Source organism: Streptomyces sp. DSM 15324 (assembly GCF_001514285.1).
Classification (GTDB): Bacteria; Actinomycetota; Actinomycetes; order Streptomycetales; family Streptomycetaceae; genus Streptomyces.
Genome location: NZ_KQ949025.1, coordinates 789,853 through 844,872 on the forward strand (window position 1 = coordinate 789,853; position 55,020 = coordinate 844,872).

The following is a 55,020-nucleotide window of genomic DNA, read 5'->3' on the forward strand; positions in this document are numbered from 1 at the left end:
GCTGGAGGAGATAGGCGGGCACGGGCTTCACGCCGTTGTCGTAGTCCCGTCTGTTGTTCAGCCGGGGCGTCCGGCCGCTGAGGATCGAGTCGACCATGTCGGAGGCGACCTCGCCGAGCTGGCGCACGTCCTTGTAGACGGTCTGCGACTGCTCGCCCTTGATGATCGACTTCACCGAGGCGAGCTCGGCGTCCTGGCCGGTGATGATGGGGTACGGCTTGCCGCCGCTGCCGTAGCCGTACGCCTTCAGCGCGGACAGCACACCCATGGAGATGCCGTCGTACGGGGAGAGGACCGCGTCGATCCGCTCGTTGACGTAGTACTGGGAGAGGATGCCCTTCATCCGCTTCCCGGCGGTGGGGCCGTCCCAGCGCAGGGTGGTGACCTTGTCCATCGTGGTCTGGCCGGACCGGACGACCAGCTTCTTGTTGTCCAGGTACGGCTGGAGCAGCGCCATCGCCCCTTGGAAGAAGTACTTGGTGTTGTTGTCGTCGGGAGAACCGGCGAACAGCTCGATGGTGAACGGCCCCTTGCCGTCCTCCAGGCCGAGCTGCTCGATGATGTAGCGGGCCTCGAGCCGGCCGACCTGCTCGTTGTCGAAGGAGACGTAGTAGTCGACGTTCTCGGTGCCGAGGATGAGCCGGTCGTAGGAGATGACGGGTATCTTCGCGGCGGCGGCCTGCTTGAGCACGCCGTTCAGCGACTTGTTGTCGATGGCCGCGATGATCAGCGCGTCGACACCCTTCTTGACGAGGTCGGCGATCTGCGCGACCTGCTTGTCCGGGTCGTCGTCGCCGTAGACCAGGTGGGTCTCGTAACCCTGGCCCTTGAGGTCCTGGACCATGCTCTTGCCCTCGGTGAGCCAGCGCTCGGAGGTCCGGGTCGGCATGGCGATGCCGATGGTGCCGCCCTTGGTCCCGTTCCCGGAACTGCCCCCGCTCAGCTGCCCGCACGCGGACAGAGTTAAGGCGGAGGCCGCTCCGGCGAGGACGGCCAGGGCGGATCGTCGGTTACGCATGCTGATCGTTCCTTGTTCTTCTCGTCGTTGAGAGAGGTGACGGCGCATCAGATGCAGGTGAGGGAGCGGCGGCGTGGGGGGACTCGTGTTCTAAATACCGTCACCTGATCGAAAAATAGCTGGCGCGACACTAGGAGTGGGGACGGGGGGTGTCAACGGGGTGAACTCGAACGGTTACAGAAAGACGCGACGCACGGAACGGCCGTAAACGGCTGCGGCGGGCGGGTCCCGGTGAAGGGAACCCGCCCGCCGCAGCTCAGAGCAGGTGTCACAGACGCCTCAGGCGTCACACCTGCCTCAATTGACTCAGTTGTGGCGTACGTCTCAGACGGTGCCGGAGGCCGCGATGGTGATCTTGGCCGAGGTGCGGCCGGAGTCGCTGCCGAGGCCCTCGATCGTCTTGACGACGTCCATGCCCTCGACGACCTCGCCGAAGACGACGTGCTTGCCGTCCAGCCAGGAGGTCACGATGGTGGTGATGAAGAACTGCGAGCCGTTGGTGTTGCGGCCCGCGTTGGCCATGCTCAGCAGACCCGGCTTGGTGTGCTTGAGCTCGAAGTTCTCGTCCGCGAACTTCTCGCCGTAGATGCTCTTGCCACCGGTGCCGTTGCCCGCGGTGAAGTCACCGCCCTGGAGCATGAAGGCCGGGATGACACGGTGGAAGGACGAACCGGCGTAACCGAAGCCGTGCTGGCCGGTGGCCAGCTCGCGGAAGTTGCGCGCGGTCTTGGGGACGACGTCGTCGTACAGCTTGAAGACGATGCGCCCGGCGGGCTCGTCGTTGATGGTGATGTCGAAGTAAACGTTCTCGCTCATGGAGCCCATAATTCCTCGCTTCGGCCGCCTACCGGTAATCGGCGGGGCCGGGCACGGCCGGACCCGGCTGGGCAGGGCCCTGCGGCCCGCTCCGGCGGCGGGGGTCGGCGCGGGGGTCGGCGCAGGGGTCGCCGCCGGGGAGCATGCCCTCGAACGCTACTCGAAGCTCACCGTGAAGCGGTCCTGCCACCCGAGTTCCTCGTCCTGCGACTGGACACGGAGCAGGACGTCACGGATCTTCGCGAACTCGCCTTCCCCCAGCGCCCTGGCTAGAACTCGCGACAGGAGGGCACGCATGTCCGACTCGGACCGAATGTCCGCCCCGTCGATGTCGAGCCTCATCGTTTCAGGCCGGCTTGCCCGGAGTGCCGTTCGGTGGCCAGTACTCGAATCCATTGCCGCCGTACCAGCCCAGGCGGGTGGTGCCGCAGCCGGTGCTGTAGAAGTCGAGGAAGTCGTAGTAGACGGCCTTGATGGACCTCTTGGGGAAGGTGACCGAGAACTCGGTGGTGAGCGTGCCTTTCGCGGGGATCGTGCCCACGGAGAGGGCGGCGGAGTTCCACAGCGGCAGGGAGCCGTTGGTCTCCGGTTTCCAGTGCAGGGCCGCCTTGTGCCAGTGGCCGGTGCCGACGCGCCACTTGACCAGGGGTGCCGGGCCCCGGTTCTTCATGAGGTTGCCGAGGGCGAAGACGACGGTGGCCTTGTTCAGCTTCACGTTCTCCGTGTTGTGCACCCGGATGCGGGCGTGCAGGGCCACTCCTGCCCGTTGTGCGGTGGGCACGACCGAGCCCGCCGCGTCGGAGGCCGTCACCGCGCCGTACCGGCAGTCGTACGCGGCCGGGGCCGACGTGGCGGCTCCGGCGGGGTGGGAGCCCACGCCCAGGACGCCGGCCGCGGCGACGAGCGCCGCGGCTCTGAAGGGAACGGTGGCGTTCAACATGTCCTCCTCAAAAGGCCGATCCCACCGCTGCCCCCGGTCAACCGTCAACGATCTTTCCCGAATCATGGGCGGTTCCTGACCCGCAGCATCACCCGGCACGCAAAACACACCACGCCTTGTCCTCGGCGATTCCGACTGTTCACCGCAGCCGAAGCCCGGCACACCCTCGACGCAGCCCGCGCCGGTCCGTTGCGCGCGCCTCGGCCTCACCAACGGAACGGCCGGCATCGGCCGCTCGCTCCAGCGCACCCGAACCGGCGGTCGCACCTCTCAAGGAGGACAAGGAGCAACGGCACAAAGGACGCAAGACCGCGGATTCGGCCTGGCAGGTCAGCGACCGTGTCTTCACCACGCCAACTGGACGGCCTTTGCACTCGGCCAACCTCACCCGCCGCATCCGCGACTTCCTCAGTACTCAACGGCCTCATCGCCGGGACCGGACTGACACTGGAGCCTCCGTAACGCTGTCACCCCACCCTTTCAACCTCTGCGGTACGACGAGTCGGCGGTGAGCCACTGGCTGGGCGGCACCGTCCCTCGGGGTGCGGTGCGCGGGTGCATCCTCGAAGCTCTCTCCCGCCGCCTCGGCCGCCCCGTCACCCATGCCGAGGCCGGTCTGCCCGTTCCACGCGATCGCTCCTCCGCGGCTGCGGATACCGTGGAAGGGGTGATCGACCTGGGGAGGCTGGATATGGACCCGTCCCGCCGCAGTGTCCTGGGTGCCGGCCTGTTCTCCGTGGCCGTCACCATTCCCGGCTGGCCTGACGTAGTCGGGCGTGCCGATGCCCTTCAGTCTGGCCGCACGAGTCGCATCGGTATGAACGAAGTGGACATGGTCATCGCCATGACCGAGCGCGTTTCGGAACTGGACGACGAGTTCGGCGGTCGTCACGCACGCCCCATGGCGGCCTCGTTCATGGTCAACACCGTGGCCTCCTACCTGCGTGCCGACGCACCCGAGGACGTACGCAAGGCGATGCTGTCCGCCGCCTCGGACCTGCTCTACCTGACCGGCTACATGGCCGTGGACGAAGGGCTGCACGGTCTCGCACAGCGCTACTACGTCAAGGCCCTGGAGCTGGCCGGAGCGGCCGAGGACCACCTGACGTACTGCACCACCCTGCGCGGCATGAGCGTCCAGGCAGTCGATCTCCGCCACGGGCCGAAGGCCATGGAGCTGGCCGACGCCGCTGCCGCCGCCGCCCCGAAAGCCGGACCCCGGATGCTGGCCTTCCTCGTCGGCCAGCAGGCGCACGCGGCCGCGCAGACCGGCGACCGTACGGGCGCGCTGCGCTACATCCGGGAGGCCGAGGCAGCCATGGACCGTGCCGAGTCACGCGGGAAAGCGTTCGGCTCGTATGACCCCTCTTCGCTCAACTATCGCGTCAGCCAGGTACGTTACGAACTCGGTGACAAGGCCGGAGCCGTCGAAGCCACGCAGCAAGCGGACCGGCTCCGCCCCAGCGCGTACCAGCGCACACGAGTACACCGTCGTGGCCTTTTGGCAGAGCGACAGTTGGAACTCGGCCACCTGGAAGCGGCCTGCGCCACCTGGCACCAGGCCCTCGACGACTACCCCAAGGTGCAGTCCGGCCGCGCAGACGACCGCGTGAAGGCGATGTTCGGTCTTCTGCGTCCCCATCTGAAGAACGCGACGGCGCTCGACCTGTACGACCGGGCCACGGACGATCGCGCCACCGTCGCTGGTCGCCTGATCCCCGTCGCACCTTCAACCTCAGCCACAGAAAGTCAGCCACGACGGCGGGTGCGCCAAGAGATCACCCGCCACGTGTGCTTCCAGCAACCCCGCACCGGCCTCAACCACGCCGCTTCCTTCCGTCACGGCATCCGCCCTGCCCCTGCGTTGCCGTTGCAGTCGCACCCTCCAAAGCCCCAGCGTCAATCACCTCGATCGCGAAGTCATCGTTCCTTGAGGTATTTGAGATCTGGGTCATGGGTCCCGATCCGTTGTCCCCGGGCAGGTTCCCATGCCCGCGAAAGATCGCTGCAACAAAGGAAGCCCGCTCATTCCAAATCTGGGCCTCGATCAAGAAATTCGGCGGCGGCTACGACCGCCTCCATCAAGCTGCCAGCGTCGAAAGACGAACCAGATACTGAAGTATCTTCGACGCGATAGCGACCGGCATCCAGAGGCTTGATGTGAATCTCGCGCGATCCCTGCACTCCAAGATTCGTACTGAGCCGCAAAGTCCCATGACTCAAATTCGGGAACAGTCGACGGAGGCGATACTCGACGTGAGCGGCCTCCACAAGAGGTCGCTCCTCTGCAAATATCTCCGAGTTCAGGAGCCAGTCCCACTGGGTCGGGACCAGATCACCCGCCTCCCGCGCCTTGGCGAGTCGCGTCAGCGTCATGAAAGGAAAGTTCTCTGCGAACTCGCCTACCGACATCCCATCACGCCACGCCACCGACGCAGCAACCAGATCAGCGAGATCAGCGGTAGCACCTTCCGCCCAGACAAACCGGCCCTCTTGGACACCAACGAAGAATGTCCTTGTGGACTCACCGAGCCACACCAAGACCTTTCCACGACTTGAATCCACCTGCGCGGTGGAGATCACGCCCGACCCAACCTCGGATTGGCTGCACACTCCGGCCAAATCGAGGCCGACCTTATCTGCCGCTTCGGTCATGGCCGAAGATAGCGAGCCAGCATCCCGAATCTCCGGATAGAGATCGAAGTTGATCATTCCCATCAGTGCTGCACCGTCCACAAACTCAATCTATGTAGGGCCGAATTCTACCGAACGAACCCCAGTCAGGCTCCGGCACTGAGAATTCAACGAGAGAACCGCCCTCTCCCGGCCGGTAGAACTTGACACTGTCCCACGAACGTCCACCATGAACCACAGACCTTGCAATCATGCCCATCTCGACATCTGTGGCATATGGATGCCCCGGGATAAGCCCGTCCCTCGCAGCCTCAGCGAAAGACCCGACTCCCTTCATGTTTACGTGAAGGATGCTGCTGGTATCCCTGATCGCCGCCTCTACCGGCCCTTGCCAGCCTTCCAGTTTCCCAAAGTGTTTGAGGCCCAGCCTTTCGGCCTACTCGTAGGTGCCTTCAGCCTTCTGGCCCAGCGCAACGTTGCAATTATGAACAAGTACTGGAATCTGCCCAGCCAGCACATAGTACGTGTGCTACGCGACCTCTCTCTACCTGCATTTTCGCAGGTCAAGTGATATTCGATGGTCCGCTGACGTCCAGGTTCGGCCGGGGTTGTTCGTGGTTGTTGCCGTCACTACTGCCGTCACTACTGCCGTCAAGGGTCGCGTGCGGCAAGGTTCGCGCGTCCGCCAGTCAGGCAGTGCGGGGGGGGCGGGGCGGGACGGGTTCGCCGCTCGCAGGGGGCCAGCTTCGCTCCCTGTCGGAGGCGACGCGCCGAGAGCCCGTATCTGGTCAGCCTGGTTACGGGCCGCCGCCTCGCCGAGGAGCCCGGTCCGGCTGCTCCAGCGGCTACTCCGTGCCGAGGATGCGCAGACCGTGGTGGGCTTGGAAGTCCTCGTAGTCCTTGAGGTTGAGCGTGGCCAGCGGCAGGTCGTAGGTGAGGGCACAGGCCGCGATCCACATGTCGTTGATCGGGCGTGGTCGTCCGCGCTGGATGCCTGCGGCTGACAGGCGGCCCCAGGTTGCGGCGACGGCTTCGTCGCCGGGCAGGATCGGGATGCCGGAGAGCCAGTCGGCGAGTTCCTGGCGGCTGCGGGTGCCCCAGTGGCGGATCTCGGTCCACTTGGTCAGTTCACCGAAGGTCACGAAGGTGATCAGCGGCTTGCGGCCGATCAGCCGGGTGGCGAGCGGGCCGGTGAGCTTGCGCTTGTGGGACAGCGAGGCGACGTCGGTGTCCAGGATGACGGGTTGCACTGCGGCGGCTCAGGCGACGTCGCGGTGACGCTCGGCGTACGTGAACGCCAAGAACTCCTCCAGTTCCTCGTCCGACTCGAAGGTGTCGGCGGCGAGGTCGTCCAGGGACCGGATCGGCTGGGTGTTCTTCGCGGCCAGCAGCTCCTCGACCGAAACGCGGGGCCGAAGCGGTGGGTAGCCGGAGTACGCCGCGTCGGGTGTGCTCATCGGGGACCTCCACCAGGGACGGGATGCGACCACCAAGGCCAGCATACGGGGGCCGACCCGTGCTGACACCGGGCTTCACCCCCCAGAGCCGATCTCCGAACGCGCGTGCGCCGCTCCTCGCAGGCATTGTCGGGATCTTGGGCCGGTCTGCCCGCGGTGCGGGTACGCGCGGGAAGCCGTACGCCAGCCCGGCGAACGGCCGAGTGCATGTTCCGAAGGCGGGGCGGAGTGGGACCGGCCGATGGTAGGGGGCTGGGCTCTTCGCTCCCCGCTGGAGACGACGTCGGCCACCGCCCTCGGTGAGCCTGGTGACGACCGGTGACGAACTGCCGGACATGATGACGGTGACGGCCGAGGGCAACCTCGCGCTCTACCCGTCGCAGGCCGACAAGGACGGCGACCTGGACTACTCCATGCCGGGCGCCTACCGGGCCAACCCGGACAAGGACCCCAACGGCGGCGACGGCCTCCAGGACCCGTCGTCCGGCTCGGCGACAGGCTGTGGGTCTACCCCGGGGACGGCTACGGCGCGGTCAACATCGACAAGGCCACCCTCCTGGTGACCTCCTCCGCGTGGACCACACGTGACCTGGTCACCGTCCTGGACGTCACCGGAGACGGCGTCGCCGACCTCGTCTACCGCTCCGACTCCTCGGCCCGGCTGCTGCTGCGCACCGGGGTCGCGGCGAGCGGCGGCGGGGTCAACATCTGGACCGTCCACTCGACGGGCCAAGTGCGGTTCTACGCCGGCGGCAAGACCGCGCTGTCGAGTTCCGGTACGGAAGCCATCGGCTGAGGCACCTGGCCAGGCCCGTCCCCGGTTCCGGGGACGGGCCTATGCGTGTTGCCCCGGTTGTCGCGGAACGCTGTGCCTTTCCTACTGCGGGTACAGCCCCTCCACCTCCTCCGAGAAGTCGCGCAGGATCGTTTCGCGGCGGAGTTTCATCGAGGGGGTGAGGTGGCCCGCCCTCTCGGTGAAGTCCACCGGGAGGACGGTGAAGCGGCGGATGGACTCCGGGCGGGAGACCAGTTTGTTGGCCTCGTCGATCGCGCGCTGGAGTACGGCGTACAACTCCTCGTCGCCGACCAGCAGTTCCACCGGGACCGGGTGCTTGCCGTTCATGTTGCGCCAGTGGGTGAGGCCGTCGGGGTCGAGGGTCAGGAGGGCGGAGACGTAGGGGCGGTCGTCGCCGAGGACCAGGGCCTGGGAGATCAGGGGGTGGGAGCGGAGCCAGTTCTCCAGGGGGGCGGGGGCCACGCTCTTGCCGCCCGCAGTGATGATCATTTCCTTCTTGCGGCCGGTGATCGTGAGGTAGCCCTCGTCGTCCAGTGCGCCCAGGTCGCCCGTCGGCAGCCAGCCGTCGGGGGCGGCGGGGACGACTCCGCCCGCCGCGGGGTCCCAGTAGCCGCGCAGGACGTGGTCGCCGGCGATGAGGATCTCGCCGTCGGCGGCTATCCGGATCTTCGTGCCGGGCAGCGGCCAGCCGACCGTGCCCAGGCGGGGTTTGAGGGGCGGGGTGACCGTGGACGCGCCGGTCGTCTCCGTGAGGCCGTAGCCCTCGTAGATCTCGATGCCCGCGCCCAGGTAGAACGAGGAGAGGCGGCGGCCCAGTGGGGAGCCGCCGCAGATGGCGTGGCGGACCCTGCCGCCCATGGCGTTGCGGATACGGCGGTAGACCAGCGGGTCGTAGAAGGTGCGGGCGGCCCGCAGGGCGGCGCCGGGGCCGGAGCCGGTGCCGGTCTTCTGGGCCTCGACGGCCTCGCCGTAACGGCGGGCGACGGACACGGCCCGGTCGAAGGTGGTGAGGCGGCCACCCGCCTCGGCCTTCGCCCGGGCCGTGTTGAACACCTTCTCCAGCATGTAGGGGATGGAGAGCAGACAGGTGGGTCTGAAGGCGGCCAGGTCCGGGAGGAGGTCGTCGGCCTTCAGGCTCGGGGCGTGGCCGAGGCGGACCCGGGCCCGGATGCAGGCGATCGCCACCATCCGGCCGAAGACGTGGGACATGGGCAGGAAGAGGAGGACGGAGAGGTCCTCGCCCCGGGTGTCGCCCTTCGACTTGAAGACCGGGTAGAGGAGTTCGATCGCGTTGTCGACCTCGGCGAAGAAGTTGCCGTGGGTGAGCGCGCACCCCTTGGGGCGGCCGGTGGTGCCGGAGGTGTAGATGAGGGTGGCGAGGGTGTCGGGGCCGAGCACCCCGCGCCGTACCGCCACTTCGCCGTCGGGGACGTGGACACCGGCCTCGCCGAGGCGCTCCACGTGCCCCTTCTCCATCACCCACATGTGCTGGAGGTCGGGCAGCCGGTCGCGCTCGGGGCCGAGGGCGGCGGCCTGGCCGAGGGTCTCGGTGATCAGGGCGACCGCGCCGGAGTCCTGGAGGATCCAGCGGGTCTGGAAGACCGAGGAGGTGGGGTAGATGGGGACGGTGACCAGGCCGGCCGCCCAGGCGGCGAAGTCGAGCAGCGTCCACTCGTACGTCGTACGGGCCATGATGGCGATCCGGTCGCCGGGCATCAGCCCTTCCCCGATCAGCCCCTTGGCCACCGCGTGCACCTGGGTGGCGAAGTCCTCGGCCGTGACGTCGGTCCAGGCGGCGTCCGGCTCCTTGCGGCTGAGGACGACCGCCTGCGGGGCGGCGGCGGCGTTGTCGTAGGGCAGGTCGGCGAGGGAGCCGTGGGTGACCGGCTGGGCGAACGCCGGTACCGCGGCCTCGCGTACATGACCGTCCAGCCGGCGCGTCTCGGGTTCCACGAGGGCGGGGGGAGCGTCGGCGAAGTCGCTCGAGGTGGCGTAGGGCGTGGACACGGGCGGCTCCCTTGGCGTGCAGCGCGAAAGAACTGCTTGCTGCACAGACGTACGTGCCTCGGGTATGGAGGCGTTCATCTGGATGGCCCCGAAGAAAGGGGTTACCGACGATTAGGTAGGGGATCGTACGGCGTTGGCGTGGGGGGCTTGTGCGTGTTCGGGGATGATCCGGGGTCAGGGCTGTGCAATGTCGGGGGTGATGTGACAGGCGTTCAGGTTCCCGCCCCGACCTCCGCCCCGACCTCGGCTCGACCTTCGCCCCGACCTCCGGCTCGACCGGTTTCCGGCGGCTGATCAGGGGCGTTCGAGCACGGCCGTGACGCCCTGTCCGCCCGCCGCGCAGATCGAGATCAGCCCCCGTCCCGGGACTCCCCGTTCCGCGAGCAGTTTGGCCAGGGTCGCGACGATCCGGGCGCCGGTGGCGGCGAAGGGGTGGCCGGTGGCGAGGGAGGAGCCGGCGACGTTGAGCTTGTCGCGGTCCACCGGGGCCAGGCCCTGCTTCTCCCAGGCGGCGAGCGTGGCCAGCACCTGGGAGGCGAAGGCCTCGTGGACCTCCACCAGGTCGAAGTCCTCGATGCCGAGACCGGCCCGCTCCAGCATGCGCGGCACGGCGTAGGCGGGGGCCATCAGCAGGCCGTCCTCCCCCTTGCCGACGTCGCCGTGGACGAAGTCGACGGCCGCCGTCTCGTACACCGTGAGGTAGGCGAGCGGTTCCAGGCCCCGGACCTCGGCCCACTCCTCGGAGGCGAGCAGGACGACCGCCGCGCCGTCGGTGAGGGGGGTCGAATTGCCCGCCGTCATGGTGGGGTTCGGCCCGTCGGTGCCGAACACCGGCTTCAGCGTGGCGAGTTTCTCCACGGTGGAGTCCGGGCGCAGGTTCTGGTCGCGGGTCAGCTCGCGGAAGGGGACGACCAGGTCGCCGAAGAAACCCCGTTCGTACGCGGCTGCGAGCCGCTGGTGGCTGGTCGCGGCCAGTTCGTCCTGGGCCTCGCGCTCGATGCCCCAGGCGCGGGCGGTGACCGCCGCGTGCTCGCCCATGGACAGGCCGGTGCGGGGTTCGGCGTTGCGCGGGATGTCGGGGACCAGGTGGGAGGGGCGGATCCGGGCGAGGGCCCCCAGGCGGCCGGCGGTCGTCCGGGCGCGGCGGGCCTGGAGCAGGATGCGGCGCAGTGCGTCGTTGACGCCGAGCGGGGCGTCGCTCGCGGTGTCGGCGCCGCCCGCGACGGCCGACTCGGTCTGGCCGAGGGCGATCTTGTTGGCGGCGGCGATGACGGCCTGGAGGCCGGTGCCGCAGGCCTGCTGGATGTCGTAGGCGGGGGTGCGCGGGTCGAGCCTGGAGCCGAGGACGGTCTCCCGGGTGAGGTTGAAGTCGCGGCTGTGCTTGAGGACGGCGCCGGCGACGACCTCGCCGACGACCCCGGGCACGTCGAGCCCGTAGCGGGTGGCCAGGCCGTTGACCGCCGCCGTGAGCATCTCCTGGTTGGAGGCGGTGGCGTAGGGGCCGTCGGCACGGGCGAAGGGGGTCCGGCTGCCGCCGATCACCGCGACGCGGCGGGCGCGCGGGGGTTCGAACGCGGGTTTGCGCGCGCCCCTCAGATAGGTCACCTTCGACGGCTCCGAGGTACTCGCCCGCGACGGCTCCGAGGTACTCATCTCGACCTGCTCCTCACCCTTGACCTAGACTTACCCCGGGTAACCTTACTCCGGAGTAAGCAACTTTTTCAGTCAGCCGAGCCCGTGGGAGACGAGACGAACATGGCCGACCGCTATCTGAGTTTCACCGCCACCGCACCCGGCCGCTTCCTCACCCGACGGCTCGGGCTTCCGCAGCCGGCCGCGCTCAGGCGCTTCTCACCCGAACGTCCGTTCCTCACAGGCGCCTTGCATCACCTTACGGCCGGGACGTCCGCCCTCGACCTCACTCCGGTCCTCGCCCGCACCGGTCTCCCCCTCGGCACCGCCGACCCCGCCGCCGTGGTCCTGGACGCGACCGGGGTGCGGGACGTCGACACCCTCGCCGAGGTGCACGCGGCCCTGCACCCGGTGGTCCGGTCGGTCGCGGCGAGCGGCCGGATCGTGGTCCTCGGCTCCCCCCTCGACGCGGACGACGACCATCACCGGGCGGCCGTGCAGCAGGCCCTGGAGGGATTCACCCGCTCCCTCGGCAAGGAGATCGGCCGCGGCCGGACCGTGAACCTCCTGCGGCTCACCGACGCGGCCGCCGCCGAGTCCACCCTGCGCTTCCTCCTCTCCCCCAAGTCGGCCTACGTCAGCGGCCAGGTCATCGAGGTCGGCGCGCGGCAGCAGCCCTCCCAAGACCTCCCCGAGCGTCCCCACGACTTCCCGGACCTCCCCCTGGCCGGCCGCACCGCCCTCGTCACGGGCGGCGCGCGCGGCATCGGCGAGGCCGTCGCCGAGACCCTCGCCAGGGACGGCGCCGAGGTCGTCGTCCTCGACGTCCCGCAGGCCGAGCAGGACGCCCGGCGGGTCGCCGAACGGCTGGGCGGACGGGCCCTCGCCCTCGACATCACGGCCGCCGACGCGGGCGAGCGGATCGCCGCCGAACTCCCGGACGGACTCGATCTGCTGATCCACAACGCGGGCGTCACCCGCGACCGCCGACTGGTCAACATGCCCGCCGAGCGCTGGAGTTCGGTCCTCGACGTCAACCTCGCGAGCGTGCTGCGCACCACCGACGCACTGCTCGCCAAGGGCACCCTGCGCACCGGCGGGCGGATCGTGGCGACCGCCTCCATCGCCGGGCTGGCGGGCAACGCGGGGCAGACCAACTACGGCGCGAGCAAGGCGGGCGTGGCCGGGCTGGTCCGGGCCCTCGCGCCGCGCGCGCTCGCCGAGCACGGGGTGACGGTGAACGCGGTCGCCCCCGGCTTCATCGAGACGAAGATGACGGCCGCGGTGCCGCTGTTCATCCGGGAGGCGGGCCGCCGGATGAACTCCCTCGCGCAGGGCGGGCTGCCCGCCGATGTCGCCGAGACCACCGCCTGGCTCGCGCACCCGGCGTCCGGCTCGGTCAACGGACAGGTCGTACGGGTGTGCGGCCAGAGCCTGCTGGGGGCGTGATGGCGGCGGTCACGACCCTCTCCTCCTCCCCCGCCCTCGTCCCGCTGCTGGCCCGCGGGGCGCTGCGCTCGCCGTTCAAACGGCCCGCGCCCGGCGCCGACTTCACCGGCCCCCGGCTGGTCCTGCCCGAACTGCGGGTCGACCTCACCCGGCTGGCGGCCTACGAGCGGGTGTGCGGCTTCGCCACCGGCGAGGACGCCCTGCCGCTCACCTACCCGCATGTGCTGGGCTTCCCGCTGGCCATGAGCCTGATGAGCGGCCGGGACTTCCCGCTCCCGGTGCTCGGTCTCGTCCACACCTCGATCGACATCACCCGGCACCGGCCGCTCGCCGCCGCCGCCGGGAGGTACGAACTCTGCGTGTACGTCGACCGGTTGGCGCCGCACCGGCGCGGCACGGAGGCGTTCGTGGTGACGCGGCTGCGGGAGGCGGACGCCGTAGGCGAGGCGGACGCCGTCGTATGGGAGTCGACGAGCACGTATCTGGCCCGGCACCGCACCGGGCGGGAGTCGTCGGCTCCGCCGGCCGCGTCGGAGCCCGGGGCCACACCGCCCCTGCCCCTGCCCCTGCTCGACGAGTGGCGGCTCGCCGCCGACATCGGCCGGCGTTACGGGGCCGCCTCCGGCGACCGCAACCCCATCCACCTGCACCCGCTCACCGCGCGCCTCTTCGGTTTCCCGCGCGCCATCGCCCACGGCATGTGGACCGTGGCCCGCTGTCTCGCCGCCCACGGCACCCCGCCGGCCGTGCGCGCCCGGGCGGAGTTCCGGGCGCCGGTGCTGCTGCCGGGGACGGTGGCGTTCGCCTCGGACGGCGTACGGTTCGAGCTGCGCGGGACGGGGGAGGCGGCGGCGCGGCTCCATGTGAGCGGACGGGTGGACCGGCTGACGTTCTGAGCGGCTGAGGCGGGTCAGGCGGGTCAGGGACGGACGACCGAGACTCCGCCGACCAGGCCCCAGGCGTCGATGCGGACGGTCGGGCCGTTCGGCTCGGTGGGGCCCGTGTCGCGGACGCCGCCGAGGCGCAGGCCCCGGACCTCCACCCGGACGTCGGGGCGGACCTTGAGGGAGACGCCGCCGATGAGGCTCAGCTTGGTGATCCGCAGCTCGGCGCCGTCCGGGATGTCCACGTCCGTCAGGTCGACATCGGCTCCGCCGACGAGGGAGACGGTCAGGGTGCGCTCGTGCAGGGTGGCGCCGTCGAGCCGGTGACCGCCGATGAGGCTGATCTTGAGGTCCGTCTTCTGCGTCTGGTCCGCGCTGGGCTTCGTCATGGGAAGAACGGTAGGAGCTGCGGGTGGGGGCGGCCCAGTGCCGCGCGTCCCGCGTCCCGCATGACAGGTGTCATGTGAGGGACACGTCGTCGGCGGGTGGCGGGGACCAGGACCGGCCCTGCGTCAGGTCGCCCAGCCCCGCCCACGCGAAGTTCATCAGGGTGGCCGCCGCCTGCCGGGCCGTGACGCCCTCGGTGGCGTTGGCCCAGACGGCGAGCGACTCGGCCGCGCCGACGAGCGCCTCGGCGAGCCCGGCGACCTCCCGCTCGGGAAGATCGGGGTCCCGATGGGCCTCGCGGGCCCCCACGGCTATGAGGTGGGTGACGAAGGCGACGATCTCCTCGCGCATCGCGGCGGCCTCGGCGGCGAAGGCCTCGCCGTGGGTGCGGGCCTGGAGGTGCACGACGGACCAGGCGTGCGGATGGGCGGCGGTGTGCACGAAGAACGCCAGCAGACCGTCCCAGAGCCGGCGGTCGGCCGGCAGATCGGTACGGACACCGGACCGCACCGCGTCCACCAGCGCCCTCGCCTCACGGCGGATGCAGGCGGTGAAGAGGTCTTCCTTGGAGTTCAGGTACAGGTACACCAACGGCTTGGAGACGCCCGCCAGTTCGGCGATCTCGTCCATGGACGCGGCCATGTACCCCCGCTGCCCGAAGATCTCGACGGCGGCGTCCAGCATCTGCTGCTCACGGACCGCGCGTGGCATCCGTTTGGTCTTCACGGCACCCATGGGGCCAGCCTAGTTGGACCGGCCGCGAGTGAACTCCGTCAGGAGGGCTGACTCTGGGCCGGGGACGGGGACGGGGCCTGCGTCTCGGCCGCGTCGACCGCCTCGTCCTCCTGGGTGCGGTTGGCCTCCAGGTTGGCCTTCATCCGGTCCACCCGCTGCACGACGCTCACCGAGGCGCGGTCGCGCTCCGCGCGCAGGACGACGAAGCTGATGGGCGCGGAGACGACCAGCGCGAGCAGGACGATCCACATGCCGTTGGAGTCGCCGAGGCCGCGCGGCAGGACACCGACGTAGACCAGGCCCCAGACGGCCAGGAGGCAGCCGGCGAAGACGCCGAGGCGCATCAGCGTGTAGCGCAGCATCTCAATCCACTCTTCCTTGTCCCGAAAGGGCCCCAAAAGGGGCCGTCGTCCAGTGAAGCACGCCGGGCCGCCGGTCCTGCACGGGGGTGCGGGCGCTCAGGTGAGCGGCAGCAGCATGGTGATGTCGTCGCGGTCGTCGCCGGGAGCGACCCGGATGGCGCCGGGGACCCGGCCGGCCTCACGGTAGCCGCAGGAGCCGTAGAACCGCTCCAGGCCGAGTCCGCCCCGGCAGGTGAGCCGGATCGCGTCGATGCCGCCGAAGCCGCGCGCGGCGTCGGCGGCGGCCGCCAGCAGGTCGCGGCCGTAGCCCTTGCCCTGGTGGCGGGGGTGCACCATCACCGTGTAGAGCCACACCCAGTGGGTCATCAGCCGGTGCGTGTTGAAGGCGAAGAACGCGGTCGCGGCCACCTCGCCGGACCCGTCCCGCCCGACGAGCAGCCGGTGGCGCCCCTCGGCCATGGCCACGAGGTGCTTCACCAGCTCCGGCCGCACCTCCTCACGCCCCACCGGCGGCACGAACCCGACGGCCCCGCCCGCGTTGGAGACGTCGGTCCACAGGTCGAGCAGACCGTCGCGCAGGACGGGGTCGACGGTCGGATCGAGAGTGAAGGTAAGGGCCACCTGGGCATGTTACCGCTTACGCCAGGGCCCGTGCCGCCACTTCCAGATCCGCGACCAGTCCCCGGTAGGCGGCCTCCCGGTCGTCGGCGCGCAGGACCGACGACGGGTGCACCGTCGGCACCAGCCGCTCCCGGCGTCCGTGGATCTCCTCCTCGAGGACCGTCCCGCGCACCTCGGTCACCCGGAACGAGGAGCCGAGCAGTGCCTTGCCGGCGGTGGCGCCGAGCACGACGATCAGTTCCGGGCCGACGACCGCCAGCTCGGCCGCGAGCCAGGGCCCGCACGCGGTCGCCTCCCGCAGGGTGGGGGCCTTGTGGATACGGCGCTTGCGGGGTTCGGCCCGCGTGAACTTGAAGTGCTTCACGGCGTTGGTGACGTACGCGTCCGCGGGGTCCAGGCCGGCTTCCTCCAGCGCGCGGTCCAGGAGCTTTCCGGCGGGGCCGACGAACGGTCTGCCCCGGCGGTCCTCCTGGTCGCCGGGCTGTTCGCCGACGAGCATCAGGCGGGCGTGGGCGGAGCCCGCGCCGAAGACCGTCTGGGTGGCGTCCCGGTGCAGGGGACAGCCGCGGCAGCCGGCGGCCGCCCGGCGCAGGGCGGTCAGCCCTGCGTGGTCGGGGACGAAGGGGGCCGCCGTGTAGGCGTCCTCCGGGGCTTCGGCGCGGGAACTCACGGCCTCCGAGTAACCCGGGGCCACCGGGTCCAACCCGAGGGGCGCGGGGAACCGTCCCACCGGCCCCCCACGGCCCGCAGGCGAGGTCAGACCCGCATCGGCTGCGGCGACTCCCGGCGCAGGGGGTCCGGGCCGTCGTACTCGCGGATGATCTCGTACCGCGTGTTCCGCTCCACCGGGCGGAAGCCCGCGTCGCGGATGAGGTCGAGGAGGTCCTCGCGGGTCAGCTTGTTGGGGGTGCCGTAGTTGTCGGCGTCGTGGGTGATCTTGTACTCGACGACCGAGCCGTCCATGTCGTCCGCGCCGTGCTGGAGCGCGAGCTGCGCGGTCTGGACGCCGTGCATGACCCAGAAGACCTTGACGTGCGGGACGTTGTCGAACAGCAGCCGGGAGACCGCGAAGGTCTTCAGGGCCTCCGCGCCGGTCGCCATCTGGGTGCGCGCCTGGAGCCGGTTGCGGACCTTGCCGTCCTTCATGTCCACGAAGTCGTGCTGGTAGCGCAGCGGGATGAAGACCTGGAAGCCGTTCGTCTCGTCCTGGAGCTCACGCAGGCGCAGCACGTGGTCGACGCGGTGGCGGGGCTCCTCGATGTGGCCGTACAGCATGGTGCACGGGGTCTTGAGACCCTTCTCGTGCGCCAGGCGGTGGATGCGGGACCAGTCCTCCCAGTGGGTGCGGTGGTCCACGATGTGCTGCCGGACCTCCCAGTCGAAGATCTCCGCGCCGCCGCCGGTGAGGGACTCCAGACCCGCGTCGATCAGCTCGTCGAGGATCTCCGAGGCCGACAGCCCGGAGATCGTCTCGAAGTGGTGGATCTCGGTGGCCGTGAAGGCCTTCAGGGAGACGTCCGGCAGAGCCGCCTTCAGTTCCCGCAGCGAGCGCGGGTAGTAGCGCCACGGCAGGTTCGGGTGCAGGCCGTTGACGATGTGCAGCTCGGTGAGGTTCTCGCTCTCCATCGCCTTGGCGAGCTTCACCGCCTCCTCGATGCGCATCGTGTACGCGTCCTTCTCGCCCGGCTTGCGCTGGAAGGAGCAGTAGGCGCAGGAGGCGGTGCACACGTTGGTCATGTTGAGGTGCCGGTTGACGTTGAAGTGCACCACGTCGCCGTTCTTGCGGGTGCGCACCTCGTGGGCGAGGCCGCCGAGCCACGCGAGGTCGTCCGACTCGTACAGCGCGATGCCGTCCTCGCGGGTCAGCCGCTCACCGGCCCTGACCTTCTCCTCCAGCTCGCGCTTGAGCCCGACGTCCATGCCCACACCTTTCCTCGACCAGCGACTGACCAACCGTACGCCTACCGCTTCACACCTCCTCGGGAAGCTCCCCGACCCGGTTCTCCCACTTCGTGGAGAGCACGATGGTGGTACGGGTCCGGGAGACGCCCTTGGTCCCCGACAGCCGCCTGATGATCTTCTCCAGGCCGTCCACGTCGTTCGCCCGCACCTTGAGCATGAACGAGTCGTCGCCGGCGATGAACCAGCAGTCCTCGATCTCGCTGAAGTCCCTCAGCCGGCTCGCCACCTCCTCGTGGTCGGCGGCGTCGGAGAGGGAGATGCCGATGAGGGCGGTGACGCCGAGGCCGAGCTGGGCGGCGTTCACCGTGGCGCGATAACCGGTGATGACACCGGCCGCCTCCAGCCGGTTGATGCGGTCGGTGACGCTGGGTCCCGACAGGCCGACGAGGCGCCCCAGCTCCGCGTAGGAGGCCCGGCCGTTCTCCCGCAGGGCCTGGATGAGCTGCCTGTCCACCGCGTCCATGCGAATCGAAGCCTTCCTGAAGTGATGAGAGGTACTAAGAGGTACTGCGACTACTGCGTGTACTGCGACGCACTGCGACGTACTGCGACGTACTGATGACGATGCCGCTCAGGCGTCCCGGGTTCCGGATCCCCCGCCCAGTTCGCCCTCCCACCGGCGGTAGAGCCCGTGCGCGACCCCCGCCGCGTCGAGCACCCGCCCGGCGACGAAGTCGACCAGGTCCTGGATGTGGGTGGCGCCCGCGTAGAAGGCGGGCGAGGCCGGGACCACGGCGGCGCCCAGGTCGTCCAGGGTCACCAGCTGGCGCAGGGTCTGCCCGTTCAGCGGGGTCTCCCGCACGGCGACGACGAGCGGCCGGCGTTCCTTGAGCGTGACGGAGGCGGCCCGCTGGAGCAGGTCCTTGGACAGCCCGAGCGCGACCCCGGCGACACAGGCGGTCGAGGCCGGAACGATGATCATCCCCTTGGTGCGGTACGACCCCGAGGACGGGCCCGCCGCCAGGTCCCCGGCGGCCCAGTACCGCACCGCGCTGACGTCGGCGTCGAAGGTGCCCGGCTTGCCGTCGGCCCCCTGCCCGAGCCATTCCCGCAGGTCGTCCCGCCAGTGCGCGTCCCGGAAGGAGATCCGGGTCTCGTCGAGCAGGGTGAGCCGCGAGGCCCGGCTGACCACCAGGTCCACGCTCTCGCCCCCGGCGAGCAGCGCCCGCAGCACCGCGGCGGCGTACGGCGTACCGGAGGCCCCGGACACCCCCACGATCCAAGGCACGCGCTGCGTTTCTCCTGCGTTCACACCTTGAGCGTACCGGTGGGCAGCAGGGTCTTCAGGACGGGACCTACACCCTGAGCCCACGCATCAGGAGGTCGGCGAGCGCACAGACGAACAGGCTGATCCCGATGAAACCGTTCGTCGAGAAGAACGCCCTGTTCAGACGGGACAGATCATGGGGGCGCACGATGGTGTGCTCGTAGACGAAGGCACCCGCGACGATCACCAGTCCGAGCCAGAAGAAGGCACCGGCGCCGGTGGTGACGGCGTACCAGACGAACAGGGCCGTGGTGACGGCGTGGCAGACGCGCGCGGCCCGGACGGCCGCGGGGATGCCGAAGCGGGCCGGGACCGACATGACGCCGATCGCGCGGTCGGTCTCGACGTCCTGGCAGGCGTAGATCAGGTCGAAGCCGCCGATCCAGATCCCGACGGCGAGACCGAGGACGACCGCGTCCCAGGACCACTCGCCGGTGATGGCCAGCCAGCCGCCGACCGGCCCCATCGCCTGGGCGAGCCCCAGGATGGCCTGCGGGAAGTTCGTGAAGCGCTTCCCGTAGGGGTAGACCACCATCGGGATCACCGCGACCGGCGCGAGGGCGAGGCAGAGCGGGTTGAGCAGCGCCGCCGAGCCGAGGAAGACGGCCACCGCGATCAGCGCGCCGGTCCAGGCGTGCTTCACGGACATCGCCCCGGTGACCAGCTCACGCTGGGCCGTGCGCGGGTTGCGGGCGTCGATCTCGCGGTCGATGATCCGGTTGACGGCCATGGCGAAGGTGCGCAGGCCGACCATGCAGATCGTCACCAGGAGCAGCCGCGCCCAGTGGATGTTCCGGTCGAGCTGGAACATCGCGGTCAGCGCGGCGATGTAGGCGAAGGGCAGCGCGAAGACCGAGTGCTCGATCATCACCAGCCGCAGGAAGGCCTTGGTGCGTCCCGGCTGCGGGAGCGCTGCGGAGGCGGAGCTCACAGGCCGTACTCCTTCCAGCGGCGGTCGACCTTCGCCGCCGTGTCGGGGTCGGGCAGGACCATGTCCGGCCAGCCCCCGTCGCGCGTGTAACCCTCCTCGGGCCACTTCTTCGTCGCGTCGATGCCCGCCTTGCCGCCCCAGAACTGCTGGTAGGAGGCGTGGTCGAGATGGTCGACGGGGCCTTCGACGATGCTCAGGTCACGGGCGTAGTCCGTGTTGCCGAGGGCCCGCCAGGCGACCTCGTGCAGATCGTGGACGTCGCAGTCGGAGTCGACGACCACGATCAGCTTGGTCAGGGACATCATGTGGGCGCCCCAGATGGCGTGCATGACCTTCTGCGCGTGCTTGGGGTACTTCTTGTCGATCGACACGATCGCGCAGTTGTGGAAGCCGCCCGCCTCGGGGAGGTGGTAGTCCACGATGTCCGGGACGATGATCTTCAGCAGCGGCAGGAAGAACCGCTCGGTCGCCTTGCCCAGCGGGCCGTCCTCCGTCGGCGGGCGGCCGACGACGATCGACTGGAGCAGGGGGCGCCGGCGCATGGTGACGCAGTCGATCGTCAGCGCGGGGAACGGTTCCTGCGGGGTGTAGAAGCCGGTGTGGTCGCCGAAGGGGCCCTCGGGGAGCATCTCGCCGGGCTCCAGCCAGCCCTCCAGCACGACCTCCGCCTGCGCCGGCACCTGCAACGGCACGGTCTTGCAGTCGACCATCTCGATCCGCTTGCCGGCGAGGAACCCGGCGAACAGGTACTCGTCGATGTCGCCGGGCAGCGGCGCGGTGGAGGCGTACGTCACGGCGGGCGGGCAGCCGAAGGCGATCGCGACCGGGAGGCGCTCCCCGCGCCGGGCCGCCACCTGGTAGTGGTTGCGGCTGTCCTTGTGGATCTGCCAGTGCATGCCGATGGTGCGCCGGTCGTGGCGCTGGAGCCGGTACAGCCCGAGGTTGCGGATCCCGGACTCGGGGTCCTTGGTGTGGGTGAGGCCGAGGTTGAAGAACGAGCCGCCGTCCTGCGGCCAGGTGAAGAGCGCCGGGAGCTGCTCCAGGTCGACGTCGTCGCCGTGCAGGACGACCTCCTGCACGGGGGCGTCCCCGGACTTCACCTTCTTCGGCGGTACGTGGGTCATCGCGCCGAGCTTGCCGAACGCCTCGCGGACCCCGACGAACCCGTGCGGCAGCTCGGGCCGCAGCAGTCCGCCGATCTTCTCGCTGATCTCGCCGTACGACTTCAGCCCGAGCGCCTTCAGCAGCCGCCGGTCGGTGCCGAAGACGTTCATCGCGAGGGGCATCGACGAGCCCTTCACGTTCTCGAAGAGAAGCGCGGGACCGCCGGACTTCTGGACGCGGTCGACGATCTCCCCGACCTCCAGATACGGATCGACCTCGGCCTTCACGCGCTTGAGGTCGCCTTCCCGCTCCAGTGCCCTGAGCAGGGAACGAAGATCGTCGTAAGCCATGTGTCCCAGTATCGGCCACCCGCTACCCTGACCCCGTCACCGGGGCCGTCCCGTGGCCCGTCGCCGTCTTCTGGGGGAACCCGCCGCCATGCTCAGGTATCTGCCGTTCCTGCTGGTCCTGGCGCTGTGGATCTACGCGTTCATCGACTGCCTGAACACTCCGGAGGAGGAGGTGCGGGGCCTGCCGAAGGTGGTGTGGGTGCTGATCATCCTGCTCTTCGGCGAGGTGCTGGTCGGTCCCGTGGCCTGGCTGGTGGCGGGCAAGGTGCGCGGTGTGCCCGGCCGGGGCGGCGCCGGGGGCGGGACGTGGGTGGCGCCCGACGACAACCCCGAGTTCCTCAAGTCGCTGAAGGACGAGCAGGCCAGGAACGACGAGCGGCTCCTGAAGGACTGGGAGGACGACCTGCGCCGGCGCGAGGAGGAACTGCGGCGCCGCGAGTCGGGCGAGGAGCCCAAGGAGGGCTGAGCGAGGGTACCGGCCCGGGGAGCCCTACAGGTTGTACGCCGGCGGGCCTCCCGAAGCGGACAATGCGCCTGTGGGCCGCAAGCGGTGGGAACCGGACACTTACGTCGCATGACGACTGCTCCCGCCGACTCCCCCGGCACCCTCGCCCCGGTCTACGGTGACAAGGTCATCGCCGTCGAGACGGCGGGCTCGGACCCCGTCCCCGAGGCCGAGCGCCACGGTTCCCCGCTCCAGCTGCTGTGGACCTGGGCCTCACCGAACATCGAGTTCGCGACGGTCTACATCGGCGTGATCTCGGTGCTCTTCTTCGGCCTGGGCTTCTGGGAGGCGACCGCGGCCCTGCTCCTCGGCACCGGCCTCGGCGCTCTCACCCAGGGCGTCCTCTCCCTCGACGGCCCCCGCTTCGGCGTTCCGCAGATGGTGGTCGGCCGGCTGTCCTTCGGTTTCCGGGGCAACATCCTGCCCGCCGCCGCCAACGGACTGATCGCGGGCGTCGGCTGGTTCGCGGTGAACAGTGTGAGCGCGGCCTTCGCCCTGAACACCCTGACCGGCCTGCGCCCCCTCCCCTCGCTCCTCCTCGTGGTCGCGGCCGAGATCCTGATCGGCTTCCTCGGCCACAACTTCGTGCACGTCTTCGAGAAGTACGCCTTCCCCGTGCTGGCGCTGGTCTTCCTGCTGGCCGGGGTGTGGACCTTCGGCCACGCGGACCTCGGCGGGGGCGGCTCGGGCGGCGGCATCGGCGGCTTCCTGCTGGCGACGGCCACCGCGTGGGGCTACGCGGCGGGCTGGAACCCGTACGCCGCCGACTACTCCCGCTACCTCCCCCGCACGGCCGACCGCCTCCGTACCGCCGTCTACCCGGCGCTCGGTCTGTTCCTCTCGGTGGCCGTGGTCTCGGTCATCGGCGCGGCCTCCGCGACGATCGCCGCCCCGAAGGACGCCACCCCGACCGCGGCCTTCACCGGCCATCTCCCCGGCTGGCTCGGTGACCTGGTCCTGCTGGCGATCATCCTGGGGGCGATCTCGGCGAACGCCCTGAACATCTACTCCGGCGCGATCTCCCTCACGGCCCTCGGCCTGAACCTCCCGGCCTGGCTGAGCCGCAGCACGCTCGTCGTGGTCTCGGGTGTGGCCGGTACGGCGGCGGCCTGGGCGTCGCTGGCGGACGCGGGGTCGGCGTACGAGGCGTTCCTGCTGGTCATCGCGTACTGGGTGGCGCCGTGGCTGGGGGTCGTCCTGGCGGACCGGCTGCTCCAGGGCCGTACGGCGTCCGACGAGGAACTCTCGGCCCGCCTGTCCGACCGCTCCTTCACCAACCACCCGGGAATCGTGGCCCTGTTGACCGGCGTGGCGGTGTCGGTCCCGCTCTTCTCCAACCAGGAGAAGTACGTCGGGTACGTCCCCGCGCACTGGCCGTCCTTCGGGGACATCACCCCGCTGGTGGGTCTGCTGGTGAGCGCCGGGCTGTACACCGTGCTCCGTCGAGGGCGGCGGGCGGGGTGAGCGCCATCAGCGGCCGGCAGACCCCAGGGACGCCACGAAGGCGGCCCAGACGCTCCGCTTGATGAGGAGCACGGGGCCGTCGGGGGTCTTGCTGTCACGGACGGGGACGACGGAGGCGGACTCGGGGGCGATTTCGAGGCAGTCGCCGCCGTTGGCCCCGCTGTAGCTGCTCTTGATCCAGGTCGCCATAGTGCCCGTACCCTTCCATCACGCCGCAGATCAGGGCGGCGGAGTCAGCGGCTGACAGTGCATCGGCCCTGAGCACATCATAGGTCTGGCTGTGGGCGAGGAAGATGGCCGGATCGTCGCTGAAGTGGCCGCGGTCCAGCGATTCCGAGTACACCCACTCGTGCCCGTCGGGCAGCCTGATCAACGACATCGAGGTGTCGGGCCGGTCGATGTCGGGACGTCCCGACGGGACCACCTGGATGCGGATGTTGGGGAGTTCCCCGGCCCGCAGGAGATGGGCGCACTGCTCCCGCATGACCTCGCGGCCGCCCACCACATGCCGCAGGCAGCTCTCGTCCAGCACGACGATGTAATACGGCCCACCCTTGGCGTAGAAGCGCTGTTGGCGGCTGAGTCGGGCCCGGACGCGCTCGTCCACATCGTCGGCGTGGGGCAGGCGGCGGGCGAAGAGCGCGGCTGCGTAGTCGGGGGTCTGCAACAGGCCGGGCACCACGTGTGCCTGATAGGCCCGCAGGGACACGGCCTCCGCGTCCATCCGAGCCCGGCGCTCGAACCAGTCCGGATGCTCCACCTGCGGATACCAGTCGATGCGCCCCCACAACCGCCCCAACGCCCCACCCGTCCGCAGCAGTGCGTCGCAGGTCCGGGCGAACGGCTCCTGCGGCACCCGCGTCCCCGCCTCGACCCTCGCCACCAGCGAACGGTCGCAGGGGATCGCCTTCGCCAGCGCCTCCTGCGTGAGGGAGGCCCCCTCACGGAAGTGGCGCAACAGCTCGCCGAACAGCGCGGCGTTGGTGGTCACGCTCCTCGCCCCCTTTCCCCCGCCCCCTCCGTGACAGATGCCCTTGTCACACGCCGGGCATTGATACGCACCGTGCCCGACCGCCACGCTCGACACACCCAGAGTGACCAAGTCGGTACGGAGAGAGAACGGACAGGGCGTGAACGAGCACATCGAGAGCGGGTTCGAAACAGGAACGGTCGTCTACGACCCCGGGTCGGACACCGTGGGCGAGTATCAGGGCAAGGCCGGTCCCTACGCCCTGCTGCGCCCCCTCGGCGGCGGCCGGGAGTGGGAGGCCCGCCCGGACCTGATCCGCCCCGCCACCCCCGCCGAACGCCTCAGCGCGAGCCTGCGCGCGGCCAACTCCCGCTCACTGCACAGCGGCCCGCCGGTCCCCGTCCGCGACTGCGCCGCCTGCGCCGACCTGGCCGGGCTGCGCGACGCGGCCCGCGCCCGGCGTGACCGCAGCGCGGAGACCGACGCGAACGTCCTGCTCCGCCGCCATCAACACCGGTACCACACGGCCTTCCTGGGCCTGACGGAGTACACGTCCACCCCGGACGTCTCCGCCGGGGCCGAGTACGAGATGTCCTGCACCCACTGCCCCGCCGCCTCCGGGACGCGCCCCGGCAGCGCCGAGACCGAGGAGTGGCAGAGCGGGCACGCCCGGGAGACCGGGCACACCCGCTACCGCCGCGCCGTCGCGGACTACGCGGTGCTGGACCGGGCGGAGTCCTAGACGGTCCTCAGCCGGAGCAGGAACTGGCAGCCGCCGGGGCGGCCGTCGGCGTCGATGCCCACCGTCACCGGGCTGCCCGCGAACGCCGAGCGGTACTGGCCGGCGGGGAGCGCGTTCACGCACTGCCCGCCGTCGCCGTCGGCGTAGAACTGCACGTCGAGGACCACGTCGGAGCGGCCCGACACGGTGAAGGTGAGGTTGCACCAGCCGGACCGGTTGTCGGTGTCGACCCGGACGCTGGGGCCGAAGGTCCTGAACCGCTGGATCGGTATCTGGTAGGTGCCCTGGTTTCCGCACTGCCCCGCGTCGCCGCCGGGGCTCGCCTGGAAGCCGTACGTGAGGGACGCGCCCGCGAGGGTGTTGTCCGGATCGTAGACACCGAAGGCCAGCTGACAGCCGCCCGGACGGTTGTCGGTGTCGAAGCGGATCGCGCGGGTGAAGTCCGGTGACGTACCCCACTGCTGTCCCGTCGTCCCGCCGCACTGCCCGGCGTCGCCGTCGGGGTTGAACTGGACGCCGATCTCCGCGGCGGCGGCGAGCGTCCCGGTTTCCGACGCGTGCGCCGCCGTGCCGGAGAGGCCGGCGATCAGCGCACCGGCGGCGAGCACACCCGAGAGCGCTCTCAGGCGTCCGGTCAGGCATAACTTCCTCACGATGGGGTCCCCTCCCGAGAAGTCATGGTGCATCGCATCCGCTCCCTGTGAAGCAGACGTGAAGATTCAGTATGGGCATGGGGGAGGGGGAGGCCACGGCGGTAACGCGCCATTCCCGGTGTCACTCCACGGTGATCGAGTCCAGCTTCTCCCGCAGATACACATGCGAGTCGACCGCCTCGTACGCCACGCGCCCCACGGGTGCCGGCACGGACTCCACGATCGTCCCCGGCGTGCACTCACCGAAGTAGACGAGGGACATGAGCTCCTCGGCGGGCTCGTCGGCCGGGGGCGGGAGCACCCGGTGCCGGCCCGACCGCCACCGGTCGCCCGTCCACCGGGCCATCAGATCACCGATGTTGATCGTGAAGGCGTCCGGGTCGAAGGGCGCGTCCTCCCAGCCGCCGTCGTCCGTCCAGACCTGGAGTCCGCCCTTGCCGGCCTGCCGGTCGAGGATGGTGACCGTGCCGAAATCGGTGTGCGGGCCGATCCGGAACTGGCCGGGCTCCGGCTCGCCCACGACCTCCGTGCCCGGGTACCAGTTGATGTTGAAGCCGTAGGTGGGGTGGTCCATGTGGCGGGAGAAGAAGTCCGGCTCCAGGCCGAGGGCCTCGCCCAGCAGGGACAGCAGCTGCTTCTCCAGGCCGGCCATGTGCGCCAGGTACTCCTCGCAGAGCGACTGGAGCTCCGGCACCTCCGTCGGCCAGACGTTGGGCGCGTACCACTCCGCGTTGATCACCGGGTCGTCGAACGGCTCGTGCGTGGCGAAGGTCAGGGACTCCTTGAGGTCCGGCGGGGTCTCGGTCCCCTCGGAGTAGCCGTTCGCCTCCGCGCCGGGGCCGAGCCAGCCCCGGCCGCCGACCTTCACGGCGTACGGCTGCTTGACGTCCACCGGGAGCGTGAAGAACGCCCGGGCCGCCGCCCGGATGCGGGACCGCAGGGACGGGTCCACGCCGTGCCCGGTCACCAGCAGGAAGCCCGCGGTCCGGAGGGCCTCGTCGACGGTGCGGGCGATGGCTCTGCGGGCCTCCGCGTCCCCTTCGAGCCAAGGCGTGAGGTCGATGGTGGGAATGCGCGGGTCAGACACCGATGTCCTCGTTCCAGAGTGCCGGGTTCTTCTCGATGAAGTCGCGCATCATCGCGACGCAGTCGGCGTCGTCGAGCAGCACGATCTCCACTCCGTGCGCGGCGAGCCAGTCGTGGCCGCCGTGGAAGGTCGCGGCCTCGCCGACCACGACCCGCGTGATGCCGAACTGCCGGACCAGGCCGGAGCAGTACCAGCACGGCGAGAGGGTGGTCACCATCGTCGTGCCCCGGTACGACCGCTGTCGGCCCGCCGCGCGGAAGGCCGCCGTCTCCGCGTGCGTCGAGGGGTCGTCGTCCTGGACGCGCCGGTTGTGGCCGCGGCCGAGCAGGGTGCCGTCGGGGCCGTAGAGCGCGGCGCCGATCGGGATGCCGCCCTCGGCGAGCCCGGCGCGGGCCTCGGCGACGGCGGTGGCCAGCCAGGCGCGGGCCGTCGTCTGGTCCAGGGGGACCTGATCCACAGGGTTCATGGCTCCACTCTGGTGCGCCGGAAACACCGGGGCAACGTGCGGAAAGTACTCTCCGGGCAGCCGGCGGCCGGACGTTCTGTCAGCACCTGGAGGTTCCCGTGCCCGCACTCACCCTCCGTGAAGTCCTGACCCTCGACCCGGTGCGGGCCAGCGCGCCCGAGCTGCTGGCGGGGGCGGCGGGGCTCGACCGGCCCGTCCGCTGGGTGCATTCGTCCGAGGTGTACGAAGGGGCGAACTTCCTCGACGGCGGGGAGCTGCTGCTCACCAACGGGTTCGGGCTGACGGACGCGGAGGACGAGGCCCGGCGCCGGTATGTGCGGGAGCTGGCCGCACGGGGCGCCGTGGGGCTGGCGGTGGAGGTGGGGCGGTCCCTGCCGCGCATGCCCGGTGAGGTGGTCGACGAGGCCCGTCGGCTGGAGCTGCCCCTGCTGGCGCTGCACCGGGTCGTGCCCTTCGTACGGATCGCCGAGGCCGCCAACCGCGCGATCGTGGCCCGGGGTCTGTCGGGGCGCTCGGCCGTACGGCCCCGGGGCGACGACCACACGGCCGCCCTGCTGGCCGACCTCGCCGACCGGGCCGCGCTGAACCAGCCGGAGGTGGAGGCGCGCGCGGCGCTCGCCGGGTTCCGTCCGGGGCCGGGGGCGCGGCTGATCGGGGTGTCCGTGCACGGCGCCCGCGGAGAGGCGGGGACGGTCGACCGGGCCGTACGGCTGCTGGGGGGTGCCGGAGCGCTGCGGGCCGCCTTTCCCGGGGATGTGCTCGCCCTGCTGGCGCTGCCCGGCGGGCGGGCCGGGGATCCGGTGCGGGCCGTGCAGGAGGCGTTCCGGGCGGTGGCCGAGCCGGGGCTCACGGTCGCCGTGGGGCACGCGGTGCGGGCCGGGGGCGGATGGCTGCACTGGAGCGAGACGCTGCGTGCGGCCCGTACGACGCTGGAGCTGGCGCTGACCGTGCCGCCTGCCGAGCCCGCCGCGCCCGGGGGCCCGCTGGTGGCGTCCTCGCGGGCCTTCGCCCTGGAGCGGGAGCTGACCCGGGGCGGTGTCCCCGCCAACCGGGAGCGGCTCGCGGGGATGGTCCAGCACGCCCTCGGGCCGCTCCTGGAGTGGGAGGCGGCGCACCCGAGCGACCTGGTCCGCACCCTGGAGGTGCATCTGCGCAACGGCTGCTCCCCGACCCGCACGGCCGCCCTCCTGCACATCGGCCGCCAGTCCCTCTACCAGCGGCTGGAGCGCATCGAGTCCCTGCTCGGCCTGGAGATCGACGACCCGGACCTGCTGGGGGAACTGCTGACGGCGGCCTGTGCGCACCGGGTGGTCCGCGGGACGGCCCGGTCGGCGGCCCCCGGGGCGGCAGGGGTCAGCGCGGCGTGACGCGGCTCGGGCCGTCGCAGGGGGCCGGGCAGAGATCGGACGCCTGTCGTCGTCCCGGCCGGGGTGGGCCATGGGGCACGTCACGGCGGGGGGCGGCCGGCACCCCCTGCCCGGCGTTCAGGGGGCGACCAGCGCCAGGACCGCGGCACCTGCTCATGCGCGCCCCAGCGTGGCGCCCAGATGGTCCAGGCGGGCCTGCCACTCGGATGCGCGGTCCTCGTCTCCCGGGAATTCGCCGGTGAACCGCAGGACCGACGCGTCGTCCCCGTCCCGCTCCAGGTGGAAGCGGATCCGGCCGGCGCCCTCCAGCGTGTACTCGGCGACCCGGTCCACGTCCCACGCCGTGACCCGGCCCTCCCCCGCCCCGCGCAGCACGACCGCGCCGCCCAGCCGGGGTTCGAGCCGGTCCACCCCGGTCCACCAGGCCGCGATCCCGTCCGGCGTGCTCACCGCAGGCCAGACCGTCTCCATGGGCACCGGGAGCCGTACCAGGAGGTGCATGCCTCCAGCGTGAACCCGGCCCACGGAATCCGCAGGCCGGGCTCATGGACGAGCGGGGGTGACGCTCCTGTCGCTGTCAGACCCCGGCGTACGAGTGCTTGCCGGTGACGAAGATGTTGACGCCGTAGTAGTTGAAGAGCCAGCAGCCGAAGGCGATCATGGCCAGGTAGGCGGCCTTGCGGCCCTTCCAGCCGGCCGTGGCGCGGGCGTGCAGGTAGCAGGCGTAGGCGACCCAGGTGATGAAGGACCAGGTCTCCTTGGGGTCCCAGCCCCAGTAGCGGCCCCAGGCGTCGCCCGCCCAGATCGCGCCCGCGATGATCGTGAAGGTCCACAGCGGGAAGACGGCCGCGTTGACGCGGTAGGCGAACTTGTCCAGGGACGCGGCGGCGGGCAGCCGGTCGAGGACCGAGTTGGCGAACGCGCCGGGCTTTCCGCCGGTCGCCAGCTTGTTCTCGTACGCGTCCTTGAAGAGGTAGAGGATCGTGGCGACCGCGCCGACGTAGAACACCGCTCCGCAGAAGATCGCGGTGGAGACGTGGATGTAGAGCCAGTACGAGTGCAGGGCCGGGACCAGCTGGTCGCTCGCCGTGTAGAGGACGGTGACCGCGAGACCGAGGTCCAGCAGGACCGTGGTGATCAGGAACAGGCCGAGCCAGCGGACGTTCTTCTTCAGCGCCAGCAGGCCGAGGTACACACCGACGGCCACCGTGGAGAAGGTGATGTTGAACTCGTACATGTTGCCCCACGGGGCCCGCTCCACCGAGGCCGCGCGGGCGATCACTCCGCCCAGCTCGACCAGGAAGGCGAGCACCGTGAGGGAGATCGCGATCCGGCCGTACATGTCGCCCTGCTCGTCGCCGCCGTGCGCGCCGGGCCCGTCGGGCAGGTCCCGCGCGCCGGACGTCGAGCGCACCACGACCTGCGGGCGCTCCAGCACGGCGGTGCCGCCATCCTTCTTGACGGTGATGGCCGGGCCCTTCGCCTTGGCCTGCGCCGTGGCGGTGAGCGCGGCGGCGGTCCGGCCGACCTTGCTGCGGCTGCCGAAGAGCCACTCCGCGATGTACGCGAAGAAGGCCAGGGTGTAGACGGCCATCGAGGAGTAGATCAGCGTGTTGCTGATACTCGCGAGGTGTTCGTTGGTGGCGGCGGCGAGAGTCATTTCTCAGCCCCTTCGGCAGGTACGACTTCGGGTTCGGGGGTGTCGGGGTGTTCGGGGGTTCCAGGAGCCTGGTCGTACAGGACGCCGGCGAGGTCGCCGAGTTCCTCGGGGAGCTTCGCGGACTCGCTGCGGCCGAGGCCGGCCATCTCGACGACGGTGACGCCGTCGGCGCCCCGCACCGCCCGCACCCACACCCGGCGGCGCTGGATGAACAGCGAGGCGGCCAGACCGAAGATCGCGGCGACCGCTCCGCCCAGCGCCCAGCCGCTGCCGGGCTGCTGGGTGATCTGGAAGTTGGCCCACTGCCTGGTGCCCTCGTAGGTGACCGAGCCGGCGCCGTTCGGCAGCGTCATGGTCTCGCCGGGCTTGAGGTTCTCCCGCAGCTGGGCGCCCTTGGAGTCCTTGAACTCCTTCATGTTGGTCTTGTTCATCTGGTACACGCTCTGCGGGATGCCCGAGTCGACGCCGAGGTCGCCGTGGTACGGCGCCAGGTTCAGCACCGGGTTGTCCAGCGCCGGGAAGGTCGACGCGGTCTCGCTGCCGGTGGTGTACGTCGGCAGGAAGAAGGCCGAGATGCCGAGCTGCTCGGTGACGCCCCGGGCGTTGCGGTAGCCGTCGAGGACTCGGATGACACCGCTGGAGGTGACGTTGGAGTCCAGCGGCAGCAGCGGCACCGCGTCGTCGAACACGACGTTCCCCTTGCCGTCGCGGACGGTGATCACCGGGGCGTAACCGTGGGCGGTGAGGTAGATCTTGGAGTCGTCGATCTCCAGCGGATGGTTGACCTTGATGACGTCCCGCTTGTCCTTGCCGTAGGCGCCGACGCTGTAGGTGACGGCCGCCTGGAAGGTGCGCGCGGTGCCCCGGTTGGGGCCGGTCCTCTCGTACGTCCCCTCGAACTTGTCCAGGGTGAAGCTGAACGGGTTCAGGTCGTCGACGCCGAAGAGGTTGCCGGACTTGAAGTCGTCGTAGGCGATCAGGGTGTTGGAGAAGCCGCTGCTGCCCTCGACGAGGAGCTTGTTGCCCTCGGCCTTGAAGAGCTGGCCCCAGGCGAAGGCCACCAGCATCACGATGAGCGCGATGTGGAAGGCGAGGTTGCCGACCTCGCGGAGGTAGCCCTTCTCGGCGGAGACGGCGTCCCCGGCGAGGTGGGCGCGGAAGCGGCGCTTCTTCAGCAGGGCGAGGGCGGCCTCACGGACCTGCTCCGGCTCGGCGTCCGTCCGCCAGGTCGTGTACGCCGGCAGCCGGGTCAGCCGCTTGGGGGCGCCCGGCGGGCGGGTGCGCAGCTGGCCCATGAACTGCCAGGTGCGGGGCACGATACAGCCGATGAGGGAGACGAACAGCAGGATGTAGACGGCCGAGAACCACACCGAGCTGTAGACGTGGAACAGGCCCAGCTTCTCGTAGACCGGCGCGATCGTCGGGTGCGCCTTGGCGAAGTCGGCGACCTTGGTGGCGTCCTGGCCGGTCTGCGGGATCAGCGAGCCGGGGATCGCGCCCAGCGCGACCAGCAGCAGGAGCAGCAGGGCGACCCGCATGGAGGTCAGCTGGCGCCAGAACCAGCGGGCCCAGCCGACGACGCCGAGCCCGGGCGCGTTCGCCAGGGTCTCGGTGGGCGCCGTGGAGAGCTGGGAACCGGCCGCGCCGAGGTCCCCCTCCTCGGGGGCGGTCGCCGTCTCGTCGCTTGTCGTGGTCTTGCTCATGGATCAGATCCCCACAGTGAAGCCGGCGGACCAGGACTGCATGTCCTGCACGAGGCGGTCCCACACACCGGTCAGCAGCAGCAGGCCGGTCACGATCATCATCGTGCCGCCTGCCCGCAGCACCCAGACGTAGTGGCGCTTGACCCAGCCGAAGGCGCCGAGCGCCTTGCGGAAGGCCACCGCGGTCAGGACGAACGGGACTCCGAGCCCGAGGCAGTAGGCGACGGTCAGTATGGCACCGCGGCCCGCGCTCCCCTGGTTGGAGGAGAGGGCGATCACGGAGGCGAGGGTGGGGCCGATGCACGGGGTCCAGCCGATGCCGAACAGCGCGCCGAGCAGCGGGGCGCCGACCAGTCCGGTGGCGGGCCGCTGGTGGAGGCGGAACTCCCGCGCGGTCATCCAGGGCATCAGGCCCATGAAGAAGACGCCCATGGCGATCATGAGGACGCCGAGCACCTTGGACAGGACGCCCTGGTGCTCCTGGAGCGTCTGGCCGAAGTAGCCGAACAGGGCGCCGCTGGAGACGAACACGGCGGTGAAGCCGAGGACGAACAGGGAGGCACCGGCGACCATCCGCCCGCGCCGGGCCTCGGCCAGGTCCGTGCCGGTCACCCCGGTGACGTAGGAGAGGTAGCCGGGGACGAGCGGCAGGACGCAGGGCGAGAAGAAGGAGACGAGCCCGCCGAGCAGGGCGACGGGCAGGGCGAGGATCAGGGCGCCGCTCAGGACCGTCTGGTTCGGACCGCTGACCTCGGCGAGGGTGGTGAGCGCGCTCACGTCACTTCTCCGCGAGGACCGGGGCGATCATCTTGCGCAGCTTCTCCTCGCTGAGCGGGGCCAGCGAGCGCGCGGCGATCCTCCCCTCGCGGTCGATGACCAGTGTGGAGGGGATGGCCTGCGGGTTGAGCGTGCCCTTCTTGAAGCGGAGCATCAGCTTGCTGCTCGGGTCGTACAGGCTGGGGTAGGTGACCCCGAAGCCCTTCTCGAAGGCGCGGGCGCTCTGGACCTTGGGGTCGGCGACGTTGATGCCGACGAACTGCACGCCCCGGGCGGCCAGGTCCGCGGAGACCTTCTGGAAGTTGGGGGCCTCGGCGCGGCAGGGCGCGCACCACGACCCCCACACGTTCACGACGACGACCTTGCCCTTGTACGAGGAGAGCGCGAGCTGCTGGTCGTCGATGGTCTTGCCGGACAGGTCGGGGGCCGCGTCGCGCTTGCCCTGCGCGACGGTCGAGATGCCGTCCTTGCCCATGATGAATTTGGTGTCACCGCCACCGCCGGAGACCCCTCCGGCGGCGCAGGCGGACAGCAGCAGGGTCGCCGCGGCGGCGACGGCGAGGGACGGAAGCGTGCGGCTGGCACTCATGTGAAAAGTTTCGCATGCCCGTTCCGGGGATCTTGCGCACCCCCCTTGCGGGTGGAAAACCGCATTTCAGGCGGCGGATGCCGAGGGGCTGGGGGAGGTCGTGGAGTCCTTCATGAACTCCTTCCAGCCGCCGGCCGGCCGCTGGCCGACGTCCAGGGTGCGCAGCTTGTCGAGCACCTCCGGCTTCTGTACGTCGATCCAGTCCACGAACTGGCGGAAGGAGACGAGCCGGACGTCGGCGCCGCTCTCCTTCTCGGCGGCGATGTGCCGGAACGCCTCCTCGACGGCGTCCATGTAGATGCCGCCGTTCCAGTGCTCGAAGTGGTTGCCGACGAAGAAGGGGGCGCGGTTCGACTCGTACGCCCGCCGGAACCCCTGGATGTACGCCTGGGCGGACTGCTTGCGCCAGCCCGGGTAGTTGTGGCTGGGCGCGTTGGTGGAGTTGACCGACTGGTTGGCGAGCATGTTGTAGTCCATCGAGAGGACCTCGAAGCTGCGGCCGGGGAAGGGTATCTGCTGCAACGGCAGGTCCCAGATCCCCTGCTTCTTCTCGGGCCACACCTGGCGCCCGCCCGGCGAGGAGGCGTCGTAGCGCCAGCCGAGGGCCTTGGCGGTGGGCAGCAGGTTGTCCTGGCCGAGGAGGCAGGGGGTGCGGCCGCCGACGAGTTCCTTGTCGTAGTCGAAGGGCAGCGCGGCCAGATCGGTCCAGCCGGTGTTGGTCCGCCACTCCTTCACGAACTTCTTCGCCTGGTCTATCTCGCTGCGCCACTGCGCGGGCGTCCAGTTGCCGACCGAGCCGGAGCCGCCGCAGAAGTGCCCGTTGAAGTGGGTGCCTATCTCGTGCCCCTCCAGCCACGCCCGGCGGACGTTGGTGAGGGTCATCTTGACGTGCTCGTCGGTGAGGTAGCCGATGTCGGAGGCGCCGACGGGGTTGTTCGGCGGGTCGTAGAGCCGCTTCTTCGACTCGGGCAGCAGATACAGCCCGGAGAGGAAGAAGGTCATGGACGCGCCGTGCTCCTTGGCGAGGTCCAGGAAGCGCGGGAACAGGCCGTTGCCGACCTCGCCTGCGCCGTCCCAGGAGAAGACGACGAACTGCGGCGGCTCCTGGCCGGGCTCCAGCGGCACCGGCTTGGCGGGCTGGTGGGGCTGCTTGCCGGTGAAGGAGGTGGAACCGTCGCCGATCGGCTTGGCGGTGGCGGTGGCGCTCGGACTGGGCGAGCCCTTCTTGCCGGAGCCGTGCTTGCCGGAACCGCCCGCGGGGGAGGGATCGGTGCTCGTCAGGCTTCCGCAGCCGACGAGTCCGGCAGCGGCGGCGGCCCCGGCACCGAGTCCAAGTGCTCCCCTTCGGGTGATGGCGCGCATGGCAGATCCCGTTCGTCGCGTCCTCTGGTGTCACCCATTCAGAGCACACGACGAACGAACGGGTTCCGCTCATACGTCCGGATTCGGTAACAGTGAACGCTAAGGAAGCACCCAGACATGGCCGGAATGCGTCGGCCGGCGCGGAGGCCGGGCGCCGGCCGGCGCGGACGCTCGGCGCGGGCGCTCGGCGCGGGCGCTCGGCGCGGGCGCTCGGCGCGGGCGCTCGGCGCGTAGCGCCCGCGCCGGCCGGCGCCGGCCGGCGCGGGCGCTACGCGCCGAATGCCTTGCCCTGCCCCGGCGCCGCGCCCTTGACCGGCTTGGCCCCGGCCCGCAGATGGGCCGGCACGAGGTCGATGGCGGGCTCGCTGTAGCCGACCGAGACGATCCGGTCGCCCCGGTAGGTGAAGGTCGTCAGCGAGGCGAGCGTGCACTGGCGCTTGCGCGGGTCGTGCCACAGCCGGCGCCGCTCGACGTAGGACCGGACGATCCAGATCGGCAGCTGATGGCTGACCAGCACCGCCTCGTGGCCGCGCGCCGCGTCCTTGGCGGCGTCCAGCGCCCCCTTCATCCGGACGACCTGGTCGACGTACGGCTCGCCCCAGGACGGCTTGAACGGGTTGACGAGGTGCTTCCAGTTCTCGGGCTTCTTCAGCGCGCCGTCGCCGACCCCGAAGGTCTTGCCCTGGAAGACGTTGTCCGCCTCGATGAGGCGCCCGTCGGTGGCGAGGTCGAGCCCGTGCGCCTTGGCGATCGGGGTCGCCGTCTCCTGCGCCCGCTCCAGCGGCGAGGCGACGACGTACGTCACGTCGCGGGAGGCGAGGTGCTCGGCGACCCGGTCGGCCATCTGCCGGCCGAGCTCGGAGAGGTGGTAGCCGGCGAGACGGCCGTAGAGGATCCCGTCCGGGTTCTCGACCTCGCCGTGCCGCATCAGGTGGACGACGGTCAGGTCGCTGTTGCTGTTCGGGCTGGTCATGCTGCTGTGGCCTCCGCAGCCGCTCGGGCCGCCGCCGGAAGGGCGTCGGCGATCCGCTGGATGGCCCGGTCGTCGTGGGCCGTGGAAACGAACCAGGACTCGAAGGACGACGGCGGCAGATAGACGCCGTTCGCCAGCAACGAGTGGAAGAAGGCGGTGAACCGGAAGGACTCCTGCGCCTTGGCGTCCTCGTAGGTGCGCACCGGCCGGTCGGTGAAGAACACCGAGAACATGTTGGAGGCGCTCTGGAGCGTGTGCGCGACGCCCTCCTTGGTGAGCGCCTCGGTGACGAGCGCCCGGATCTGCTCGGAGGCGGCGTCGACCCTGGCGTACGCCGCGTCGTCGAGGAGCCGGAGCTGGGCGAGGCCCGCGGCGGTGGCGACCGGGTTCCCGGACAGGGTGCCGGCCTGGTAGACGGGCCCGGCGGGCGCGAGGTGCGCCATCACATCGGCGCGGCCCCCGAAGGCGGCGGCCGGGAACCCTCCGCCCATGACCTTCCCGAAGGTCATGAGGTCGGGCCTGACCCCGTCGATCCCGTACCACCCGGCGCGGCTGGTGCGGAAGCCGGTCATCACCTCGTCGGAGATGAACAGCGCGCCGTTGGCCCGGCAGGCGTCCTTGAGTCCCTGGTTGAAGCCGGGCAGCGGCGGGACGACGCCCATGTTGCCCGGGGAGGCCTCGGTGATCACACAGGCGATCTCCCCGGGGTGCCGGTGGAAGGCCTCCTGCACGGCCTCCAGGTCGTTGTACGGCAGCACGATGGTGTCGCCGGCCTGGGCGCCGGTGACACCGGGGGTGTCGGGCAGCGCGAACGTGGCGACCCCGCTCCCCGCCGCGGCGAGCAGCGAGTCGACGTGGCCGTGGTAGCAGCCGGCGAACTTGATCACCTTGGTCCGCCGGGTGAACCCGCGGGCGAGACGGATCGCGGACATGGTCGCCTCGGTGCCGCTGCTGACGAGCCGCACCTGCTCCAGGGGCTCGATCCGCGCGACCATCTCCTCGCCGAGGGCGACCTCGCCCTCACCGGGCGTACCGAAGGAGGTGCCGCGCGCGACGGCCTCCCGCACGGCGGCGATCACCTCGGGGTGGGAGTGCCCGAGGATCATGGGACCCCAGGAGCAGACCAGGTCGACGTACTCCCGGCCGTCGGCGTCGGTCAGGTACGGGCCGCTGCCGGACACCATGAAGCGCGGCGTTCCGCCCACGGCGCGGAAGGCGCGGACCGGCGAGTTCACACCGCCCGGGGTGACGGCGGCCGCTCGGTCGAACAGCGCCTGCGAGACAGGCGCATCGTATGAATAGGGCAGTTCGCTCATGACCTGCGGATTCTCCGACCTTCTCCGACTTGCTGGACTCCGGTGTGCCAGTGACTCCCCAGAGTAGGCCAGTGGCTGTGCGGCCCCGTGGGGCAGGAAGGCTCCGCCCCGTCCCCCACCGGCCGTCATCTGAGAAACTGAGACGGACTGAGCCTGATATGAGAAGGACCGAGGCTGATAGACGTAGCTCATCATGACCGTGTGTCGAGGGCTGCGAAGATCCTGCGGACAGGTGTTTCAGCGCACGTTTCGGCGGGCGGCCGTGGGGGAGGTCACTGACACGATGATCGGGTTGCGCGGCCGGGGCCACGCGTCCTAGAAAAGCAGTCGGGTGGAGATATGCATCGCGGTGGCGGACTGGGCGAGGGGACTGACGACCTGGGTCCTCGACGTGCCCGGCGGGGAAGGCACCGGCGCGACCTGGAGGAAGCCGGCGAAGGACGCGACGAAGCACGTCAGGGGCAGGGTATGAGCCCGGGCATGGACGAGGGTGTACCGAATGGAGCCGGGAGCAGGAATGGTGGTCGGGTGGGGGTGACGTACAAGTACTTCGGCGCGCCGGACGGCGCGACGGCGGCCCGTGTCCCGATCTCGATGCGCCCCGAGGAACTCGGCGGCGACGAACTCGGCATGAACGGCATGTTCACCAAGATCAAGCCGGAGACGATGGCCGCGATGGTCCTCACGGGCATCGAAGGCGTCCCCCTGCACAAGGTCCCCCCGCTCGAGCTGGTCGTCCTGCACCCCGACTACGCGGTCGTGAAGCTCCCCATGACCGTCGTCGACCCCCTCCGCGACATCGGCGAGGAGGCGGTGGGCGCGGCCGCCTTCATCTGGTCCACGGTCCCGGACCGCGGCGGCCCACGGGACGCGTTCAACGTCTACCAGCTGCTGCACGAGTGGCAGGACTTCTCGCACCGGCTGCATGAGGCGGGGCATCAGCCGTATTGTCTGGTGTGGCCCTGATCTGGGGTTTCACCGGTTTCGGGCGGGGTCTTCGGGCCTCGCCCTTTTGGTGCTGGGAGAGTCGTCAGGCGGCCAGGGCACTGCCCGAAGTACTCGGAGAGCGCCTTGATGCTCTCCCCCGCGTCCAGGAGTACGGAGGCGCAGGGGTGCCGCAGGGCGTGTGGGCCTTGAGAGCCGCTGCCGCGCTCTCCAGAAAGGAGGCGTGAGCGACATCAGCATGCCGGACGGACGGCAGACAGTACGCTGAACCCCACGGGATCGAGCCCGCAGCACAGTGTCCGGGAGGTGCTTCATGACGGCCGAGATGGTGGCCCCGGCGTGGATGCATGAGCAGATCACGGCGGAGGAGTACGAGTCCTGGTCCGAGGAGCAGTGCGCGGGCATCGAGATCGTGGACGGGATGGTCGTCGTGAGTCCGAGTGCGTCCAAGCGGCACAACCGGCTGGCCCGGATTCTGGCGAACGCCCTGGATGCCGCCGCGGGCCCGGAGTGGAACGCCGACACGGACTTCGACGTCCGGCTTCAGGACATCCCCCTCACCAATCGCCGCCCTGACGTCGTCGTCTACCGCGCAGACACGATCGACATCACCCCCACCCGCCCTGAGCACGTACTGCTGGTCGCGGAGGTGGTGTCGCCAGGCTCGGAGACCACCGACCGGATCGTGAAGGTCGACCAGTACGCCAAGGCAGGCATCGGCTTCTACTGGCGGATCGAGCAGGCCCCGACCGGAGTTCCTCTCGTGTACACCTATGTTCTCGACCCCGCGACGAAGACCTACCGGGACGGAGACGTGTTCACTGGCGTCCTCAAGGTAGCGGCCCCCTTCCCGGTGGAGATCGACCTCGGCCAGATCTGACCACCCGCTGCTCAGCAGTCGGCAGCGCGTGCTGCATGAGGCGCTGCTCATGGCCGTCCACACGGTTCGCTCGCGCCCGGCCCTGACCCCCGCCGCCGACCGGATCGTCCTCCGTCCGGCGGCCGCCCGCGCTGGGTCAGGGCCGCGGTGGCCGTCCCCGGGGATCAGATCACGCCGAGGTCCAGCATGGTGTCCGCCACCTTGAGGAAGCCCGCGATGTTGGCGCCGACGACGTAGTTGCCGGGGGCTCCGTACTCCTCGGCCGTCGTGCGGCAGGTGGTGTGGATGGTGGCCATGATGGCCGCGAGGCGCCGGTCGGTGTCCTCGAAGGTCCAGGAGTCGCGGCCGGCGTTCTGGGCCATCTCCAGGGCCGAGGTGGCGACCCCGCCGGCGTTGACCGCCTTGCCGGGGCCGAAGGCCACGTCCGCGTCCTGGAAGAGCCGTACGGCACCGGGGGTGGTGGGCATGTTGGCGCCCTCGGCGACCGCCACGACCCCGCCGGCGAGCAGCGCGCGGGCCGCGGTCTCGTCGAGTTCGTTCTGGGTGGCGCAGGGCAGCGCGACCGTGCACGGCACGTCCCAGACGGAACCGCCCTCGATGTAGCGGGCCCGGCGCACGGCCTCGGCGTATTCCTTGATCCGGGCCCGGCGGACCTCCTTGATGTCCTTGATCACGTCGAGGTCGATGCCCTCCTCGTCGACCACGTACCCGCCGGAGTCGGACAGGGCGACGACCTTCGCGCCGAGTTCGTGCGCCTTGCGGGCGGCGTAGATCGCGACGTTGCCGGAGCCGGAGACGACGACCCGCCGGCCGTCGAGGTCCTGGCCGCGGGCGGCGAGCATCTCGGAGACGAAGTAGACGGTGCCGTACCCGGTGGCCTCGGTGCGGACGTGGGAGCCGCCCCAGTTCAGGCCCTTGCCGGTGAGGACGCCGGACTCGTACCGGTTGGTGATGCGCTTGTACTGGCCGAAGAGGTAGCCGATCTCGCGCGTCCCGACCCCGATGTCCCCGGCGGGCACGTCGGTGTGCTCGCCGAGGTGGCGGTGGAGCTCCGTCATGAACGACTGGCAGAACCGCATGATCTCGCCGTCGGAGCGGCCCTTGGGGTCGAAGTCGGCGCCGCCCTTGCCACCGCCGATGGGCAGACCGGTCAGGGCGTTCTTGAAGATCTGCTCGAAGCCGAGGAACTTCACGATCCCGAGGTTCACGGACGGGTGGAAGCGCAGACCGCCCTTGTAGGGGCCGAGGGCGCTGTTGAACTCCACCCGGAAGCCCCGGTTGACCTGGATCCGGCCCTCGTCGTCCACCCACGGCACACGGAAGACGAGCTGGCGCTCCGGCTCGCACAGCCGCTCCAGGATCCGGTGGCGGGTGTACTCGGGCCGGCGGGCGAGGACCGGTTCCAGGGACTCCAGCACCTCGCGTACGGCCTGGTGGAACTCGGACTGGGCGGGATCCCGCGCCAGGACGGCGGCGTGGACCCCGGCGGTCAGGCGCAGGTCCTCGGCCGGTGCGTGCTGGACGGTCATGGGCGTACCTCCTTGTACGGCGTTGCACGGGGATGTACGGCGGATCGCACGGCGGGTACTCAGCGAACCGTCGGACCACCGCCCACGACGAGGGTCCCGCCGCCCGCCCCGCAGCCACGGCACGGCCTTCGGAGGCGCTGACCGTTTCCTCCGGACGAGTGGCGCCCATCGGAGGGAAGATCACCTCAACCCCCGTGCCAAAATGACGATCTGACAGCCACTCATCATGGTTTCGGGACGGAGCCGGGCAGCATGACCTCTCCCAGGATCGACACGAGCAGGCCCCACCCGGCCCGGATGTACGACTACTTCCTCGGCGGGAAGGACAACTACGAGGTCGACCAGGCGGCCGCGGAGCAGTTCATCAAGGCGGCCCCCGAGGTGCGGGCCGCGGTGCGGGCCAACCGGAGCTTCATGCAGCGCGCCGTGCGGCACGTGGTCGAGGAGGGCGGCATCCGCCAGATCCTCGACATCGGCACCGGCCTGCCGACCGAGCCCAACGTGCACCAGATCGCGCGCGCCGTCGCCCCCGGCACCCGGATCGCCTACGTCGACAACGACCCGATCGTCGGCGCCCACTCCCGGACCCTGCTGGACGACGACGAGAACACCTCCGTCGTCCTCGGCGACCTGCGCGACCCCCGGGCCGTCCTCGACCACCCCGACGTCCGCAAGGTCATCGACCTCGACCGGCCCGTGGCGCTGATGCTGGTGGCGGTCCTGCACTTCGTCACGGAGGCGGAGGACCCGGACGCGATCCTCGCCACCCTGCTCGACGCGCTGCCGACGGGCTCGTACCTGATCCTCTCCCACGCCACGGTCGACCTCTTCGAGGAGGGCGGCCGCACGGACGCGGTGAAGGTCTACAACAGCGCCACCGCCAGCATGAACCCCCGCAAGCACGACCGCGTCCTGGAGTTCTTCCGCGACTGGACCCTGCTCGAACCGGGCCTGGTCCTGGTCCCGGACTGGCGCCCCACCGAGCCCGTCGACCCCGCCCTGCCCCCGATCGGCTTCTACGGCGGCGTGGCGCGCAAGGACGGCTGAGACCGGCAGACGGGGAGACCCGAGCGCGACGGCGGTACGACGGCGAGGGGCCGGGCGGGCGCGTCTTTCTCGCGCCCGCCCGGCCCCTCGCCGTCGGTCGGTGGATCAGTCCGTGCCGGACTCCATCGCCGCGCGGTCCAGGAGGGCGTCCTCCTCGGAGACCTCGCCGCGGGAGGCGATCGCCTCGGCGCCGCCCTCGGGGAGGGTGCCGATCAGACCGGTCGCGGCGGCCTGGGCGGCGCCGAGCGCCGGGGTGGCCGTGCTGCCGAGCAGCCCGAGGCCGACGTACTGCTCCAGCTTGGCGCGGGAGTCGGCGATGTCGAGGTTGCGCATGGTGAGCTGGCCGATCCGGTCCACCGGGCCGAACGCGGAGTCCTCGGTGCGCTCCATGGACAGCTTGTCCGGGTGGTAGCTGAAGGCCGGGCCGGTGGTGTCGAGGATCGAGTAGTCCTCGCCGCGCCGCAGCCGCAGGGTGACCTCGCCGGTGACGGCGGCGCCGACCCAGCGCTGGAGCGACTCGCGGACCATCAGCGCCTGCGGGTCCAGCCAGCGGCCCTCGTACATCAGCCGGCCGAGGCGCCGGCCCTCGTTGTGGTACTGGGCGACGGTGTCCTCGTTGTGGATCGCGTTGACCAGACGCTCGTACGCGGCGTGCAGCAGGGCCATGCCGGGCGCCTCGTAGATGCCGCGGCTCTTGGCCTCGATGATCCGGTTCTCGATCTGGTCGGACATGCCGAGGCCGTGCCGGCCGCCGACGGCGTTGGCCTCCATCACCAGGTCGACCGCGGAGGCGAACTCCTTGCCGTTGATGGTGACCGGGCGGCCCTGGTCGAAGCCGATCGTGACGTCCTCGGGGGCGATCTCGACCGACGGGTCCCAGAACCGGACGCCCATGATGGGGTCGACGGTCTCGATGCCCGTGTCCAGGTGCTCCAGCGTCTTCGCCTCGTGGGTGGCGCCCCAGATGTTGGCGTCGGTGGAGTACGCCTTCTCGGTGCTGTCCCGGTAGGGCAGCCCGTGGGCGACGAGCCACTCGGACATCTCCTTGCGGCCGCCGAGCTCCGTCACGAAGTCGGCGTCCAGCCACGGCTTGTAGATCCGCAGGTGCGGGTTGGCGAGCAGACCGTAGCGGTAGAACCGCTCGATGTCGTTGCCCTTGAAGGTCGAGCCGTCGCCCCAGATCTGGACGTCGTCCTCGAGCATGGCGCGCACCAGGAGGGTGCCGGTGACCGCGCGGCCGAGCGGGGTGGTGTTGAAGTACGCCCGCCCGCCGGAGCGGATGTGGAACGCGCCGCAGGCGAGCGCCGCCAGGCCCTCCTCGACCAGCGCCGCGCGGCAGTCGACCAGGCGTGCGATCTCGGCGCCGTAGGTGTGCGCGCGGCCGGGCACCGAGGCGATGTCGGGCTCGTCGTACTGGCCGATGTCGGCGGTGTACGTGCAGGGGACGGCGCCCTTGTCGCGCATCCACGCGACGGCGACCGACGTGTCGAGTCCGCCGGAGAAGGCGATGCCGACGCGCTCGCCGACCGGAAGGGAGGTGAGGACCTTGGACATAGGAAGAGTATGCATGATGACGCATGACCATGCAAAGTCGCCCGGATGGCTGTGAGGGGGGTCACATCCCGGAGCCGCCGAAGACGATCAGCGGCGGCTCCCGTCCCTCAGCTCACTTACCGACGTTCTGTTCCGCCCAGATCGTCTTGCCGCCCCGGGTGCCGGGGCGGGTCCCCCAGCGTTCGGTGAGCTGGGCGACCAGCAGCAGGCCCCGGCCGCCCTCGTCGTAGGTGCGGGCCCGCCGCATGTGCGGGGCGGTGCCGCTGGCGTCGGAGACCTCGCAGATCAGGGCACGGTCGTGGATCAGGCGGAGCTGGACCGGCGGTTCGGCGTGCCGGATCGCGTTGGTGACCAGCTCGCTGACGATCAGCTCGGTGACGAAGGCCGCGTCGGTCAGCCCCCAGGACTCCAGGCACGCGATCACGTTCTTGCGGGTCTCTGCGACGGCGGCCGGGTCCGGCTGCACGTCCCAGATCGCGACCCGGGAGGCGTCGAGGCCCCGGGTGCGGGCGACGAGCAGCGCCACGTCGTCGGCGGGCCGCTGCGGCAGCATCCCGCCGAGGACCGTGTCGCACAGGTCGTCCAGCGAGGCGGCGGGCCGGGCGAGGCTGCTGCACAGCAGGGCCACGCCGTCGTCGCCGTCGTCGCCGTCTTCACCGCCGTCGCTCGTGCCCGCGCGGGTGCCTGCCCGGGTGCCTGCCCGGGTACCCGTGCCCGCGTCCTCGGCGGACGGGTCGGTCCGGCGGCTGCGGGAGTCGAGCAGTCCGTCGGTGTAGAGGGCGAGCACACTGCCCTCGGGCAGGTCGAACTCCACCGACTCGAAGGGGAGTCCGCCCAGCCCCAGCGGCGGCCCGGCGGGCAGGTCGAGCAGCTCCACCCTGCCGTCCGGGCTGACCAGCGCCGGCAGCGGGTGCCCGGCCCGGGCGAGCGCACACCGCCGGGAGACGGGGTCGTAGACCGCGTACAGGCAGGTCGCGCCCACGTCCCCGGCGGTCTCGTTCTCGGCGGCCTCCGCCTCGGTGGCCAGTCTCGCCACCAGGTCGTCGAGGTGGGTGAGGAGTTCGTCCGGCGGCAGATCGATGTCGGCCAGGGTCCGTACGGCCGTCCGCAGCCGCCCCATGGTCGCCGAGGCGTGGATGCCATGGCCCACCACGTCCCCCACGACCAGGGCCACCCGCGCCCCGGACAGCGGGATCACGTCGAACCAGTCGCCGCCCACCCCGGCCCGGGCACCGGCCGGCAGATAGCGGGAGGCGACCTCCACCGCCGACTGCTCGGGCAGCCGCTGCGGCAGCAGACTGCGCTGGAGCGTGACCGCCGTACCCCGGGCACGGGTGTAGCGCCGGGCGTTGTCGATGCAGATGGCCGCCCGGGCGGCCAGCTCCTCGGCGAGCACCAGGTCGTCGTCCTCGAACGGGTCGGGACGCCGGTGCCGGGCGAGGACGACCACCCCGAGGGTCGTCCCGCGCGCCGACAGGGGTACGGCCATCACGGAGTGGAAGCCGAAGTCGCGGATCCGGGCGGTGCGCAGCGGATCGCCGGCGACCCAGGGCGGCAGCGCGGCCGGGAACACCCGGCGGTACAGGCCCCGCCCCGACCGCAGGCTCTCCACCGGTGGCGAGCCCTCCGGGTACGCGTCCACGTCGCCCAGCGCGAGGACCGCCTCGGGGACGCCCGGCAGCACGGACTGGTGGGCGACCCGCCGCAACGTCAGCGGCGCCCCGGCCGTGGCCGGGGCGCCCGCCCCGCCGCCCTCGGTGCCCACCCCGGCTCCCCCGGTCCCCCAGGCTCCCCCGCCTTCCTCGAAGGAGGTCAGCAGATCGACGCTGAGGAAGTCGGCCAGGTCCGGCACCGCCACGTCCGCCAGTTCCTGCGCCGTCCGCGTGACATCGAGGGTGCTGCCGATCCGCGAGCTGGCCGCGGCGATCAGCTGGAGGCGTTTGCGCGCCCAGTACTGGTCGGTCACGTCGTGCCCGGTGGCGGCCACCCCGAGCACCCGGCCGTCGCCCGGGTCCTCCACCCGGTAGAGCTGGACCGACCAGGCGTGCTCACGGTTCTCGCCGGGGGCACGGGCGTGGTTCTCGACGTACTGCGGTTCCCCCGTCTCCAGGGCGAGCCGCATCCGCCGCTCGACCGCCTCCGACACCGGGGTCGGGATCACGTCCGTCATCCGCAGCCCGCGTATTTCCTCCTCACCGAGGCCGAGGGCGCGCTGTGCGGCTCCGCTGGAGCGGCGGTAGCGCAGGTCGGTGTCGTACACCGAGGTCGCGCAGGACGGAGACTGCATCACGCCCCGCCACAGCAGGGCGTCGTCGTCGGGCCGCGGGGTGCCGGCCACGGCGGAGACCAGCAGCCAGTCACGGCTGCCGTCCTCCGCCGTACGGTGGTGGGCCAGAACCCTGGCCACCAGCCGGCGGCCGGACCGGTGCAGGAGCGTGAGCGTGCCGTGCCACCGTGGCGGCCCGGCCGTCGGGGGAAACTCCTGCGGAACCGGCCGCTCGGCCAGCAGCAGCACCGCCGGCCGCCCCACGATCTCCTCCGGCGGGTAACCGAGAAGCCGCTCGGCACCGTCGTTCCACCCGGTCACCGTGCCGAGTTCGTCGATGGTCACCCGGGCGCTGAGTGCCTCCATGGCCGCTCATCTCGCTCTCCTGCGTGACGCTCTCCTGCCTTACACATGTCGCACTTGGGCACTATTACCCATTCGTACCACTGTTCAGGCGGCCACGTGGGTGTGCGCCTCCGCCTCGTCCAGCAGGTCGGCCAGCGAGGCGCGCGCCCGGGCCACCCGGGAGCGGACCGTGCCCACCGGACAGTCGCTGACCTCGGCCGCCTCCGTGTACGGCAGCCCGAGCAGCTGGGTGAGGACGAACGCCTCCCGCCGCTCGTCCGGCAGCGCGGCCAGCAGGTCGAGCAGCACGATCCCGTCGTCGAACCCGGGCAGCCCGCGCGGCTGGGCCGACTCCACGGCGAGCTGCCAGTCCGGTACGTCGGCGTGGCGCGGCCGGGCGGAGGCGTACCGGTAGCTGTCGGCCACCGCGCGGCGGGCGATGGACAGCAGCCAGGAACGCGCCGAGGAACGGCCCTCGAACCGGTGCAGACTGGCGAGCGCCCGCAGAAAGGTGTCCTGGGCGAGGTCGTCCACAGCCTGGGGATCGCCGCACAGATGGGCGACGTACCGCAGCACGTCCCGGTGCAGCGCCCGCACGAACCGCTCGACGGCGCCCGGGTCGCCACCGCGCGCGGCCAGCGCCCAGGCCGTGATCGAGTCGTCACGGGACGACTCGGGGTGCGACGCAAGGCCGGGGGAGACAGAGGTGATCACCTGAGGGTGTCCTTCTCGGTCGTCCGGAAGCCGGGACCGTGGGCCCGGTCCGGATACGGGGAGACGGCCCCACGGCGCCTGCGCGCGCGTACGGCCGAAGCCCGGGGCGCACAGGGGCGGCCCGGGTCACCGGCTGCCGTCAGACGGCAGCGGCTCCCACGGGCGGACCCCGAGAAGTGATCGCGTGGACGAGGAGGAGCCGCGGCACCCGCTCGCGGTGGCGGCGGCGCGGCCGGACCCGCGGGCGTGCGGGCGCGAGGGGCAGGGCGAGCAGCAGCCGCAGCGGCGCCGCGAGCCGGCCGGCCACCGCCCGCAGCACGCGGAACGCGGCGCGCTCACCGTGGGCCAGCCACAGCCCGCACAGCAGCGCGGCCAGCAGGTGGGCGGCGAACATCCCCGACGAGGAGGAGCCGACCACGTTCAGCAGGACCCCGCGGCCACCGCTCCCGGCGTGACTCATGTGGCCCATGCCGACCATGTGCGCCATGTCCATGCCCTGCATGGACGTGGTCATGGAAGGCACAGTCGGCGGCTGCGCGCCCGTGTCCGCGCCCACCGTCTGGGCGTACTCGAACGCCCGGTGCAGCAGCGCCTGGGCGGCCACCACGACCGCGACCACCGACGCGGGCCCCCGTTCACGGCCGGCCAGGCACCAGCCCGCCGCGCCGGTCACGGCCGCACCGGCGGCCAGGGCCCAGACGGGGACGTGGTCGCCGGACATCAGGACGTGGCCCAGGGCGGCGAGCAGCACACAGACGGCCGCGAACATCGCGGCACGCAGTGTGCGTGTGCACCACCCGGCAGTCATGGCGCCTCATCCTCGCATCCGCAGGGCCCCTCGGGCGGTGGTACGCGATCCCGCGCGTCCGCGCTCATCCGCCGCCGCTACCCCGGAGGAGGGGAACCGGCCGTCCGGGGTTCCCGATCACATGCGGGCGGGACCCAGGCGGCGCGCCGGCAGGGGGCGGGCCGGAGCCCGGCGGTGAGCGTCGTACGCCGTTCGCCCGGTCACAACCCCCCGCCCACCGTGAACCCGATCACGGAGCCACCGCCCGCCCGCCGGTGGGCGAAGGGGGCGCCGCCGTGGGAGAGGGCCACCTCCCGCACGATCGACAGGCCGAGGCCGGATCCGGGCAGGGAGCGGGCGTCGGCGGCGCGGTAGAAACGGTCGAAGACACGGGTCAGGTCCTCGACGGCGATGCCGGGCCCGCGGTCGAGGACCTCGACGCGGACGACGCCGGGCCGGGCGGGCCCGGTGACGGAGATCTCGACGGGCGCCACGCCCTCGCGGTCGAACTTGGTGGCGTTCTCCACGAGGTTGGACACGGCCCGCTGGAGCATGCCGGGCCGGCCGTCGGTCGTGGTGTCGCCGCTCGCCCGGACCTGGATCACCCGTCCGGTGCGGCGCCGGGCGAGCACCGCGACCTCCTCGGCGATGTCGGCGATGTCCACTTTCTGCGGGGGTTCGTTGTCGGCCTGGCCGGCGGCGAGGTCGACGAGTTCGTTGACCAGGTCGGTCAGCTCACGGGCCTCCTGGGTGAGGTCGGCGACCAGGTCCTCACGCATGGCGGGCGGCAGCTCGTCGATCCGCCGCAGCAGCGAGATGTTCGTCCGCAGCGAGGTCAGCGGCGTGCGCAGCTCGTGCCCCGCGTCCTGCACCAGGCGCCGCTGGTCCTCCTCCGACTGGGCGAGCCGGCCCAGCATCCGGTCGAAGGCCCGGCCGAGCCGGCCCACCTCGTCGTAGCCGGTGACCGGAACCTGCACACCGAGCCGCCGGGTCCGGGCGACGTCCTCGGCGGCGGTGGTGAGGATGACCAGACGGTGGGTGATGCGCCGGGCCAGCCACCAGCCGAACAGGCCCGCGGCGAGGACGACGGCGGTCATCAGGATCAGGGTGCGCTGCTGGAGCGCCCGCAGCAGGTCCTCGGTGTCGCTGAACTCCTGCGCCACCTGCACCGCGCCGCGCCCGCCGCCGAGCGCGACGGTCGCGACCCGGTACACGTCGCTGCCGACGTCCACGTCCTTGTGCACGGCCATCCGCCCGGCCGCCTGGGCCATCGCGACCTTCCGGTCGGCGGGCACCACGGGCAGCCGCGGACTGCCGCTGTCGACGACCGTCCCGTCGGCCCCGAGCACCTGCACATTGGTCCGCGCGGGCCGCACGATGTCGTGCCCGGGCGCCGCGGAGGAGAAGTCCTCCGGCGCCATCGCGTGCCCGCGCACCTCGTCCCGCAGATCCTGGACGACCTCGTCGAACACCGACTCCTGGTCGACCCGCACCAGCCGCGCCGCCGCCGAGTACGAGAACACCCCCACCAGCACGGTCACGGCGGCGGTCACCGCGGCGAACGACACGGCGAACGTCGTCCGCAGGGACACCAGCTTGGGCCGCGGCCCACCCAGCAGCCGCCGCAGCCGGCCCACTCAGTCCTCCCGGAGCACGTATCCGACGCCGCGCACCGTGTGGATCAGCGGGGAGGCGTCCGGGTGGTCGAGCTTGCGGCGGAGGTAGCCGACGTAGACGGCGAGGTTCTTGGAGCCGGGCCCGAAGTCGTAGCCCCAGATGCGGTCGTAGATCGTGGAGTGGTCGAGGACGATCCCGGCGTTGCGCACGAGGAGTTCCAGCAGTTCGAACTCGGTGCGGGTGAGCTCCAGCTCGCGCTCGCCCCGCCAGGCCCGCCGCGCCTGCGGGTCCATGCGCAGCCCGGCCGCCTCCAGGTACCGCTCGGGCGTCTGCCGCGGGGCGGCGGCGGTCTCCACCGGGACGGGGACCCCGCCGGGGTTGGTGCGCCGCAGCAGGGCCCGGAGCCTTGCGAAGACCTCCTCGACGTCGAACGGCTTGACGACGTAGTCGTCGGCGCCCGCGTCGAGCCCGGCGATCCGGTCGGCGGTCTCCACCAGCGCGGTCAGCATCAGGATCGGCGTGCGGTCGCCCTCGGCGCGCAGCACCCGGCAGACCTGGAGTCCGTCGATCCCGGGCATCATCACGTCGAGGACGAGCACGTCCGGCGGCGCCTTGTGGGCGTGGGCCAGCGCCTCGACGCCGTCGGCGACCGCGGTGACCTGGTACCCCTCCAGGGCCAGGGCGCGTTCCAGGGCGTGGCGGATGGCGCGGTCGTCTTCGGCGAGCAGCAGCGTGGGAGGCACGAGGCCAGTCTGCCAAGCTTTCCGGGTCGGACGACCTGATGATCTTCCTTCCGCCGGGCTTCTTACTGGCCTCTCACTCAGCCGGAGGCAACCTCATCCCGCGGGCCGCAGCGCGGCGAGCTGCTCGGCGAACGGTACGACGTCGAAGGCGTCCTTCACCGGTTCGGGCTCACGCACCGCCGACAGCCCGCCCATCAGCGCCGCCAGCTCTCCCGCGGCCCGCTCGATCCGCTCCGGCAGCCCCTCGGCGCCCCAGTCCTCCGAGGCGGCGTAGACCGCGGTCGGGACGACGACGGCCCGCAGGTAGGCGAAGAGCGGGCGCAGGGCGTGCTCCAGGACGAGGGAGTGCCGGGCGGAGCCGCCGGTCGCCGCGATCAGCACCGGCTTCCCGGTCAGGGCGTCCGGGTCCAGCACGTCGAAGAACGACTTGAACAGTCCGCTGTACGACGCGGAGAACACCGGCGTGACGACGACCAGGCCGTCGGCGGCCGCGACCGCGTCCAGGGCGGCGGCGAGTGTGCGGCCGGGGAAGCCGTTGGTGAAGTGGTGCGCGATCTCCACCGCGAGGTCGCGCAGCTCCACGATCTCGGTGTCCACCGGCGTCCGCGCCCCGACCGCCTGGGCGAGCCGGTCGGCGAGCAGCCGGGTCGACGAGGGGACGCTCAGGCCTGCCGAGACGACGACGAGCTTCATGCCACGGTCTCCTTCCGTGCGGCCGCGAGCAGCGACTGGTGGGTGGGCGCGTCCGGCACCTCGGCCGGGCGCCCCTTGGCGAACTCCTTGCGCAGCACCGGCACGACCTCCTCGCCGAGCAGGTCGAGCTGCTCCAGGACGGTCTTCAGGGGCAGGCCGGCGTGGTCGAGCAGGAACAGCTGGCGCTGGTAGTCGCCGGCGTACTCGCGGAAGGCGAGGGTCTTCTCGATGACCTGCTCGGGGGTGCCGACGGTCAGCGGGGTCTGGTCGGTGAAGTCCTCCAGGGACGGGCCGTGCCCGTAGACCGGCGCGTTGTCGAAGTACGGACGGAACTCGCGCACCGCGTCCTGCGAGTTCTTCCGCATGAACACCTGACCGCCCAGGCCCACGATGGCCTGCTCGGGGGTGCCGTGCCCGTAGTGGGCGTACCGGGAGCGGTACAGCTCGACCATGCGCTTGGTGTGGTCGGCGGGCCAGAAGATGTTGTTGTGGAAGAAGCCGTCGCCGTAGTAGGCGGCCTGCTCGGCGATCTCGGGGGACCGGATGGAGCCGTGCCAGACGAACGGCGGGACGTCGTCGAGGGGCCTCGGCGTGGAGGTGAACCCCTGGAGCGGGCTGCGGAACGTGCCCTCCCAGTCCACGACGTCCTCCCGCCACAGCCGGCGCAGCAGGGCGTAGTTCTCGATGGCGAGGTTGATGCCCTGGCGGATGTCCTGGCCGAACCAGGGGTAGACGGGACCGGTGTTGCCGCGGCCCATCATCAGGTCCACCCGGCCGTCGGCCAGGTGCTGGAGCATCGCGAAGTCCTCGGCGATCTTCACCGGGTCGTTGGTGGTGATGAGGGTGGTGGAGGTGGAGAGGATCAGCTTCTCCGTCTGCGCGGCGACGTACCCGAGCATGGTGGTCGGCGAGGAGGGCACGAACGGCGGGTTGTGGTGCTCCCCGGTCGCGAAGACGTCGAGCCCGACCTCCTCCGCCTTCAGCGCGATGGCGACCATGGCCTTGATCCGCTCCCGCTCACTCGGCGTACGGCCGGTCGTCGGGTCCGGCGTCACATCGCCCACCGTGAAGATCCCGAACTGCATGGTCGCTCAACCTCCAAAGTTGTTGACCGTTCAACTATACCCCTTGAACGACCCCGGGGGCCCGGCTATTCCCCACTTCGGAGGAGGGCTGGGGGCGGGCCGGGGCAGGGCTTGGGGATGAGGTGGCCGGGGGTGGGCTGGGGGCATGCCGGGGCAGGCCAGAGGGTCAGGCCAGGATCAGCCCGGGGGCCCGGCCGGGGCCAGACCCGGGGGTACGGCCCGCGGGCAGGCCGGGGCAGGCCCAAGGGGCCCGGATCAGGCCTCGGGGCCAGGCCGGGGGCCAGACCCGGCGCCAAGCCCACAGCCAACCCGAGGCCAGACCGGCACCAAGCCCACAGCCAACCCGAGGCCAGACCGGCACCAAGCCCACAGCCAACCCGAGGCCAGACCGGCACCAAGCCCACAGCCAGCCCAGGGTCAGCCCAGGGACGGCAGGCCAAGGCCGGCCCAGCGCGACAAGCTGCCGGGGGCACGCCAGGGCAGGCGAGCCGGGGCGGCCCGGGCCCCGATCAGGCGCACCGGTTCAGCCCAGAGGGAGCGCGTCCATGTACGCGTTCGACGGCTTGCGTACCTTCTTCAGCGCGTGGGCGTCCAGGGCCACCGCCGCCGACGACGTGCCCAGCCCGCCGCCCGGGTGCCAGGTCCCGGTGACCGTCACCCACGTGTCCGCCTTCGGCGTCGTGCCGCCGTACACCCGTACCTTCAGCGTGGTGGCGTCCGCCGCGCAGCAGCTGATGAGGATCCGCGTCAGGTACCACCCGCCCCCCTCGGCCGGCGACGCGAACCCCGTCAGCTGCACCGCGCGCCCCTTGATCGCCCGGCTGCGGTCCTGCTGCACCCGCTGGGTGAACCCGGTCAGCGTGATCGGCAGCGGCGAGGTCGCCGGCAGCGGATCGAACCCGTCGTCCTCCACCGCGACCACCTTGGCCGGCTCCCGCGCCGCCGTGTACGAGCCGAGCGCGGGCGGCGCGTAGAACAGCAGGCTCAGCACCGGCAGGAACAGCAGCCACGCGACGCGCGGGACCCGGGAGTGGTCATGCCCGTGACCGTGGTCCTCACCCCGCGCGCCCTGTCCGTCCCCTCGGCGCGCGGCCAGCGCCTCCAGGACCCCGAGCCCCACCAGCACCACACCCGACACGACCAGCAGCCACCGCATCCCCGGCTTCACGAACCGCAGGTACTCGTCCGTGAACAGCGCGGTCTGCAACAGCCCCAGCCCGCTCAGCAGCAGCAACGCCACCCGCACGAACCGCTTCACAGCAGCACCCCTCCCACGATCGCACTGCACACCACCGCGACGACCACCGTCGCCGAGGAGAACCGCACCGCGAAGGCCCGGCCGAACGTCCCCGCCTGCAACGCGATCAGCTTCAGATCGACCATCGGCCCGACCACCATGAACGCCAGCCGCGCCACCGGCGAGAACCCGCTCAGCGAGGCCGCCACGAACGCGTCCGCCTCACTGCACACCGCCAGCAGGATCGCCAGCGCCGCCAGGAACAGCACCGACAGCCACGGCGACCCCGAGAACACCTCCAGCACCGACCGCGGCACCGCCACGTTGAAGGTCGCCGCCGCCATCGCCCCGACCACCAGGAAGCCCCCCGCGTGCAGGAAGTCGTGCTGGAAACCCTGCCGGAACTCCTCCCAGCGGCTGTGCCCCGCCCGGTGCCCGGTGTGCCGCACGGCCGGCCGCAGCCACTCCTCGCGCCCCAGCCAGAGCCACAGCCAGCCCATCACGGCCGCCGTCACCAGCGAGGCCAGCAGCCGGGCCAGCACCATCTGCGGACTGCCCGGGAACGCCACCGCCGTCGCCGTCAGCACCACCGGGTTGATCGCGGGCGCGGACAGCAGGAACGCGAACGCCGCCGCCGGAGTCACCCCCCGCCCGATCAGACTGTTCGCCACCGGCACCGAAGCGCACTCGCACCCCGGCAGCACCACCCCCGCCGCCCCCGCCACCGGCACCGCCAGCGCGGGCCGCTTCGGCAGCAGCCGGCTGAACACGCTCGCCGGCACGAACGCGTTGATCGCCCCCGACAGCGCCGTCCCCAGCAACAGGAACGGCAGTGCCTGCACGGTCACCGCCAGACACACCGTCCGCCACGCCTGCACGGCCGGCTCCTCCAACGACCGGCCGACGACCACCAGCACCGCCCCCGGCAGTACCGCCGCCCCCAGCAGCACCAGAGGCCAGTGCCGCGGCAGCCCCGGCCCGGCCCCCCGCACGGACCCGGTCCCGGCCGTCTCGGCCGCCGCCTCAGCCTCGGCCGCCTCAGCCGCCGCCTCGGCCTCCCGCACCTGCCGGCGGGCCTGCACCACCCCGAACTCCAGCGTCTCGGAGTCCCGGAAGTCCGGTATGCCGGAGCCCCGTACGCCCGTGTCCCGCATGTCCCCTACACCCGGCCTTCCCGCAGTCGTGCGATCCGCTCCCCGTGGAACTCCACCGTCCGACGCATGTGCCGCACGATCACGGCCAGCTCCGCGTCCGGCAGATCCGCGAACAGGGGCGTGCGGTCCCCGCCCAGCCGCTTCCACATCCTCCCGAACTCCGCGATCCGCTCCGGCACCGGCGCCACCAGCACCCGCCGCCGGTCGGCCGCGTCCCGCTCCCGGACCACGTACCCCGACCGCTCCAGCCGGTCCACCAGCCGCGTCGCCGACCCCGTCGTCAGCCCGGTCAGCTCGGCCACCCGGCCCGCCGTCACCGGTTCCGGCTCCAGCGTCAGCAGGTTCAGACACTGCAGATCGGTCGGATGCAGCCCGAGCCGGTCCGCCAGGGCCTGGTTGAACAGGGCGTACGACGCCACGTACCGCCGGGAGACCACGGACAGCTCGTCCAGCAGACCCGCCCGCCCGTTCCCGGACATCGCCCAACCCCTTCGTCAGCGCCGCCTGCCGAGATCGTACTCAGGGACCTCACGGCCCTCAGAAGTAGTAGGTGTCCCCGGTGTCCAGCACCAGCACCTGCTGCCGGTCGTTGGCCCGGTTGCGGTCCACCGCCCCGCCCGCCCACACCGTGTCCACGTCCAGCGTCGCCTCCGCCGGCCGCCCCCGCAGCCGTACCCCCAGCTCGATCCGCTCCCCCAGCGTGTCCGCCGCGAGCGGCCCCGTACGGCACACCACCGACCGCTCCCCCGTCCGCGCACACCCCTGCGGCAGCCGCTGGCCGCGCGCCGCCAGCGGCACCGACCAGCGCAGCCGGACCGTCGCGTCGGCCACGTCCGCCGGACCGTGGTTCCGCGGCGTCAGCCGTACGTCGACCCGCCCGCCGTGCAGGACCGCGAACCCGTGGTACGACAGATCGGCCTCGGCCTCGGCCGCGTCCCCCGCCACCGCGGGCGAGCCCACCGCCAGTACCCCCATGGCCCCCCACACGGCGAGCCCCCGCATCCTGCGCATGCCACCACTCCTTGCGTCGGCCGGTCCTACCGGTGGGATGTATCCCACGGCGAGCGAGCGGTGAGGCGCCCTCCAACAGGTGACGCGGCCACCCGTGCGAGGCTGAACGCCATGACGGTCCTCCGCTCCGCCGCCCTCTTCGTCCTCGCCGCCCTCTTCGAGATCGGCGGCGCCTGGATGGTCTGGCAGGGCGTGCGCGAGCAGCGCGGCTGGCTCTGGGCCGGCGGCGGCGTCCTCGCCCTCGGCGCCTACGGCTTCGTCGCCACCTTCCAGCCCGACGCCCACTTCGGCCGCGTCCTCGCCGCGTACGGCGGGATCTTCGTCGCCGGCTCGATCCTGTGGGGCGTGGTCGCCGACGGTTTCCGCCCCGACCGCTGGGACGTCACGGGCGCGCTGGTCTGCCTCGCGGGCATGGCCGTGATCATGT

At 71.2% G+C, this 55,020-nt stretch carries 55 protein-coding genes and 3 pseudogenes (2 of these 58 cut by a window edge); 12 read left to right on the top strand and 46 right to left on the bottom strand.

All coding sequences use genetic code 11. The features are described from left to right. The 4 genes from chvE to AQJ58_RS13975 all read right to left on the bottom strand — a co-directional run. A protein-coding gene (gene chvE, locus AQJ58_RS13960; protein WP_067249451.1) for a multiple monosaccharide ABC transporter substrate-binding protein crosses the window boundary here: on the bottom strand, positions 1-1,018 show its 5' portion. The gene continues 77 nt to the left of window position 1, outside the view; only the first 1,018 of its 1,095 coding nucleotides appear in the window; its start codon is at positions 1,016-1,018; its stop codon lies off the left edge, out of view. 324 nt (positions 1,019-1,342) lie between these two features. Further along, on the bottom strand, positions 1,343-1,834 hold the full coding sequence (locus tag AQJ58_RS13965) for a peptidylprolyl isomerase (RefSeq protein WP_067249454.1): 492 nt from the start codon (positions 1,832-1,834) through the stop codon (positions 1,343-1,345). A gap of 156 nt (positions 1,835-1,990) precedes the next feature. Next, a complete protein-coding gene (locus AQJ58_RS13970) occupies positions 1,991-2,176 on the bottom strand; it encodes a hypothetical protein (protein WP_067249457.1) in 186 nt (61 codons plus the stop codon). A gap of 4 nt (positions 2,177-2,180) precedes the next feature. Continuing rightward, positions 2,181-2,774 carry a hypothetical protein gene (locus tag AQJ58_RS13975; RefSeq protein WP_067249458.1) on the bottom strand — a complete coding sequence of 198 codons (594 nt, stop codon included), beginning with the start codon at positions 2,772-2,774 and terminating at the stop codon, positions 2,181-2,183. A gap of 658 nt (positions 2,775-3,432) precedes the next feature. On the opposite strand from AQJ58_RS13975, the pseudogene AQJ58_RS45865 reads away from it, so the two are divergent. After that, a pseudogene (locus AQJ58_RS45865) lies at positions 3,433-4,489 on the top strand (tetratricopeptide repeat protein). A gap of 310 nt (positions 4,490-4,799) precedes the next feature. Here the strand turns inward: AQJ58_RS45865 and AQJ58_RS43295 are convergent. From AQJ58_RS43295 to AQJ58_RS13990, 3 genes are all read right to left on the bottom strand, one after another. Beyond that, a complete protein-coding gene (locus AQJ58_RS43295; protein ID WP_159056245.1) occupies positions 4,800-5,510 on the bottom strand; it encodes a DUF6193 family natural product biosynthesis protein in 711 nt (236 codons plus the stop codon). A 743-nt stretch (positions 5,511-6,253) separates the two neighbouring features. Further along, complete coding sequence (locus AQJ58_RS13985; RefSeq protein ID WP_067249461.1) at positions 6,254-6,658, bottom strand: type II toxin-antitoxin system VapC family toxin; 405 nt, start codon at positions 6,656-6,658, stop codon at positions 6,254-6,256. A 9-nt stretch (positions 6,659-6,667) separates the two neighbouring features. After that, positions 6,668-6,865 (bottom strand): hypothetical protein, encoded by a 198-nt coding sequence (locus tag AQJ58_RS13990; RefSeq protein ID WP_067249462.1) that lies wholly within the window; start codon positions 6,863-6,865, stop codon positions 6,668-6,670. Between the two features lie 314 nt (positions 6,866-7,179). Here AQJ58_RS13990 and AQJ58_RS40720 point away from each other — a divergent pair. Next, positions 7,180-7,661, top strand: a pseudogene (locus AQJ58_RS40720) (hypothetical protein); the annotation flags it as partial. 81 nt (positions 7,662-7,742) lie between these two features. Here AQJ58_RS40720 and AQJ58_RS14005 read toward each other — a convergent pair. Both AQJ58_RS14005 and AQJ58_RS14010 read right to left on the bottom strand, forming a co-directional pair. Next, complete coding sequence (locus tag AQJ58_RS14005) at positions 7,743-9,668, bottom strand: AMP-dependent synthetase/ligase (RefSeq protein ID WP_067249470.1); 1,926 nt, start codon at positions 9,666-9,668, stop codon at positions 7,743-7,745. A 294-nt stretch (positions 9,669-9,962) separates the two neighbouring features. After that, positions 9,963-11,321 (bottom strand): acetyl-CoA C-acetyltransferase, encoded by a 1,359-nt coding sequence (locus tag AQJ58_RS14010; protein WP_079078907.1) that lies wholly within the window; start codon positions 11,319-11,321, stop codon positions 9,963-9,965. 102 nt (positions 11,322-11,423) lie between these two features. Here AQJ58_RS14010 and AQJ58_RS14015 point away from each other — a divergent pair, with 102 nt between their 5' ends. Then, on the top strand, positions 11,424-12,749 hold the full coding sequence (locus tag AQJ58_RS14015; protein ID WP_067249472.1) for a 3-oxoacyl-ACP reductase: 1,326 nt from the start codon (positions 11,424-11,426) through the stop codon (positions 12,747-12,749). Continuing rightward, positions 12,749-13,645, top strand: coding sequence for a MaoC family dehydratase (locus AQJ58_RS14020; protein WP_067249474.1), 897 nt, complete (start codon positions 12,749-12,751; stop codon positions 13,643-13,645). Before AQJ58_RS14015 ends, AQJ58_RS14020 begins: the two co-directional genes overlap by 1 nt. A gap of 23 nt (positions 13,646-13,668) precedes the next feature. On the opposite strand, the gene AQJ58_RS14025 is transcribed toward AQJ58_RS14020, so the two are convergent. The 10 genes from AQJ58_RS14025 to AQJ58_RS14070 form a co-directional block, all read right to left on the bottom strand. Further along, positions 13,669-14,022 (bottom strand): hypothetical protein, encoded by a 354-nt coding sequence (locus AQJ58_RS14025; RefSeq protein WP_067249477.1) that lies wholly within the window; start codon positions 14,020-14,022, stop codon positions 13,669-13,671. 70 nt (positions 14,023-14,092) lie between these two features. After that, a complete protein-coding gene (locus AQJ58_RS14030) occupies positions 14,093-14,755 on the bottom strand; it encodes a TetR/AcrR family transcriptional regulator (RefSeq protein ID WP_067249479.1) in 663 nt (220 codons plus the stop codon). Between the two features lie 38 nt (positions 14,756-14,793). Further along, on the bottom strand, positions 14,794-15,117 hold the full coding sequence (locus AQJ58_RS14035; RefSeq protein WP_067249482.1) for a DUF4229 domain-containing protein: 324 nt from the start codon (positions 15,115-15,117) through the stop codon (positions 14,794-14,796). Positions 15,118-15,213: 96 nt separating this feature from the next. Continuing rightward, positions 15,214-15,738 (bottom strand): GNAT family N-acetyltransferase, encoded by a 525-nt coding sequence (locus AQJ58_RS14040; RefSeq protein ID WP_067249485.1) that lies wholly within the window; start codon positions 15,736-15,738, stop codon positions 15,214-15,216. A 16-nt stretch (positions 15,739-15,754) separates the two neighbouring features. Next, positions 15,755-16,408 (bottom strand): UdgX family uracil-DNA binding protein, encoded by a 654-nt coding sequence (locus AQJ58_RS14045; RefSeq protein ID WP_067249774.1) that lies wholly within the window; start codon positions 16,406-16,408, stop codon positions 15,755-15,757. A gap of 86 nt (positions 16,409-16,494) precedes the next feature. Beyond that, positions 16,495-17,658, bottom strand: coding sequence for an aminofutalosine synthase MqnE (gene mqnE, locus AQJ58_RS14050; protein ID WP_067249487.1), 1,164 nt, complete (start codon positions 17,656-17,658; stop codon positions 16,495-16,497). Positions 17,659-17,707: 49 nt separating this feature from the next. Further along, a complete protein-coding gene (locus AQJ58_RS14055; RefSeq protein ID WP_067249489.1) occupies positions 17,708-18,163 on the bottom strand; it encodes an Lrp/AsnC family transcriptional regulator in 456 nt (151 codons plus the stop codon). Between the two features lie 108 nt (positions 18,164-18,271). Further along, a complete protein-coding gene (locus AQJ58_RS14060) occupies positions 18,272-18,928 on the bottom strand; it encodes a UbiX family flavin prenyltransferase (RefSeq protein WP_067249492.1) in 657 nt (218 codons plus the stop codon). A gap of 67 nt (positions 18,929-18,995) precedes the next feature. Next, positions 18,996-19,898: a menaquinone biosynthesis prenyltransferase MqnP gene (mqnP, locus tag AQJ58_RS14065; RefSeq protein WP_067249495.1), complete on the bottom strand. Its 903-nt coding sequence runs from the start codon at positions 19,896-19,898 to the stop codon at positions 18,996-18,998. Further along, a complete protein-coding gene (locus AQJ58_RS14070; RefSeq protein WP_067249497.1) occupies positions 19,895-21,352 on the bottom strand; it encodes a menaquinone biosynthesis decarboxylase in 1,458 nt (485 codons plus the stop codon). The genes mqnP and AQJ58_RS14070 overlap by 4 nt, the downstream gene beginning before the upstream one ends. Positions 21,353-21,440: 88 nt before the next feature. On the opposite strand from AQJ58_RS14070, the gene AQJ58_RS14075 reads away from it, so the two are divergent. Both AQJ58_RS14075 and AQJ58_RS14080 read left to right on the top strand, forming a co-directional pair. Further along, complete coding sequence (locus AQJ58_RS14075; RefSeq protein ID WP_067249500.1) at positions 21,441-21,818, top strand: PLD nuclease N-terminal domain-containing protein; 378 nt, start codon at positions 21,441-21,443, stop codon at positions 21,816-21,818. A 108-nt stretch (positions 21,819-21,926) separates the two neighbouring features. Next, positions 21,927-23,321 (top strand): purine-cytosine permease family protein, encoded by a 1,395-nt coding sequence (locus tag AQJ58_RS14080; protein WP_067249503.1) that lies wholly within the window; start codon positions 21,927-21,929, stop codon positions 23,319-23,321. A 6-nt stretch (positions 23,322-23,327) separates the two neighbouring features. Here the strand turns inward: AQJ58_RS14080 and AQJ58_RS44390 are convergent, their stop codons facing one another. Both AQJ58_RS44390 and AQJ58_RS14085 read right to left on the bottom strand, forming a co-directional pair. Then, the gene (locus AQJ58_RS44390; protein WP_234360051.1) at positions 23,328-23,498 is read right to left on the bottom strand and encodes a DUF397 domain-containing protein; all 171 of its coding nucleotides are present in this window, start codon (positions 23,496-23,498) and stop codon (positions 23,328-23,330) included. Further along, on the bottom strand, positions 23,416-24,312 hold the full coding sequence (locus tag AQJ58_RS14085) for a helix-turn-helix domain-containing protein (protein WP_234360039.1): 897 nt from the start codon (positions 24,310-24,312) through the stop codon (positions 23,416-23,418). The genes AQJ58_RS44390 and AQJ58_RS14085 overlap by 83 nt, the downstream gene beginning before the upstream one ends. 139 nt (positions 24,313-24,451) lie before the next feature. On the opposite strand from AQJ58_RS14085, the gene AQJ58_RS45635 reads away from it, so the two are divergent. Then, positions 24,452-25,033 carry a DUF7848 domain-containing protein gene (locus AQJ58_RS45635; protein ID WP_067249505.1) on the top strand — a complete coding sequence of 194 codons (582 nt, stop codon included), beginning with the start codon at positions 24,452-24,454 and terminating at the stop codon, positions 25,031-25,033. On the opposite strand, the gene AQJ58_RS14095 is transcribed toward AQJ58_RS45635, so the two are convergent. The 3 genes from AQJ58_RS14095 to AQJ58_RS14105 form a co-directional block, all read right to left on the bottom strand. Continuing rightward, entirely contained in the window at positions 25,030-25,686 is a 657-nt protein-coding gene (locus tag AQJ58_RS14095) for a hypothetical protein (protein ID WP_234360040.1), read from the bottom strand. The two genes, AQJ58_RS45635 and AQJ58_RS14095, sit on opposite strands and share 4 nt — an antisense overlap. Positions 25,687-25,807: 121 nt before the next feature. Then, on the bottom strand, positions 25,808-26,773 hold the full coding sequence (locus tag AQJ58_RS14100; protein WP_067249510.1) for an isopenicillin N synthase family dioxygenase: 966 nt from the start codon (positions 26,771-26,773) through the stop codon (positions 25,808-25,810). Continuing rightward, a complete protein-coding gene (locus tag AQJ58_RS14105) occupies positions 26,766-27,239 on the bottom strand; it encodes a nucleoside deaminase (RefSeq protein WP_067249513.1) in 474 nt (157 codons plus the stop codon). The genes AQJ58_RS14100 and AQJ58_RS14105 overlap by 8 nt, the downstream gene beginning before the upstream one ends. A gap of 98 nt (positions 27,240-27,337) precedes the next feature. Here AQJ58_RS14105 and AQJ58_RS14110 point away from each other — a divergent pair, with 98 nt between their 5' ends. Beyond that, positions 27,338-28,606: a PucR family transcriptional regulator gene (locus AQJ58_RS14110; RefSeq protein ID WP_067249515.1), complete on the top strand. Its 1,269-nt coding sequence runs from the start codon at positions 27,338-27,340 to the stop codon at positions 28,604-28,606. 153 nt (positions 28,607-28,759) lie between these two features. Here the strand turns inward: AQJ58_RS14110 and AQJ58_RS14115 are convergent, their stop codons facing one another. The 8 genes from AQJ58_RS14115 to hemL form a co-directional block, all read right to left on the bottom strand. Next, complete coding sequence (locus AQJ58_RS14115) at positions 28,760-29,107, bottom strand: SRPBCC family protein (protein ID WP_067249517.1); 348 nt, start codon at positions 29,105-29,107, stop codon at positions 28,760-28,762. Positions 29,108-29,183: 76 nt separating this feature from the next. Continuing rightward, entirely contained in the window at positions 29,184-30,266 is a 1,083-nt protein-coding gene (gene ccsB, locus AQJ58_RS14120) for a c-type cytochrome biogenesis protein CcsB (RefSeq protein WP_067249519.1), read from the bottom strand. Continuing rightward, positions 30,263-31,969 (bottom strand): cytochrome c biogenesis protein ResB, encoded by a 1,707-nt coding sequence (gene resB, locus AQJ58_RS14125; protein ID WP_067249522.1) that lies wholly within the window; start codon positions 31,967-31,969, stop codon positions 30,263-30,265. Before resB ends, ccsB begins: the two co-directional genes overlap by 4 nt. A gap of 3 nt (positions 31,970-31,972) precedes the next feature. Beyond that, positions 31,973-32,746: a cytochrome c biogenesis CcdA family protein gene (locus AQJ58_RS14130; protein WP_067249524.1), complete on the bottom strand. Its 774-nt coding sequence runs from the start codon at positions 32,744-32,746 to the stop codon at positions 31,973-31,975. Position 32,747: 1 nt separating this feature from the next. Next, positions 32,748-33,335 (bottom strand): TlpA family protein disulfide reductase, encoded by a 588-nt coding sequence (locus tag AQJ58_RS14135; protein WP_067249526.1) that lies wholly within the window; start codon positions 33,333-33,335, stop codon positions 32,748-32,750. 66 nt (positions 33,336-33,401) lie between these two features. After that, a complete protein-coding gene (locus AQJ58_RS14140) occupies positions 33,402-34,697 on the bottom strand; it encodes a polysaccharide deacetylase family protein (protein WP_067249528.1) in 1,296 nt (431 codons plus the stop codon). Between the two features lie 268 nt (positions 34,698-34,965). Further along, a complete protein-coding gene (locus AQJ58_RS14145) occupies positions 34,966-35,670 on the bottom strand; it encodes a histidine phosphatase family protein (RefSeq protein ID WP_067249531.1) in 705 nt (234 codons plus the stop codon). After that, on the bottom strand, positions 35,667-36,986 hold the full coding sequence (gene hemL, locus AQJ58_RS14150; protein WP_067249534.1) for a glutamate-1-semialdehyde 2,1-aminomutase: 1,320 nt from the start codon (positions 36,984-36,986) through the stop codon (positions 35,667-35,669). The genes AQJ58_RS14145 and hemL overlap by 4 nt, the downstream gene beginning before the upstream one ends. Before the next feature lie 339 nt (positions 36,987-37,325). Between hemL and AQJ58_RS14155 the strand changes: the two genes are divergently transcribed. Next, positions 37,326-37,952 carry a hypothetical protein gene (locus AQJ58_RS14155; protein ID WP_199844576.1) on the top strand — a complete coding sequence of 209 codons (627 nt, stop codon included), beginning with the start codon at positions 37,326-37,328 and terminating at the stop codon, positions 37,950-37,952. On the opposite strand, the pseudogene AQJ58_RS44400 reads toward AQJ58_RS14155, so the two are convergent. Beyond that, positions 37,925-38,119: pseudogene (locus AQJ58_RS44400) on the bottom strand (hypothetical protein); the annotation flags it as partial. The gene AQJ58_RS14155 and the pseudogene AQJ58_RS44400 sit on opposite strands and share 28 nt — an antisense overlap. 125 nt (positions 38,120-38,244) lie before the next feature. Here AQJ58_RS44400 and AQJ58_RS14160 point away from each other — a divergent pair. Further along, entirely contained in the window at positions 38,245-38,811 is a 567-nt protein-coding gene (locus tag AQJ58_RS14160; protein WP_067249535.1) for a Uma2 family endonuclease, read from the top strand. 164 nt (positions 38,812-38,975) lie between these two features. On the opposite strand, the gene gdhA is transcribed toward AQJ58_RS14160, so the two are convergent. Beyond that, positions 38,976-40,340, bottom strand: a complete 1,365-nt coding sequence (gdhA, locus tag AQJ58_RS14165; RefSeq protein WP_067249537.1) for an NADP-specific glutamate dehydrogenase — start codon at positions 40,338-40,340, stop codon at positions 38,976-38,978. Between the two features lie 252 nt (positions 40,341-40,592). On the opposite strand from gdhA, the gene AQJ58_RS14170 reads away from it, so the two are divergent. Further along, complete coding sequence (locus tag AQJ58_RS14170; protein ID WP_067249540.1) at positions 40,593-41,387, top strand: SAM-dependent methyltransferase; 795 nt, start codon at positions 40,593-40,595, stop codon at positions 41,385-41,387. Positions 41,388-41,492: 105 nt separating this feature from the next. Here the strand turns inward: AQJ58_RS14170 and argG are convergent, their stop codons facing one another. The 12 genes from argG to AQJ58_RS14230 form a co-directional block, all read right to left on the bottom strand. Next, positions 41,493-42,941 carry an argininosuccinate synthase gene (gene argG / locus AQJ58_RS14175; RefSeq protein WP_067249543.1) on the bottom strand — a complete coding sequence of 483 codons (1,449 nt, stop codon included), beginning with the start codon at positions 42,939-42,941 and terminating at the stop codon, positions 41,493-41,495. A 112-nt stretch (positions 42,942-43,053) separates the two neighbouring features. Next, on the bottom strand, positions 43,054-45,573 hold the full coding sequence (locus tag AQJ58_RS14180) for a SpoIIE family protein phosphatase (RefSeq protein WP_067249545.1): 2,520 nt from the start codon (positions 45,571-45,573) through the stop codon (positions 43,054-43,056). A gap of 84 nt (positions 45,574-45,657) precedes the next feature. Then, on the bottom strand, positions 45,658-46,266 hold the full coding sequence (locus AQJ58_RS14185; RefSeq protein ID WP_067249548.1) for a sigma-70 family RNA polymerase sigma factor: 609 nt from the start codon (positions 46,264-46,266) through the stop codon (positions 45,658-45,660). Positions 46,267-46,405: 139 nt separating this feature from the next. Continuing rightward, entirely contained in the window at positions 46,406-47,074 is a 669-nt protein-coding gene (locus tag AQJ58_RS14190; RefSeq protein WP_067249551.1) for a hypothetical protein, read from the bottom strand. Between the two features lie 200 nt (positions 47,075-47,274). Next, positions 47,275-48,690: a sensor histidine kinase gene (locus tag AQJ58_RS14195; RefSeq protein ID WP_067249554.1), complete on the bottom strand. Its 1,416-nt coding sequence runs from the start codon at positions 48,688-48,690 to the stop codon at positions 47,275-47,277. After that, positions 48,691-49,401, bottom strand: a complete 711-nt coding sequence (locus AQJ58_RS14200; RefSeq protein ID WP_067249780.1) for a response regulator transcription factor — start codon at positions 49,399-49,401, stop codon at positions 48,691-48,693. It abuts the gene before it with no gap. 105 nt (positions 49,402-49,506) lie between these two features. Continuing rightward, the gene (locus tag AQJ58_RS14205; protein WP_067249556.1) at positions 49,507-50,106 is read right to left on the bottom strand and encodes an FMN reductase; all 600 of its coding nucleotides are present in this window, start codon (positions 50,104-50,106) and stop codon (positions 49,507-49,509) included. Further along, positions 50,103-51,191 (bottom strand): LLM class flavin-dependent oxidoreductase, encoded by a 1,089-nt coding sequence (locus AQJ58_RS14210; protein ID WP_067249559.1) that lies wholly within the window; start codon positions 51,189-51,191, stop codon positions 50,103-50,105. Before AQJ58_RS14210 ends, AQJ58_RS14205 begins: the two co-directional genes overlap by 4 nt. Before the next feature lie 523 nt (positions 51,192-51,714). Then, a complete protein-coding gene (locus AQJ58_RS14215) occupies positions 51,715-52,449 on the bottom strand; it encodes a TIGR03943 family putative permease subunit (RefSeq protein ID WP_067249562.1) in 735 nt (244 codons plus the stop codon). Next, positions 52,446-53,582 carry a permease gene (locus AQJ58_RS14220; RefSeq protein WP_079078910.1) on the bottom strand — a complete coding sequence of 379 codons (1,137 nt, stop codon included), beginning with the start codon at positions 53,580-53,582 and terminating at the stop codon, positions 52,446-52,448. The genes AQJ58_RS14215 and AQJ58_RS14220 overlap by 4 nt, the downstream gene beginning before the upstream one ends. 5 nt (positions 53,583-53,587) lie before the next feature. Continuing rightward, on the bottom strand, positions 53,588-54,061 hold the full coding sequence (locus AQJ58_RS14225) for a MarR family winged helix-turn-helix transcriptional regulator (protein ID WP_067249565.1): 474 nt from the start codon (positions 54,059-54,061) through the stop codon (positions 53,588-53,590). 58 nt (positions 54,062-54,119) lie between these two features. Then, complete coding sequence (locus AQJ58_RS14230; protein WP_067249567.1) at positions 54,120-54,593, bottom strand: hypothetical protein; 474 nt, start codon at positions 54,591-54,593, stop codon at positions 54,120-54,122. 111 nt (positions 54,594-54,704) lie between these two features. On the opposite strand from AQJ58_RS14230, the gene AQJ58_RS14235 reads away from it, so the two are divergent. Next, a protein-coding gene (locus tag AQJ58_RS14235; RefSeq protein ID WP_067249570.1) for a YnfA family protein crosses the window boundary here: on the top strand, positions 54,705-55,020 show its 5' portion. The gene runs 20 nt beyond the window's last position; 316 of the gene's 336 nt are visible here — the first part of the coding sequence; it begins with the start codon at positions 54,705-54,707; its stop codon lies off the right edge, out of view.

Coding starts and splice junctions, on each gene's coding strand:
- AQJ58_RS13965 (WP_067249454.1), bottom strand. CDS start 1,834: ATGAGCGAGAACGTTTACTTCGACATCACCATCAACGACGAGCCCGCC.
- AQJ58_RS13970 (WP_067249457.1), bottom strand. CDS start 2,176: ATGAGGCTCGACATCGACGGGGCGGACATTCGGTCCGAGTCGGACATG.
- AQJ58_RS13975 (WP_067249458.1), bottom strand. CDS start 2,774: ATGTTGAACGCCACCGTTCCCTTCAGAGCCGCGGCGCTCGTCGCCGCG.
- AQJ58_RS13990 (WP_067249462.1), bottom strand. CDS start 6,865: ATGAGCACACCCGACGCGGCGTACTCCGGCTACCCACCGCTTCGGCCC.
- AQJ58_RS14010 (WP_079078907.1), bottom strand. CDS start 11,321: ATGAGTACCTCGGAGCCGTCGCGGGCGAGTACCTCGGAGCCGTCGAAG.
- AQJ58_RS14015 (WP_067249472.1), top strand. CDS start 11,424: ATGGCCGACCGCTATCTGAGTTTCACCGCCACCGCACCCGGCCGCTTC.
- AQJ58_RS14020 (WP_067249474.1), top strand. CDS start 12,749: ATGGCGGCGGTCACGACCCTCTCCTCCTCCCCCGCCCTCGTCCCGCTG.
- AQJ58_RS14025 (WP_067249477.1), bottom strand. CDS start 14,022: ATGACGAAGCCCAGCGCGGACCAGACGCAGAAGACGGACCTCAAGATC.
- AQJ58_RS14030 (WP_067249479.1), bottom strand. CDS start 14,755: ATGGGTGCCGTGAAGACCAAACGGATGCCACGCGCGGTCCGTGAGCAG.
- AQJ58_RS14035 (WP_067249482.1), bottom strand. CDS start 15,117: ATGCTGCGCTACACGCTGATGCGCCTCGGCGTCTTCGCCGGCTGCCTC.
- mqnE (WP_067249487.1), bottom strand. CDS start 17,658: ATGGACGTCGGGCTCAAGCGCGAGCTGGAGGAGAAGGTCAGGGCCGGT.
- AQJ58_RS14055 (WP_067249489.1), bottom strand. CDS start 18,163: ATGGACGCGGTGGACAGGCAGCTCATCCAGGCCCTGCGGGAGAACGGC.
- AQJ58_RS14070 (WP_067249497.1), bottom strand. CDS start 21,352: ATGGCTTACGACGATCTTCGTTCCCTGCTCAGGGCACTGGAGCGGGAA.
- AQJ58_RS14075 (WP_067249500.1), top strand. CDS start 21,441: ATGCTCAGGTATCTGCCGTTCCTGCTGGTCCTGGCGCTGTGGATCTAC.
- AQJ58_RS14080 (WP_067249503.1), top strand. CDS start 21,927: ATGACGACTGCTCCCGCCGACTCCCCCGGCACCCTCGCCCCGGTCTAC.
- AQJ58_RS14105 (WP_067249513.1), bottom strand. CDS start 27,239: ATGAACCCTGTGGATCAGGTCCCCCTGGACCAGACGACGGCCCGCGCC.
- AQJ58_RS14115 (WP_067249517.1), bottom strand. CDS start 29,107: ATGCACCTCCTGGTACGGCTCCCGGTGCCCATGGAGACGGTCTGGCCT.
- ccsB (WP_067249519.1), bottom strand. CDS start 30,266: ATGACTCTCGCCGCCGCCACCAACGAACACCTCGCGAGTATCAGCAAC.
- resB (WP_067249522.1), bottom strand. CDS start 31,969: ATGAGCAAGACCACGACAAGCGACGAGACGGCGACCGCCCCCGAGGAG.
- AQJ58_RS14135 (WP_067249526.1), bottom strand. CDS start 33,335: ATGAGTGCCAGCCGCACGCTTCCGTCCCTCGCCGTCGCCGCCGCGGCG.
- AQJ58_RS14140 (WP_067249528.1), bottom strand. CDS start 34,697: ATGCGCGCCATCACCCGAAGGGGAGCACTTGGACTCGGTGCCGGGGCC.
- AQJ58_RS14145 (WP_067249531.1), bottom strand. CDS start 35,670: ATGACCAGCCCGAACAGCAACAGCGACCTGACCGTCGTCCACCTGATG.
- hemL (WP_067249534.1), bottom strand. CDS start 36,986: ATGAGCGAACTGCCCTATTCATACGATGCGCCTGTCTCGCAGGCGCTG.
- AQJ58_RS14155 (WP_199844576.1), top strand. CDS start 37,326: ATGCATCGCGGTGGCGGACTGGGCGAGGGGACTGACGACCTGGGTCCT.
- AQJ58_RS14160 (WP_067249535.1), top strand. CDS start 38,245: ATGACGGCCGAGATGGTGGCCCCGGCGTGGATGCATGAGCAGATCACG.
- gdhA (WP_067249537.1), bottom strand. CDS start 40,340: ATGACCGTCCAGCACGCACCGGCCGAGGACCTGCGCCTGACCGCCGGG.
- AQJ58_RS14170 (WP_067249540.1), top strand. CDS start 40,593: ATGACCTCTCCCAGGATCGACACGAGCAGGCCCCACCCGGCCCGGATG.
- argG (WP_067249543.1), bottom strand. CDS start 42,941: ATGTCCAAGGTCCTCACCTCCCTTCCGGTCGGCGAGCGCGTCGGCATC.
- AQJ58_RS14180 (WP_067249545.1), bottom strand. CDS start 45,573: ATGGAGGCACTCAGCGCCCGGGTGACCATCGACGAACTCGGCACGGTG.
- AQJ58_RS14190 (WP_067249551.1), bottom strand. CDS start 47,074: ATGACTGCCGGGTGGTGCACACGCACACTGCGTGCCGCGATGTTCGCG.
- AQJ58_RS14205 (WP_067249556.1), bottom strand. CDS start 50,106: ATGAAGCTCGTCGTCGTCTCGGCAGGCCTGAGCGTCCCCTCGTCGACC.
- AQJ58_RS14210 (WP_067249559.1), bottom strand. CDS start 51,191: ATGCAGTTCGGGATCTTCACGGTGGGCGATGTGACGCCGGACCCGACG.
- AQJ58_RS14220 (WP_079078910.1), bottom strand. CDS start 53,582: ATGCGGGACACGGGCGTACGGGGCTCCGGCATACCGGACTTCCGGGAC.
- AQJ58_RS14225 (WP_067249565.1), bottom strand. CDS start 54,061: ATGTCCGGGAACGGGCGGGCGGGTCTGCTGGACGAGCTGTCCGTGGTC.
- AQJ58_RS14230 (WP_067249567.1), bottom strand. CDS start 54,593: ATGCGCAGGATGCGGGGGCTCGCCGTGTGGGGGGCCATGGGGGTACTG.